Raw genomic sequence first — 55,885 nt, 5'->3', positions numbered from 1 at the left:
ACGCCGTAGAGCGGTGTGCGGATTTCGTGGCTCATGGTCGCCAGGAACAGCGTCTTGGCTTCGTTGGCAGTGTCGGACAGGTGCTTGGCTTCGGCCAGAGCAGCTTCGGTCTGCTTGCGCGCACTGATGTCGCTGAAGGCACAGCACAGCACCTCCTCGCCTTTGTAGCGAGTCGGCGTATAGCTCAGGTAAAGATGCCGTCCGGTGTGGGTTTCCACCTCCTCCGAACCGCCTTCCTCGCCACTGTTGAACCCCCGTTCCAGCCAGCCGTGACTCCAGTAACGGCGCTCATCCCCAGTGCCCAGCCACTGCTGGGCGAGGCGATTCTCCAGCACGACCTCGGCATCGTTGCGGCGCAGCACGCAGAGCGCGACAGGGGCGGTCTGGATCATCGCGCGGGAGAAGCTTTCGTTCTCCACCAGGGCATTGAGACGGTGCTGCGCCGGGCCGATCAGGCGACGGTTGATGCGCCGGCACATGGCCCAGATCAGCACCGAGCAGCCCAGCAGGAAAGCCAGCGAGCCGAACAGGCGCGGCCAGAGCGGCACCAGCAGGTCGGACAGGTTGAAGTAGTAGATCAGCGACCAGTCGGAACTGCCCAGGTGCTTGAGCAGCGCCAGATGGCTGGGAATCAGCCCGGGCCCGCTGAAGGCGAAGTTGTCTCCGACCCAGAGGTCGCTGAACTGCAGGCCGAGTTGCGGCGCCACGGCGCTACCGAGGATCGCCCGGTGATCGCGGTCCAGCAGCAGGAAGCGTCCGGCCTCGGGAACACCGAGCGCGGCGGCGAGATCGGCACCGAACAGTTCCAGCCCCAGCCAGCCGTTGTCGCTTTCGCTGGTCACGCGGGTGAACAGGTACTGCCGGGACTGCGGGTCGGTCGGATCGGCGAGCCAACGCACCTGCTGCTCCTCCTTCGGAGTACCGGGCTGGCCCAGCGCTTCCAGCACCGAAGGCGGCACCACGGCATTGAGCGCAGGCGCGCCGTACAGGCGCGTGACGGCCCGCTCCGGGCCTGGCGAGACATAGATCAGGTTCAGCCGCTTGGCTTCCATCTCCGACAGATCGCGGCCGGACAGTGCCAGGCTCCAGTCAGAGCGCGGTTCGCCCAGCGTAACGAACACCTGCTCGTGAGGTGCCACCGGCACGTTCAGCTGGCGCCACTGGACCACGGGCTCGCGAGCCTTCCAGGTCACGCCCCGGCTGATGTGCTCCAGCAGCGACTCGCGCTGACCGAGGTAGTCCTGGGCCTCGTACATGGCTGCATTCATCTGCCGGCGCAGCTGCGAGACCTCGGTATTGAAGCTCGCCGCGAGGAACAGGCTGAGGGTGAAGAACAGGCAGGCGATCACTACCCAGGCCAGCAGACGAAGGAGCTTTCGGGCCGCCTTCGGGGTGGAAAAGGACGAATCCTGAGGACGAAGGAACTGCTTGAGTTTCATGGCCGCCAGCCTGGCGAAAAGCGGGCCACACGGACATCAGACAAATCTAAAAAGTGTGGAAACGCGGCTTGGCACCCAACCTTGCGGATTCAGGCATATGCCTGACATATGCCAAGCTATGAGCAACCGTTCAATGCTCTCTGATCTGGAGGCGCCCACGCCCACGACGACCGTTTCCTTGTTCCGCAACGGCAAGAATCAGGCAGTCCGAATCCCTCGGGATATGGAATTCAAGGGAGTGACGGAACTGGTGATGACTCGCGAAGGCGATACGCTCATCCTGCGCCCGTCGCGGCCCACCTGGAGCAGCCTCGCCGAGCTGGAACCTGTCGATGCCGATTTTCTGGGAGATCGGCCCGACGTGATTGCCCCCAGCCGGTTGGGCTTCGGCGATGACGAGGGTTGACCCGGTGGCCACGCCCGTCACCTATATGCTGGATACCAACATCTGCTCCTTCATCATGCGCCAGAACCCACCCCAGGTTTTGCAGCGTCTGCAAAAGGCCGCGGAGTCCGGCAACAGGCTGGTGATTTCGGCTATCACTCATGCGGAGCTTCGTTACGGCGCAGCGTCACCGAAAGCCCCGAAGGCGGTGGCAGCATGGATCGACGCATTGGTGCAACGCCTGGACGATGTGCTGCCCTGGGATATCGACGCGGTGGATAGCTCCGCGAAGCTCATGAGTCTCCTGCTCGACTCAGGAACGCCCATTGGGCCGAACGATACGGGCATTGCCAGCCATGCCTTGGCAACCGATTGCGTCATCGTGACCAACAACACCCGCGAATTTCGGCGAGTACCGGGGCTTGTCGTCGAAGACTGGTGCAACAGCGAACCGGCCTGACGGTACACCAGCCCAGTCCCCGGCACGCTTCATCCGGTCAAATGCCACTCAGTAACCCACTCGCCCGCTGTACTCGCCGCTCCGTGGCCGCCTCCAGCACCTGCCAGCCGCGCCCGGCGCTGGCCAGGGTGAACCATTGACGCGCGCGGGTAATGCCGGTGTAGACCAGCTCGCGGGTGAGGATGGGGTTGAGGCTGTCGGGCAGCAGCAGCGCGGCGTGGGTGAACTCCGAGCCCTGGGACTTGTGCACCGTCATGGCAAACACCGTTTCCACCGCCTGCAGGCGGCTCGGCAGGATCCAGCGGATGGCGTCGGTGCCATCGCCCGCCGGGAAAGCCACGCGTGCCACCCAGCGCACCGAACCATCGTCAGCCGTCTGCGGCAACGCCAGGGTGATGCCGATATCGCCATTCATCAGGCCCAGGCCGTAATCGTTGCGGGTGACCAGCACCGGGCGGCCGGCGAACCAGCCGTTCGCCGAAGGAATCAACCCTTCGCGTTGCAGCAGCTCGCCGATCAGCGTGTTCAATCCTTCCACGCCCCAGGGCCCGCGACGCAAGGCGCAGAGCAACTGGAACTGGCCGTGGGCTCCGAGCACCTGCCTTGCCCAGGCATCCAGTGCGTCCTGAGTGGCGTTGTCCGCCGGGCGCGAGCCGCTGACCACGCGCAGGTAGTGGGCGTAGCCGACCGGGCCGAAAAGGTCGCCGCCTCGCCCGCCGTCGATCACCAGATCGCGCAGGCTGCGGGTTTCCTGGGCATCCACGGCGATACGGGCGAGGTCTTCGTGCTGCGCTTTCCACACCTGGCGCAACGCCGGGATATCGCCGGCATTGACCGCTTCGGCCAACTGGCCGATGCCACTGTCGGCGCTGAAGCGATGACTGTGACGGAGCATGGCCACGGCCTGGTCGAGGTCGCTGCCGGCGCTGTCGATCAACACGTCGTCGATGGCGTCGCCGGTCACAGCTTGCAGCCAGTCGCGGGTGGCCGGGCGGTAATGGCCCTCACGGGCGCGGCTGCACAACTCGCCCAGCACCGCACCGGCTTCCACCGAGGCCAACTGGTCCTTGTCGCCCAGCAGGATCAATCGTGCGCGCGGCGGCAGAGCGGCAAGCAGCGAGGCCATCATTTCCAGGTCGACCATCGACGCTTCGTCCACCACCAGCAGCTCCAGCGCCAGCGGGTTGCCGGCGTGGTGGCGGAACTGGCGGCTGTCCGGGCGGCTGCCGAGCAGGCGATGCAGCGTGGTGACTTCGGTGGGGATCGCCTCACGCGCCGCTTCACCATTGGCCAGGCCGGAGAGGTCGAGGCGCTGCACGGCGCCAGCGATGGATTCGTTCAGGCGCGCAGCGGCCTTGCCGGTGGGCGCGGCGAGGCGAATGCGCAGCGCTCTTCCGCCCTCCCCCAGCGCCAGGCTTTGCAGCAGGGCGAGCAGCTTCACCACGGTGGTCGTCTTGCCGGTGCCGGGGCCGCCGGTGACGATACCGAAGGCGTTGCCGGCGACCAGTGCGCAGGCGAGCTTCTGCCAGTCCGCCCCCTGGCTCGTCTGAACATTGCCGGGCTTCTTCGGGAACAATGCATCGAGCGCCCGGCGCAGCTGGGCGGCGGGCAAGGCGGCCCGCAGCGCCTCACCCTGCTTCAGGCGCTGGTCGATGCCGGCGCGCACTTCCCGTTCGTACTGCCAGTAGCGGCGCAGATACAAGCGGCGCCCGGACAACACCAGCGGCGTCTCGCCCGGTCCGTCACCGACCAGGCGCGGATCGTTCAGCACGGCACGCCAGGCGTCGAGATCGAAACCATCGAGCAGCACACCGGGCAGCTCCGGCGCGTCCTTGGCGGAGTCGCCCTCCGGCGGTAGTGACAGGGCGAAGCGGCTGTCGGCCAGGGTCGCATCCAGGTCGAGGCAGACGTGCCCACGGCCGAGCTGGTGGCTGGCCAGGGCGGCGGCGAGAATCAGCAGCGGGTGGGCATCCGGCGCGCGCTCGACGAGGAAGGTCGCGAAGGCACGGTCCAGCTCGCGCAGCCAGCCGCGCTCAGCCCAGCGGCCGATCAGTTCGAGCATTTCAGTGGTGCTCTTCATGCCGGCACCTCCGCGCGGAACAGGCGGTCCAGCTCATCCATCAACGCCTTCGGCGGGCGTTCCAGGTACATGCCCTGGGTCGCCGAGGAACTGCCGCGCAGGAACAGGTACATCGCGCCTCCGATGTGGCGGTCGTAGTCGTAGTCGGGCAGGCGCGCCTGCAGCAGCCGGTGCAGGGCGAACAGGTAGAGCGCGTACTGCAGGTCGTAACGGTGCTCCAGCAAGGCTTCGCGCAACGCCTCCTGCGTGTAGGCCTCATCGTCGGCGCCCAGCCAGTTGGATTTGTAGTCGGCCACGTAGTAGCGGCCTTCGTGTTCGAACACCAGGTCGATGAAGCCCTTGAGCATGCCGTTGAGCAGGTTCGCCTGCAGCGTCGGCCGCGCCACGCCGCCCAGGGTATGGCGGATCACGGCGGCATCCAGGCGCTGGCTGTCGACGTTGCGGGTGGCGAACCAGAACTCCATTTCCTTCTGGAACGTCACCAGGCCGGCGAGGCTGACCGGCGTCGCATCGGGCACGCGGAAAGCCGTGCGCAGGTATTGCCCGAGCCAGCCGGTGAGCGGTCCGATCCACTCCTCCCAGCCGCGCAGGGCGCAGCGCCGGGCGATCTGGTCACGCAGCTGTTCTTCATCGACGTCGAAGTTTTCGTCGGCGGCCCATTCCAGCAGGCCATGGAGGAAGCTGCCGGGGTTCGCGCCGCGGGGGAAGGCGTGCAGGCTGAAAGGTGCCGGGACGACTTCCACCTCGCGCAGGTCTTCCAGGCTGCTTTCGCGCAACAGGTCTTCACTGGCGCTGATCGGCTCATCGGCAGCCGGCGCGGGAGCGATGTCGCTGTCGTCCTCGGTGGCCAGCGTCGCCAGGGCGGAGTAGCTGGCGATCCACCATTTCTCCGCCACCCGGCGGCGCGGCTCACGGGCAGCGCCCAGCTCACCGGCCTGTGCGCCGACGAAGAGCTCGGTGCCGATCTCGGGCGCCGGCTCCAGGGCGATCTCCAGCGCTCCTGCCTGCAAATCGCCCAGGCGCGTGGTCACCTCCTCGACGCTCAGCGCGTTGCCGCCACCGAGCAGGTAACCCATGGCGCCCTTGTGCAGCTCCGGGCTCTTGCTGTTGCTCATCACCAGCGGCGCCATGCCCAGCCACACGGCGTGACGTGCGCGGGTCAGTGCCACGTAGAGCAGGCGCATGTCCTCGCTCAGGCGCTCGTCGTTGGCCTGCTGGAAGGCCGCCTTGGCCTGCTCCTTGTCGCGGGACAACTCGACGACCCGCGATTCGCCGGACTGGAAGCTCGGCGGCGTGCCGCTCTTGCCGTCCAGCTCGCGCCAGGTGCAGATGAAGGGCAGCAGCACCAGCGGGTATTCCAGGCCCTTGGACTTGTGGATGGTCACCACCTTGATCAGGTCGGCGTCGCTTTCCAGGCGCAGGATTTCTTCGCTCGTCGGGCTCTCCAGCTGTTCGGCGAGCACCCGCAGCAGCGCATGTTCGCCGTCCACTTCCACGGCCTCGCGCTGCAGCCATTCGGCCAGGTGCAGCAGATTGGTCAGGCTGCGCTCGCCATCGGTCTCGCGCAGCAGTCGCGCCGGCAGGGCGAAGTCGGCGAGCAGGCGGCGCAGCATCGGCAGCACGCCCTGCTGTTGCCAGAGCAGGCGATAGTCACGGAAGCGCAGCACCATGGCTTCCCAGAAGCGCTCGTCCTGGTTCAGCCGCTCCAGGGTCGCCCAGTCCAGCGCCAGGCTGCGGGTGGCCAGGGCGATGCGCAGGGCGCCATCGTCGCCGGGGTCGGCGCAGGCGCGCAGCCAGTGCAGCAGGTCGACGGCCTCGGGGCTGTCGAACACCGAGTCGCGGTCGGACAGGTAGACGCTGGCGAGCCGGCGCCTGGCCAGTTCGCCGCGGATGGCCTCGGCCTCGCTGCGGCCGCGCACGAGGATGGCGATGTCCGCCGGGCGCAACGCGCGCCATTGCCCCTCGGCATCGCGGAAGCCGCTCTGTGCGGAGCTCAGCCAGCGCTGGATGGCGCTGGCGCTGCGCGCGGCCATCTCCTGGCGATACAGCGTGGAGCCACAGACCTGGCCGTCGTTGTCCAACTGCCAGAAGGTCATGGCCGATGCTTCGGCGCCTTCGAGCAACAGCGTCTCGTCACGCCCGCGCGCGCCGACTTCGAGGAAGGGCACGGGGTTCTCCTGCCCTTCCACCGCGAAGCGGAACGCCGCGCGCGGATGACTTTCGGCGAAGAGGAAACAGCTGTTGGCTGCATTGACCATCGCCAACGTGGAGCGATAGTTGGTGCCCAGCGTGTAGTGGCGCCCGGCGGTGGCGGCGCGGGCGCGCAGATAGGTGTGGATGTCGGCGCCACGGAAGGCATAGATCGCCTGTTTGGGGTCGCCGATCATGAACAGACCGAGGCTCCGAGGGTTCTCGGCGATGCGGTAGACGCGCTCGAAGATGCGGTACTGCAGCGGGTCGGTGTCCTGGAATTCGTCGATCAGCGCCACCGGGAACTGCTCGCGGATACGCTCGGCCAGGCGCTCGCCGCCACTGCCGGCGAGGGCACGGTCGAGGCGAACCAGCAGGTCGTCGAAGCCCAGCTCGGCGCGTTTCTGCTTTTCCGCTTCGAGGTTCTGCCGTACTTCATTCAGCGCATGCAGCAGCAGTTGCGGGGCGATCTCCGGGCGTTGCTCGGCGCGCTCGACCCAGGCGTCGATGGCCAGCAACGCAGGGTGTTCCGGCACCAAGGCCTTGGCCTTCACCTTGATCCGCGTCTGGCCGAACTTGGCCAGATTGTCCGGCGCATCGGCGCCCTCGCTCCAGGCATCGAGCGCTTCGATCCAGCCGGCAAAGACGCTGTCGTCATCCTTGCCGCGATAACTGTTGCCGTTGAGGTCGCCACGCAGGTTGCGCAGCAGCTCGGCGACGCCGGCGCGGTCCGCCGCCCAGGCTTCGCGGGCGCGTGTCTCGGCGGCATCGAGTTCGTCGTAGAACTGACCGGTGGTCTCCAGCAGCTCGCTGAGGGAGGCCGGGGCGGTCAGCGGTTGATCGGCATAGCGGAACCCGGCTTCCTGCGCCGCCAGCAGCGGTTGCAGGGCGCGGGCCAGCGCTTCGGGGCCGGCGTAGCAATGGCGTACGGCGTTGGCCGCCGCCACATCCAGCGGGTAGAAGTTGCGCCGCCAGTAGTCACGCACCGCTTCGGCGAGCAGTTCGCTCTGGTCGGCAGCGAGGTCCTGGGTGAACAGGCTGCCGCTGTCGAAGGCGTGCTCGCGCAGCATGCGGTAGCACCAGCTGTGGATGGTCGAGACAGCAGCCTCATCCATCCATTCGGCAGCCAGGCGCAGCAGGCGTGCGCAGCCGGGCCAGCGCTCGGGCGCATAGCTGTCGCGCAGCTTCACCAGCAGGCCGTCGTGCTTCTGCTCGGGCTCGGCGAAGCAGCGCGCGGCCTCGCCCAGGCGCGCGCGGATGCGTTCACGCAATTCCTGGGTCGCGGCTTCGGTGAAGGTCACCACAAGGATTTCCGGTGGGCTCAATGGTCGGCCAAAGGCAGCCTGTTCGCCGCCATGGTCGAGGACCAGGCGCACGTAGAGCAGCGCAATGGTGAAGGTCTTGCCGGTGCCGGCGCTGGCCTCGATCAGCCGGCTGCCATGCAGCGGGAATTCGAGAGGGTTGAGCTCGACTGCGCTCATGCTTGCGCCTCCTTGCGCTGCAGAATCGCGAACAGCGGCCCGTACAAGGCTTCGGCCCAGGCGGCGAATTCCTCGCTCGCATTGAGCGTGGCGAAATCCGGGTAGACCCGCGCCAGCGCTGCCGACGAAGCAGCCTCGCCACTCAGGTTGAAGCCGCCGTCATAGCGTTTGGCGGCTTCGCGGGCGGCACGTTCCTCATCTTCTCCGGCGGCCAGCCAGGCGAAGGCGGCCTTGCACGCCACCGGCAGCGGGCGACTCATGCCCTGGAACCACGCGTCCAGCAGTGCGTCCAGCTCGGCGCGCGCTTCCTGCGCCGGCAGCGGCGGGAACTCCAGGGTGCCGGTCAGGCCGACCAGCACGCTGGTCACCGGCTCGCCGCACAGCTGCAGCGCGAGATGGCGCACCCAGGGACGCACCAGCCCGTGCCATTTGTAACCTTTGCCCTCGTGAAGCTTGCCGCTGACCAGTTGCAGGCTGGCGAGCTGGCCATCGGCGTTGCGGCGCAGGCCACCGAGCCAGTCGGCCAGTTCGATGCCGGCATGCTCGTGGTTGAGTTCGCGCTGCTCCTCTTCCACCTGCGACCAGTGCTCCAGCTGTTCGCGGTAGCGGGCCAGCAGGTCATGCAGCGGCGCCACCAGCGCCTGGGCGGAGAAGTCGCCGAAGGCCGCCAGCGGCAGCCGTCCCTCGCGGCGCAGGCGTTCGACCTGGCCGGTGAGTTGCACGGCCAATTGATCGGCCTGCCAGTGCTGCTCGACCCACGGGCGCAGGCGCTCGCAGAGTTCGAATTGCAGCTGCCAGACGTCCAGCCCGTTCAGCTCGAAGGGCTCTTCGTCCTGGCCGGTCAGTTGCTCCTCGGCAAAGCGCACCTTGAGGCGCTGCAGGAAGAAGGCGCCGACCGGGTTGGCGAGGAAATCGGCAAGCACACGCAGGCCGATGGGCGCATCCAGCGCGAGCGGCGGCAGCGGCGCTGCATCGGTTTCGCCGTGGTGTTCGCGGTGCACGTCACGCCACTCGCGGGCGTAGGTGTAGAGGCCATCGACACCGTGCGCGGATGGCGCATCGAAATAGGCGCGGCTGAAAGGCTGCAGTGGATGCTCCAGGGTCAGGCCGTGCAGCAGGTCGCCGCCGTCGGCGTTGTGCCAGCCCGCGGCGAGGTGGTCGCGCAACTGGCCGACCAGCACCGACGGCGGCCGTTCGCTGTTGTCACGGATGCTTCGGCCGACCCAGCTGACGTAGAGCTGGCGGCGTGCCGAGAGCAGCGCTTCGAGCAGCAGGTAACGGTCGTCCTCGCGGCGCGAGCGGTCGCCGGGGCGGTAGTCGTTGCGCATCAGGTCGAAATCCAGCGGCGACTGCGGGCGCGGGTAGTCGCCGTCGTTCATGCCGAGCAGGCAGACCAGTTGGAAGGGAATCGCGCGCATCGGCATCAGGGTGCAGAAGCTCACCGCGCCGGCGAGGAAGCGCTGGTTCAGGCCGCCTGCGTCCAGGCCACCGAGCCAGGCCTCGCGCACCACCGAAAGCGGCAGCGGATCGTTGAAGCCGGCGTGGCCGCAGGTTTCCAGCCAGCCCTCCAGCAGTTGCAGGAGTTGCTGGCGCAGCAGTTCATCGTGGTCATCGGTGACCTGGAAGAAGTCTTCCAGCAGGGTGCGCAGGCGCTGTACCCAGATAGTGGGGGCCGCTTCCTCGGCGAGCAGCTCGCAGGCCTTTTCCAGCGCGCCGAGCAACCCGGCCAAGGGACCGAGCGCGGCGGCGTCGAGCCCGCCGATTTCCGCGTAGGGCTGGATGCCCTGGAAGGCCTCGCCCTCGCCCACCGCAAAGCCCAGCAGCATGCGCCGCAGGCCGAAGCGCCAGCTGTTGGCCTCGGCGGCGGAGGGCAGGCCGAGGCGCTCGCGCTGCTGGCCGTCGAGGCCCCAGCGCACCCCGGCGCCGTCGATCCAGCGGCGCAGCAGCGGCAGGTCGGCGTCGGCCAGGCCGAAGCGCGCGCGCACGGCGGCGACGTCCAGCAGGTCGAGGATTTCACTCACGGCAAAGCGGCTGTCGGGCAGCCGCAGCAGATGTTCCAGCGCCACCAGCAGCGGCTCGCGGCCACGCTGGCCCTGGTCTGCCAGGGTGTAGGGGATGAAGCGCCTGTCGTCGCGCGGCAACTGGCCGAACACCGCTTCGATGTGCGGCGCGTAGGGGTTGATGTCCGGGACCATGACGATCACGTCGCGCGGGCGCAACGTGGGGTCGGCGTCGAAGCGGGCGAGCAACTGGTCGTGGAGGATTTCCACTTCGCGCTGGGCGCTGTGGGCGACGTGGAAGCGCACCGAGTCGTCGGCCTGCGGATCGACCGCCGGCCAGTGTTCGCGGGTCTCGTTGATCGGCCGCAGTTCGAGGATGTCGTCCTGCAGCTGGCCGAGCAGGTTCGTCGGCTCGACCTCGCTGAACAGGTCGATACGCCCATTGCTCACCGCGCCCAGGCGCGCGCGGTAGGTTTCCGGGTCGTCGTACTGGTCGAGCAGGTTGATGTAGTCGCGCCCCTGCTTGCCCCAGGCGGCCAGCAACGGCTGGGCGTACTGGTGCTGCTGGTCGTCGGAGAGCAGTTCCGGGGTGCCGGCGCGGCGGCGCTGGCGGCGGTATTCGTGGCGCAGCAGGTCCTTGTCGGCGACGATATCGGCCCAGTGGTGGCGGCAGGGGTTGTGCACGCAGAGCAATACCTGGGCGTGGCGCGCCAGCACGGCAAGCGCCTCGACGGTCTGCGCGGGCATCGCGGAGATACCGAACACCACCACGCGGCGCGGCAATCCCGGCAGCGGGTTCTCGGCGGACTTGAGCTTCTGGATGAAGCGGCCATGCACGCCGGCACGGCTGGTGGCCAGGCCCTCGGCGCCGACGTCGTCGAGCAGCGCGCGCCACAGGGCGGCCTGCCAGCGGTTGTCAGCGTCCAGTTCCTTCACGGTGCCGTTGGCCAGGCGCAACTGGTCGATGCCGCGGCTCCAGTCCTCCAGCCAGTCGGCGCGGTACACCTGGTACTGGTCGAACAGGTCGGCCAGGCGCTCGGCCAACTGGTGGCGCTTGCGCAGGTCGGCATCGTCGGCGAGAAAGCGCTGCAGAGTGGCGAACTCGCCCTGCTCCAGCAGGGTCGGCAGCAGGCGCATCAGGCGCCAGGTCAGCGGGCCCTTGTCGAGTACCGAGACTTCGGGGATTTCGTCGCGGCCCAGCGCACCGCGATAGGCGCGCCAGAGGAACTGCGCCGGCAGTTGCACGTCGAGCGCGGCGGTGACGCCACAACCGCCCTCCTCCACGTCACGCCCCAGCGCCAGCTTCAGCCACTGGGCGATGCCGTTGCTCTGCACCAGGATGACTTCGTTCTCCAGCGGCGCCAGCGGATGCAGGCTCATCCACTGCACCAGCAGGTCGCGCAGCGCTTCCGGATGGTTGCCGTGGATCACCATCAGGCCGGGGGTCAGTCGCTGCTCGCTCATCGGATCTCCTGGGTCGGGCGGGCACTTCGCATACGCCGCATGGGATGAGCGGCATTTGACCAAAAAGTCCGGCTGCGAGCAGCCTTTTTCCCATTCCTGCCGGCGGAATCTCCGCCGCATGGAAAGAGCCGACGCGGAACCTGACAAAGGCATGCAGGCTCTCGGCAACCTCCCACATTTACGAAACTGACTGCATGGCAGCCCGTCCGTGCGGCCAGCGGCTATGCTCATCCCACGGCCGTTCCAGGCCCGCCATGGAGGAAAAAATGGGCAAGAAGAGCAAAGCGAAGAACCCGGCTCCCGAACAGGCCGGGAAGATGAAGAACAAGGATTACGAAGAGCACCTGCGCAAGCTGTCGGTGGAGCTGGTCAAGCTGCAGCAATGGGTGGTGCAGAAGGGCCTGAAGGTCTGCATCATCTTCGAGGGCCGCGATGGCGCCGGCAAAGGCGGCACCATCAAGGCGCTCACCGAGCGCGTCAGCCCGCGGGTGTTCCGCGTGGTGGCGCTGCCCACGCCCACCGAAAGGGAGAAATCCCAGCTCTACGCCCAGCGCTACATCCGCCACCTGCCGTCGGCCGGTGAAGTGGTGATCTTCGACCGCAGCTGGTACAACCGCGCCGGCGTCGAGCGGGTGATGGGCTTCTGCACTGAAGAACAGGCGGACAAGTTCCTGGCCGTGACCCCGCTGTTCGAGCGCATGCTCACCGAGTCGGGGATCATCCTGCTGAAGTTCTGGCTGGAGGTCAGCCCCGAGGAGCAGGAGCGCCGCCTCAAGGACCGCATCACCGACGGTCGCAAGATCTGGAAGCTCTCGCCCATGGACGTGAAGTCCTTCACCCGCTGGGACGAATACACCCGCGCCCGCGACCTGATGTTCGCCGCCACCGACTCGCCCTGGGCGCCCTGGATCGTGGCCCCTTCAGAGGACAAGAAGCGCGTGCGCCTGAACGTCATCAGCCACGTCCTCAAGCACGTGCCGTACAAGGAAATCCCGCGTGAGGAAGTGAAGCTGCCCAAGCGCGGCAAGATCGGCAAGTACAAGAGCCCCGACTATCCGATCCACTACATCGAAGAGAAATTCTGAGGCCAACCGGAGTCGGCACACGCCGGCCCGGGATCACCTGTCCACGGAAGCTGTAGTTGCTCGGGAGCGGTTCACGCAATGCTTTGGAGATAGGCCTCCACTTCGCCGGAAAGCCACCCGGCGAATGCCGCCACCTTGGCCCGGGCCGCGTCGCGCTCGGGCCACACCAGCCAGTAGGGAAAGCCGTAGGGCACGCGCAGATCGCTCAGCGCCACCAGTTCGCCACTTTCCAGCGCAGCGGCCACCAGGCTGCGACGCTCGAGGCCGATGCCCTGGCCCATGCGTACCGCCTCGATGCTCAGGTTGGAATCGTTCACCACGAACTCCGCTGGCTGCTGGGGCACTGTCACTCCCGCCGCCTGGCACCAGCCCAGCCAGGACTCGAACCCCGTGACGCGCGGGCAACGAAGAATCGCTTCCGGCGTTGTCGGCAGGTGCCCTCCGTTGAAGTCCGGCGAAGCGACGAGCACCACTTCGTCCTCGAACAGGCGCTGCCGTGCCAGCCCCTCCCAGTGTCCCTGGCCGATGCGAATGGCCACATCGGCCAATCCCTGGCGCAGGTCCATCACTTCCAGACTGGCCAGCAGGCGCAGGCGGTACTGTGGATAAGCCGCACGGAATCCGGGCAAACGTGGCAACAGCCATTTCTGGCCGAAGGACGGCGTGAGCGCCACCACCAGCTCGTCCTCCCCCGGGCGGGCCTTCGCCAGACGAGTGGCCTCGGCGATATCGCGCAGCGCGCCGCGAATCTGCAGGGCATACAGACGGCCCTCCTCGCTCAACCGCAACCCCCGGCCTTCGCGCTGCAGCAGGGTGATGCCCAACAGGCCCTCCAGTTGACGCACCTGCTGGCTGATGGCCGAGTGGGTGACGTGCAGCTCTCCGGCGGCGAGGGTCACGCTGCCAAGCCTGGCGACGGCTTCGAAGCTGCGCAGGGCGGAAAGCGGTGGAAATGCGCTCATGTAAGTTTCCCTAACCTAATCGGTCACTAATCGTCGCTATTACCCAGGGGTCAAAGCCGCTAGATTCATGGCCATTACGCGGATGACCGCGTCAGCCACCATGCAATTTCCACTAACAGGATGTACCCATGCAACAGAAGCTTCCGCACCTGATCGGCATGCTCGACTCGCCCTATGTGCGCCGTGTCGCCATTACCCTGCGCCTGCTCGGCATCGAGTTCAGCCACCAGTCGCTGTCGGTATTCCGCACCTACGAGGAATTCCGCGGCATCAACCCGGTAGTCAAGGCACCGACCCTGGTACTGGGCGATGGCCAGGTGCTGATGGACTCGACCCTGATCATCGACTGCCTCGAACACCTGGCCGGCCGCAGCCTGATGCCAGCCGAACCGGCCGCACGGGTGCGCGCCACGCGTCTGCTGGGCCTCGCGCTGGCGGTCATGGAGAAGGCGGTGCAGCGCTATTACGAGCAACAGCGGCCGGATGACAAGCAGCTGGCCAGTTGGCAGGAGCGGGTCGACCAGCAACTGCATGCCGCCCTGGCACAACTGGAGAGCGAACTGCGCGAAATGTCGCTGGACGCCGCCGCGCCGCTGGACCAGGCCGGCCTGAGCATCGCGGTGGCCTGGACTTTCGTGCAGCTGCTGCACTCGGAAGACATCCCGGCGGACAGCTATCCGGCGGTGGGCGACTGGGCGCAGCAGGCCGAGGCGCTGGAAGTGTTCAAGGCCTTCCCGCCGGTGTGATCTTTCACCGAGCGCAGGAGCGCGCTCCGTCCGCAATCGGCTGCCCCCACGCCAGGCCTATTGACGGAGCGACCGGCAAGACATCGCCAACAGAGCCCGCTCCTACCCACTGAGACCTAGTCCTTCGGCAGTTCCTCGTGCTGTTGGCGAGTGAAGCGCAGCAGCACGAAGCAGATGACGAAGCCGCAGAGCGCCAGCCCGGCGGCGACAAGGAAGATCGACGCATAGCCATGACGGGCAGCGACCAGCCCCATCAATGGGCCGGCGACGCCCATCGCCAGGTCGAAGAACAGTGCGTAGGCGCCCAGCCCCGCGCTGCGGCTGCTGGCCGGGATGCGCAGCACCGCCTCCACACCCAGTGACGGATAGACCAGCGACAGGCCACAGCCGGTCAGCGCCGCGCCCAGCAGCGCGAAGCCCGGCCCCGGCGCCTGCCAGAGCAGCAGCAGGCCGAAAACTTCCACACCCAGGCAGACCACCGCGACGGCAAAGCCGCCGAAGCGATTGACCATGCCCGAGAAGACCAGCCGCGCGCCGACGAAGCAGACGCCAAAGGCAGTCAGGCACCAGGCCGGATTGGCCCAGCCCTGGCTGCCGTAATAAAGGGTGATGAAGGTCGCCAGGGTGCCGAAGCCGATGGAGCCAAGCATCACGCACATCCCGTAGGGCAGCACGCGCCCCAGCACCGCGTGGAAGGCCATGCGCGCACCGGAAATGGTCGGCACTTCCGCGCGGTTTCGGGCCGCCAGCCAGCCCAGCGCGGTCAGCACCAGGACACTCACACCCAGGCTCCACAGCCCCAGCGAGGCCGACATGGTCACCCCCAGCGGAGCACCGATGGCAATGCCGCCGTAGCTGACGATGCCGTTCCAGGAAATCACCTTGGCGGTGTTCTGCGTCCCCACCAGGGCAATGCCCCAGCTTGCCGTGCCGATCCCCAGCAGTCCCTGCGCCAGGCCGAACAGCAGGCGGCTGCCGAGCAGCAGCGTCAGGCTCAGCCAGCTCACCGATTCGAGGCTGGTGGAAGCCAGCACCAGGGCCCCGCCGATGCCCAGCACACCCAGGCCATAGAGCACGGCGCGCTTGGCGCCGTGGGTGTCCGCGATGTGGCCCGCCAACGGCCGGGATACCAGGGTGGCAATGTACTGCAGGCCGATGACCGCGCCGGCGATCACCGTCGAGTAGCCCAGGCCTTCATGGACGAAACCGGGCAACACCGGCAGCAGCAGTCCGATGCTCAGGAACAGGACGAAGGTGAAGACGACGGTCGCGAGGATGCGCAGGGTGACGGAGGCGGTTCGCTGCTCGGACGAGCTCATGGACGGGCCTGACGGTGGGTGGCGGAGCATGTGCGGGGACGATTGAAAGCAGGCTATCTATTTCCGCCCCGATTGCCAATCCGAACCTCGCGCGCCGTTCGATGCTCCTATAGTTGTTCCATTGCCGCGCGCCGCAGCGGTGCGCTCCACCTGCAGCAAGGAGATCGTCATGGATACCAGCCAGCACAGCCTGGGCGCCCTGTTCAAGCAACTGGGCCTGCCCGACGGGCGCAAGGAGATCGACGCCTTCCTCGGCAGCCACCGCCTCGCCGAAGGCCAGAAACTGCCGGACGCGCCGTTCTGGAACGAGGCCCAGTCGCAGTTCCTGCGCGAGGCGCTGCAACAGGACTCGGACTGGACCGAGGAAGCCGACGAACTGGCGGTTCGGCTGTCCAACTGATCCGCCGCTACCTCACTTGAGATAGGAGCGCAGCACGCCCATGACCTGTTCCAGGTCTTCGTGGCGCTGCGCCGCGGTGCGGTCCTCGGCACCCAGATGATCGCGCAGGTGGCCTTCGAGCACCTCGGCCATCAGGCCATTCACCGCGCCGCGGATGGCGGCGATCTGCTGCAGGATCGCCGCGCATTCGCTGCCCGCCTCCAGCGCCCGTTCCAGCGCCTCGCTCTGGCCCTTGATGCGGCGCACCCGGGTCAACAGCTTCTTCTGGTCCTTGATGGTATGTCCCACGTCAAAAGCTCCAAAGGTATACTGGGGTATAGTATCCAGACTGATCCTACGGACCATCATCATGCAGCCTGCCGCCCCCTCGCAAGACGGTCGCCACGACCACCAGTTCCACGAAGGCAATCCCCTGGCCGAGCGCAACACCCTGCGCGCCGCGCTGCTGACCGTCGTGATGATGGTGGTGGAGATCGCCGGCGGCTGGGTGTTCAACTCCATGGCGCTGCTCGCCGACGGCTGGCACATGAGTTCCCACGCCCTGGCGCTGGGCCTGGCGTTCTTCGCCTACGTGGCGGCGCGGCGCTTCAAGGGCGACGCACGCTTCGCCTTCGGCACCTTCAAGATCGAGGTCCTCGCCAGCTACACCAGCGCCATCCTGCTACTGGGCGTGGCGGCGCTGATGATGTTCGAGTCCGTCGCCCGACTGCTCTCCCCTTCGCCGATCCATTATCAGCAAGCCATCGCCATCGCGGTCATCGGCCTGCTGGTGAACCTGGCCTGCGCCTGGTTGCTGCGCGGCGAGCAGCACCACCATGGCCACGATCACCATCACGGTCATGACCATCACCACGACCATGAACATCATGACCATGGGCACGACCTGAACCTGCGCGCCGCCTACCTGCACGTGCTGGCCGACGCCGCCACCTCGGTAGCGGCGATCATCGCGCTGATCGGCGGCCTGATCTGGGGCGCCGCCTGGCTCGACCCGCTGATGGGCATGGTCGGCGCCGTACTGGTGGCCGTCTGGTCGATCGGCCTGCTCAGGCAGAGCGGCCGGGTGCTGCTGGATGCCGAAATGAACGACCCGGTAGTGGAGGAAATCCGCGAGGTGGTCGCCGGCTTGCCGCAACCGGCGCGGATCACCGACCTGCACCTGTGGCGCGTAGGCAAGTCGCGCTATGCCTGCATCCTCAGCCTCGCCAGCAGCGGGAACCTGACGCCGGAGCTGGTGCGCCAGCGCCTGCAGGTCCACGAGGAACTGGCGCACATCACGGTGGAGATCAACCCTCTCCCCGCGTGAACGACCGGAAGTCGTGGCGGCTTTGACGACCGCCACGCCGCTACGGCCTAATGCGCAGCCTGTCGAACCCCGGTCGCCCGCCCGCATGTCCAGCTCCCGCTTCTCCACCGCCCAGCAACGCGCCAGCATCCTGCACCTGCCTGCCGGCCCCTGGACGACGGTGCTGGATTGCCTGTGTGCGCGCTTCCCGGCGATAAGCCGCGACACCTGGCTGGACCGCATGGCGCGCGGCAAGGTGCTGGACAACGACGGCCAGCCCATCGGCCCCGAGCATCCCTACCGCGAAGCGCTGCGCATCCACTACTTCCGCGAGGTGCCGCAGGAAACGCCGATCCCCTTCCAGGAAAGCATCCTGTATGCCGACGAACACCTGGTGGTGGCGGACAAGCCGCACTTCCTGCCGGTGACGCCAGCCGGTCAATACGTCGAGGAAACCCTCCTCGCCCGTCTCACCAGGCGCCTGGACAACCCGCTGCTGGTACCGCTGCACCGCATCGACCGGCTAACCGCCGGGCTGGTGCTGTTCTCCGCCAATCCGGACAACCGCGATACCTACCAGGCGCTGTTCCGCGAGCGGCGCATCCACAAGATGTACGAAGCCATCGCGCCAGCGCTGCCGGAACGGGAGTTTCCCCTTGTGCATCGTTCGCGAATGGTCGAGGGCGATCCCTTCATCCGCATGCAGGAAGTGGACGGCACGCCCAACAGCGAAACCCGCATCGAGGTGCTCGAACAGCGCGGCGCCCTGTGGCGCTATGGATTGCACCCGGTCTCCGGCAAACGTCACCAACTGCGCGTGCACATGTCGGGCCTGGGTGCGGCGCTGTGCTTCGATCCCCTGTACCCGACGCTGCCACCACGCGGCGAACGTCCGCCGGAGGACTTCGACAAGCCGCTGAAGCTGCTGGCCCGGCAACTGGAGTTCATCGACCCGGTCACCGGTGAGGCGCGGCATTTCAGGAGCCAGCTGGAGCTCTCCTGGCCTTCCATCAATTTCATCGATGGTCACCCTTAAGACGATCCATTTCCGTCGATAGTGGCCCCGGTGTTTTCATAGCTCCACCCCAAGGAGAGAAAGCATCGGGAGCCGACCATGAGCTACAGCGCCAAGTCCTTTTCCGCCCTCGTCAACGCCCTGCGTGCCGACGGCATCACCCGTCCCGAACAGATGGCCCGCCAGCCCTTCCGCAATGCCCAGGGTTTCTGGTCCGCGGTGGCCAAGAAATGAATCTGGTGCGGCGACTCCCGCCTGCGCTGCGCATGGATGCGGTGATCGTCCTCTACGCACTGGCTGCGGCCTGGCTGGTGTTCTCCGGCCTATAACGCCGGGCCAATATCGCCCGCCGGCACTCGTTATCGACAGGATGCTCGGGAGCTTGCTCGCGAGCCCTTCACAAACGACAAGGGCAGCCGAAGCTGCCCTTGTCGTCACGCGCGGCCCTGCCGCGCCCCATCCTCACTTCTTCAGACAGGTGCTCATGAACGCCTTGCGTTCGTCGCCCTTGAGTGCCTTGCTGGTGGCGTCGGCATTGCAGGACTTCATCTTCTCCTGCTGCGGGGTCATCTTCTTGGCGTCGCTGCCCGCCTTCAGGCAGGTGCTCATGTACGCCTTGCGCTCGTCGCCCTTGAGCGCCTTGGTGGTGGCATCGGCGTTACAGGTTTTCATCTTCTCCTGCTGCGCGGTCTGCGCGGCGGTGGCCGCGAAGCCTTGCGCCGAGAAAAGCAGAGCCAGGACGAGCAGCGGAATCCGAACGGTGGTCATGGAGTGGTCTCCCAGGATGGAATTGCCACTCTGAGCGTAGCTCGCAGCCCAGCATTCGCGAGGCCTGCGACGCGATCCGGGAGCTTCTGGCGCAATCCGCGTGACGTTTGCCACGGCATAAAAAATAAAATGGTTATATATAAATTCTAATTGATAATTTTTTGAAATAACAAAAATGCCGCAGTATGGCGCTGCCACCCATCCGGTACGCCAGGAACCTGCCATGTCGCTGTTGACCCTTCCCAATGCCCGCGAGCAAACCAAGTCGGTCCGCGCCACGGTGCTGGTGTTCAAGGACCCACGCTCGCAGGAGCTGCTCAACCGCATCGAGCGCCTGGCGCCCAGCGAGGCCAACGCGCTGATCATCGGCGAGACCGGCACCGGCAAGGAACTGGTCGCCCGGCATATCCACAAGCTCAGCCGACGCAGCACGGCCCCCTTCGTGGCGGTGAACTGCGGCGCGTTCTCCGAGACGTTGGTGGAAAGCGAGCTGTTCGGCCACGAGAAAGGCGCCTACACCGGCGCCACCAGCAGCAAGGCCGGCTGGTTCGAATCGGCCAACGGCGGCACCCTGTTCCTCGACGAGATCGGCGACCTGCCGCTGAACATGCAGGTGAAGCTGCTGCGCGTGCTGCAGGAGCGCGAAGTCGTGCGCCTGGGTTCGCGCACGCCGGTACCGATCAACGTGCGGGTGGTTGCCGCGACCAACGTCAACCTGGCCGACGCCGTGGTAGCCGGGCATTTCCGCGAGGACCTGTTCTACCGCCTGCACGTCGCCACCATTCGCCTGCCGCCACTGCGCGAGCGCCCCGGCGACATCCTGCCGCTGGCCGAGTTCTTCCTCGAGGAACACTGCCAGCGCCTGGGCTACAACCGTGCCTCGCTGAGCCCCGAGGCCGAACGCAAGCTGCTGGGCCACACCTGGCCGGGCAACATCCGCGAGCTGGAGAACGCGATCCACCACGCCCTGCTAGTGTGCCGCAACCAGCAGGTGCAGCCGGGCGATCTGCAACTGGCCGAGCTGCCCTCCGCTCCGCGCCACGACCTGCTGCGCCAGGACCACCTCCCCCATGCCCTCGCCCCGCGAGTCGAGGCGACGCTGGAGCAGGCGCTGCTGGAGTTGTTCGAAAGCAACAAGCCCGACCTCTACGAGCATGTCGAAGAGGTCCTGTTCCGCACCGCCTACCACTTCTGCCACGGCAACCAGCTGCAGACCGGCCGTCTGCTGGGCATCAGCCGCAACATCGTCCGGGCGCGCCTGGAGAAGATTGGCGAGCTGAACCTCAGCCGCACCGGCTGAGGTGGTTTCAGCCCGCGCCGGCGCTGGGCTGAAACCGTCCGTCGGCGCTTCTCGCCCGGTCGCCCCCCGGCAAAGGTTATAATCCGCGCCGTTTTCCGGCCGGCACGCCAGCGCCCCCTGAACGTCTACACTGCCAGGACGACACCCCGGCTAGGTGTGGATTGCCCGTGCGAGGCCCATCTTCAAAGCTTCAAGTCATCAGCTATTCATCAGGAATGATCGTGACCAAAGACGAACTGCGCGCGGAACTGGAGCGCCAGGAGCAACGTTTCAAGGATGAACAGGGCGGCGAAGTGACCCTTTATGCCGCTCAGCCCGAACCCGGCAAGAAACCCTGGCGCAAGCGACCCAGCGTGCAGGACAAGGCCTTCGACCGGGAGCTGGAAAGAATCGAAGAAGAACGACTGAAAAAGGATCTGGAAGCCCCGTCCCTTTAATCGCAGGTACGGCCCCAGGCCAAGAGACTCCCCCGGAATCCGTTGGGGAAAATCTCGAGGCGATGGACGAGCAGTGCTCCGTGGGGGAGCCCGCCAGTTGGCCTGCAAACACTCATCCGATGGGCCGGCGGCCCGCGTGGAAGCATTGCAAACTTTTTCCACCCTGCCTGAAAGCGCCGTGCGACGTGGCGTCGCGCAAATTGGAGAAACCGTTTCAGGCTGAATACGGTGCTCCAAGCTTCTGGCATAATCGCCGCCCCGTCTCCGACCGGTCATAGAATTTTCATGTTCGATCTCTTCAGCGGACTCGATGTCTGGGTGGGTATCAGCCTGGTGCTGGCACTCACATTCGTCCTGGCCTTCGAGTTCATCAACGGCTTCCACGACACCGCCAACGCGGTGGCCACGGTCATCTATACCAAGGCCATGTCCCCGTACCGCGCGGTGATCCTCTCCGGCATCTTCAACTTCCTCGGCGTATTGCTCGGCGGCGTTGGCGTCGCCTACGCAATCGTCCACCTGCTGCCGGTGGAACTGCTGATCAACGTGAATACCGGCCACGGCCTGGCCATGGTGTTCTCATTGCTTGCCGCGGCCATCACCTGGAACCTGGGCACCTGGTACTTCGGCATCCCGGCCTCCAGCTCGCACACCCTGATCGGCTCGATCCTCGGCGTGGGCCTGGCGAATGCTCTGATCACCGGCGTGCCGGTGGCCGACGGGATCAACTGGGGCAAGGCCATCGACATCGGCCTGTCGCTGATCTTCTCGCCACTGGCCGGCTTCCTGGTCGCCGGCGCCCTGCTGATCGGCCTGAAGTGGCTGTATCCGCTGTCAAAGATGCACAAGACGCCGGAAACCCGCCGCGACGTCGACGAGAAGAAGCACCCGCCGTTCTGGAACCGCCTGGTACTGGTGATCTCGGCCATGACCGTGAGCTTCGTGCATGGCTCCAACGACGGCCAGAAAGGCATCGGCCTGATCATGCTGGTGCTGATCGGCATCGTCCCGGCGAAGTTCGTCCTCGACCTGAACAGCACCACCTACCAGATCGAGCGCACCCGCGACGCCGCCATCCACCTGCAGCAGTTCTACAACCGCCATTCCGACACCCTCGGCGAGATGCTCGCCCTGGGCAAGGCCAGCGAAGCGGACCTGCCCGATCTGTACCGCTGCGAGCCGAAGCAGACCGAGGCGACCCTCAAGGGTCTGCTGAGCGACCTGCACGGCGTTTCCAGCTACACCGACCTGAACGACGATGAGCGCGTGCAGGTGCGCCGCTATCTGCTGTGCCTGGACGACACCGCGAAGAAGGTCGGCAAGCTGTCCGAGCTGCCATCCCGCGAAAAGGCGGACCTGGAGAAGCTGCGCAAGGACCTGACCAGCACCACCGAGTACGCACCTTTCTGGGTGATCATCGCCGTGGCCCTGGCCCTGGGCATCGGCACCATGGTCGGCTGGAAGCGCGTGGTGCTCACCGTCGGCGAGAAGATCGGCAAGCAGGGCATGACCTATGCCCAGGGCATCGCCGCCCAGCTCACCGCGACCGCCGCCATCGGCATGGCCAACATCTACAGCCTGCCGGTCTCCACGACGCACGTGCTGTCCTCGGGCGTGGCGGGCACCATGGTGGCCAACCGCAGCGGCCTGCAAGGTAGCACGATTCGCAACATCCTCATGGCCTGGGTACTGACCCTGCCCGTGTCGATCGCGCTGGCTGCGGGCCTGTTCTGGCTGTCCTCGCGCTTCATCGGCTGACTCCGCGACACGCCCCCCCCGAAAAACGCCTGCATCCGCAGGCGTTTTTCATTTCCGATCCCTCACAGATTCACGACCTGCCGCGGCAGGCGGATGATGAAGCGAGCACCGCCCTTGTAGTTATCCACAGACAGGCTGCCGCCCATGTTGCGAATCAGGTCGTGGCTCACCGACAAGCCCAGGCCGGTGCCCTTGCCGATAGGCTTGGTGGTGAAGAAGGCCTCGAAGATGCGCTCCATCACCGCCGGGTCGATACCGCCAGCGTTGTCGCGCACGTGCAATTCCACCCAATCGGTGTCGGTGCACGGCTCCTGCGCCACGCCGACCCAGCGGGCACCCTCCTCGCCGCGCCCGAGCAGCGCGTCGCGCGCGTTGGCCAGCAGGTTGATCAGCACCTGCTCGAGCTGGTCGGAGTAGCCGCGCACCACCACCCGCTGGGCCGGCGGCCGGCACTCCAGACTGATGCCCTGCTGGGTCAGGCTTTCGCCCAGCAGCGCAATGGCGCCTTCGCAGGCGTCGTAGGGATCGAACGGCGCGGCTTCCAGCTCCGATTTACGGCTGAACACGCCCATATGGCTGATCACCCGTGACAGGCGGTCTATCTGTGCGTCGGCACGTTCCAGTTTTTCCTTCAGGTATTCCGGTTCGCCCAGCTTCTGCCGGGCGTTGTAGAGGGACATGCGCAAGACGTGCAGCGGCTGCTTCATCTCGTGGGCCATGCCGCTGACCATCTCGCCCAGGCTGGCCATCTTCGCGCCCTGGGCCAACTGTTGCTGTGCATGGCGCACGGCCGTGTTATCGCGGCCTACGGCCTGGACTTCCACCAGCCGGCCCTCGGCATCCAGCAGCGGCCGGTCCGACCAGATCAGCCAGAGATTGCGCTGGCCTGGCAGGCAGAAACGCAGCTCCCAGGAATCGTCGGCCGCGCCCTGGCCACCGCCCACCAGGCGCGCTCGCAAGGCGCTGCAATCCTGTTGCGACAGCCACTCGTCCAGCCGCCGACCGAGCAATGCTTCCACCGGCTCGCCCAGCACCTGGGCGAAGGTGCGGTTGATGAAGGTCAGCCTCAGGTCCGGGTCGTAGCGGCAGATCAGCGCCGGCGAATCCTCCACCAATACGCGGTAGCGCTCCTCGCTTTCGGCGATCTGCATGGCCGCAAGACGCTGTTCGGTGACATCCAGCCAGAGGCCGACAGCCTCCTGCGGAATGCCCTGGATATCCCGCAGCAGCTTGGCCTCGTCATACAGCCAGTGCCATTCGCCGCTACTGTCGCACAGGCGGTACTCGGTGCGGACGCGGCCTTCGCGCAGCAGTTCGCGGCCACGGTCGAGGAAGGCCTCCAGATCGTCGGGATGCACCCGTTCAGCCAGCGCCTGCCAGCTCTGCCCCTGCAGGTCCAGGCCGAGAATGTTGCCCGCGCTCTCGCTGTAGAACTCGGGGATCAGGTGCCCCTCCTCCACTCGCTGCACATAGATCACCACCGGCGCGCTGTCGATCAGGTTGCGCAGCCGGGCATGGGCCGCCAGCGCCTGTTCTTCCTGCAACTTGCCCTCGCTGATGTCCAACAGCACGCCGTCCATCAGCTGGTCCCCGACGCGGGCCTGTCGTCGTCCCTGCAGGCGCAGCCATCGGCGCGTCTGGGTCGACGCTGCACTGCGCAGGCGCAGATCCTGGACCAGCCGCCCGCCCGGTTGCAGGTTGCGAAGGCGCAGGCTGAGTTCGTCGGCATCGGCCGGGTGCAGCAGGGCCAACAGGTCGGCCAGTGCCAGCTGCAATTGCCCTTCCGCCAGGCCGAGGCTCGCTGCGACGGCCGGCGACAGTTCGAACAGGCTTTCGTCGACCCGTAACCGCCACCAGCCACCACCGACCATGTCCTGCAACAGGCTCAGGCGTCGGCTGCTATCGCGCAGACTGTGCAGTTCGGTGCGCTCGTGAACGAGGTTGGTGAGGATTTCCGCCAGATACTGCCAGTCGCTCGGGGCCAGCCCTGGCCAGGTGCCGCCGTGCTCCATGGGTTCGGCCAGCAGGCCGGCGAGGCGCCCGCCCCGTACGGGCGCCGGAATCAGGTAGAGCTGGGCGCAGCACAGGGTACGCAGCAGCTCCGATGGCCTGTCATCCGCCCCCAGCAGGCAGGCACCGCTGGCCGCGCGCAGCTCGTCGCCGGGCAGCACAAGGTTTTCCCGCAGCAGGCTGTCGAATCCGGGCTGCACATAGCAGGCGAAGACCCTCAGGCTCTGGTCCGGAGCTTCCAGCAAGAGTGCCATGCTGCGCATGTGGAAGTTGCTGCAGAAGGCCTCCAGTACCTCACCCACCGCCTCGCTGAGGCGACGCTGCGAGCTATGACGCAGGCGCGCCAGCAGGAGCTTGCTGAGGCTCAGGCACTGCAACTTGTGCTGCTGGTTGTCGGATTGCCAGTTCAGGTCGGAGATGTCCGTACCCAGCAACAGGCAATGCTCGTTGGCCTGCAGGACGGCGCGGAAGCGGCAGACCAGCGGCAGGTCGCCGGTGCTGCGCAGCACCAGGTCGAGGCGCTCGCCGCCGCGCAGGCTGGATACCTGCATGCCGCCGGGAATTCGGCGGTCCAGGTAATCGCCGAGGCCTGGCAGATCCCCATTGCCCGGCACCGGCGGCAGCAACCTGTGCGCCTGGCTGCCGCCACGGGCGATGACGCGGTCACGACTGTCCAGCTCCAGCCAAAGGTCGCAGTGGCCGGTCACCACGGGCTCCGCCAGCTCTTCCGCCGGCAGAGCCGGGCGCCGCCGTGCGGCCAGGGGCCGGCTTGGCAGCGGGTTTTCGTTCATCTCATGCTGGCCACGGGGCCTGGAGCGCCAGAAATCGAACATCCAGCGCCTCAGAGCAGGACGCTGGCCGTGCCGCTGAGCACGTCCGGCAAGCGCGGCACGGTGCCGATCCCTGGCAGGGTCAGCAGCGGCACGATGGGCGAGGTGGCATAGGGATAGCTGATGCAAACCTGCACACGGGTGTACTGGCGGCCCGACACCGTTTGCGTCACCGGGGTATCCATGAACTGCCCGCCGTAACAGCCATTGCGCCAGCTCGTCGGCATCCAGCTCAGGCGTTGGGTCACGGCGCTGTCCACGGCAGCCTTGAGCGCGGCGTTATAACCGCCCGCCGCCTGTGGATTCACCGAAACGGCCACCCGCGCGCCGGCCGCCGCCGCATCGTTGAAGGACTGCAGCATCAGCAGGGGTACGCAATAACCCAGCAGCCCGTAAAGAACCGCGAAGAACAGAACGAACACCGCGGCGAACTCGATAGCTACCGCGCCCCGCTGCGTGCTGCGACCGCCGACTCCGTTCATGCGCAATACTCCCGGACCAACATGCAACTTGAATGATCGTTCAACTTATCGGCACGGCTAAACTTTGCTGAAGATACGCGCCGTCGGATAATTACCGCTACCCAGCAATACTAGGCGGTCTTCCGGGATTCGCCGGATGTCCTGTCGGAATAACGTTGCGAGCCAAATTCGAATTTATCTGGCTTGAATTGCAATATAGCGCTGCAATAGCGAATACCTTAAGACTCCTCGTATCTGCTTCGACATCGCCGCCTCCGGGATGAGGATATTCTCGATGCTGTTCAAACTCTGCCTTCTGGCCTGGTTCGCGGTCTGTGCCTACCAGGATCTCACCCGGCTGCGGGTCAGCAACTGGCTGACCCTTGGCGGCGCCCTGCTCGCCCTGCTGTTCCTGCTGGCCACCGGTCACACGCTGACCGGACACACCCCACAGACCGCGGCACTGGCGGCGTTGCTGGCGGCAGCGCTCACCGTACCGGGCTACTGGCTGGGGAAGCTGGGCGCGGCCGACGTGAAGCTGCTGGTCGCTCTGGGCCTGGCCAGCGACCCGCTGACGGTGCTCTATACCCTGGCCCTGGCCAGCCTGTTCTGCGTACTGCTGATGCTCGCCAGCAAACTTTTGATTGATTCGGACAGCGTGGCGATTAATTGCAAAAAGAAATTAGCCAGACTGCAACCGTCAAAGTTCAAGTCATTCCCTTTCATATTCACGCTATTCGTCGGTCTTCTGACGGCCTTTTCCTTGCCTTACTGATGCCTCGCCTTTTATTGGCGCGATGCAAACTTAACGACTATATGCTAAGGGTTAATACCACCCATCGCCTGATGGAACGATCCGGCTGCGGTTATCGAACAACCGGACGATAAAAATAATGGATATGTATTTTCAAGGAGCGTGCAGTCATGGACAAAACGGCCAATCGCCGTTTCAGCGTGCTGGTCATCGATGACGAGCCGCAGGTCACTTCCGAGCTTTCCGAGTTGCTGGAAAACAGCGGCTACCACTGCGTGGTCAGCGACAGCAAGGACAGCGCCCTGCAGAAATTCCGCGACGATCTCTCGATCGGCCTGGTGATCTGCGACCTGGGCCTGGGGCGCGACAACGGCATCCGAGTGGTCGAGGCGCTGAAGGAAGCGGCCGGCACGGCGCGGTTCTTCGAAACCATCATCCTCACTGGCCAGCAGGGCAGCCAGGAAGTGATAGAGGCCATGCGCGTGGGCGTTGCCGACTACTACCAGAAGCCGGTGGCGCCGATGGACCTGCTCAAGGGCCTGGAGCGCCTGGAAGCGCGCCTGCACGAACGCATCCGTAGCCAGCTGAGCCTGAGCCACGTGAACCAGCGCCTGGAATACCTCGCCGAATCGCTCAATTCGATTTCGCGGGATATCCACAAGATCAAGTACGAGGTTCACGGTGGCGGCCAGCCCGCCGGCGGCGGCGCGCTCAAGCAGGAGCAAACCGAGCCTGCGGCCAGCGCCGCGCCGAACAACGCCGAGCAGATCGCGCCAGTGGTGAACAACCCGTTGTTCAACAAGCTCTCGCCGCGCCAGCAGGCGGTGGCGCGCCTGGTGAGCAAGGGGCTGACCAACTACCAGATCGCCTACGACCTGGGGATCACCGAGAACACCGTGAAGCTTTACGTCTCGCAGGTGCTGCGGCTGATGCACATGCACAACCGCACGCAGCTTGCCCTCGCCATTTCCCCCAGCGCCTCCCAGAGCAGCGCGGTGCACTGAGCACCGCGCCGCTCCTGACGACCTTCAGATCAGCAGCTCGGCCCCGCCGGTCTGGAGGTCGATCAGGCGTACATCGATGACTCCCAGGCTGACGCCCAGCAAATGCAACAGCGGGTCCAGCACAACGTGCCCGAGCGCCGAAATCGCCGGTTTCAGCAGCGTCAGCAGGCTGCTGACCAGGCCACCCAGGGTCGCCCCAATCAGCCCTAGCGGATCCAGCCCAAGAATCGTCGGCGTGACCTTGATCGATGACGCCAGCGTTGTCAGGGCATTGTCGAGCGAACTCCCCAGAGAACTGCTCGCCGACTTGTCTTCAGAGGGAAGGTCCGATGGCTTGGTCACCTTGTATTTCAAGGTCGTTCCCGTGGCACCGCCAACCACTCCGGTGGCCGACACATCCAGCTTGACCAGACCGCTGAGGACATTGACTGAAATAGGCGAGACCACTCCGGTCTTGGGGTCGGCATATTTCCCCAGTTGCAAGCGTGCGATGCCCGGCAATGCGTTCACCGAGACGTCTACGGGCTGGCCAACACCACCGCATGCGATGGTGTCCAGTGCAGCTGTTCCCTGCGCGACGTCCACCGCCAAGCCCAGATTCACATCGAGAACTCCTGGAATACCGGCCGCCGCCTCCACGCTGGTGCGCAACGCAGCGGTATGCACCTGCGTGCGCCACTGTCCATTGCTGGCCTTGCCCGGATAACCGAAGGCGATCTGCGGCGGCTCCACGATCCAGAGTTTTACGGTCGCCCCTAGCAGCCCACCCAGGTTGATATCCGCCCCCAGAGTGACGGCATGCTGCTTGTTCGCCACCATGGCCAGCGCGGTGATCAGATCCAGCGCGTTGACCGTTCCCTGCAACGCCTGGTCGCGCACGGAGTCCGGCGCGATCACAGTCAGGATGCTGCCCAGTGTCACGCTAGCCTGCTTGATACCGCCGGTGATCAATTGGCTGCGGAGCAGCGAGGTATCCAGGTCGAGCACCTGGGATGGGTCAATGGCATCCACCGTCGCGCCAAGCAGCTGGGCCAGACTGGCTTGCGCACCCAACAGGGAATCCACGCTGCCCGCCTCGACGTTGATCCCCGCCGCTCGAAGATTGTCGGAAAGCTCAAGCAGACTGAGATTGGCATTGGCCAGCCCCTTATAACCCAGCGCATTCAACGACAGATTGCTGCCCAACAGCGAATTGAGCAGGTTATTCAACAACAACGACTGCGAGCTATCGAGGTTAGCCAGTTCGGTCCCCGCCGACAGTCCTGCCATCGCCGTGCGCCGCGCCACCGCCTGGGCGGTCAGTTCTGTTTGCGTAGGAAGGTCGCTGAACACGGCCGCCACATTCAGCACCAGACTCGACGGAACCGAGTGCGTCACCCGGACCTGCACGGCATCAGCCATGTCTCCGCCAGGGCTGAAGGTCCGGCCCGAATCCTTGCCACCGTATCGATCATCGAACGTCACAGAGCCCAGCTGCGCACTAAGCGAATCCCCTGAGCCGGGAACGAAGCCATTCTTTGCGGCACTCGCGTGCGACAGTTCCGTAAGGTTGGCATTGGCGACACCGCACATGCCGCCCTGAGTGGCAGCCTCCAGCGCTGCCATATCTGCCACACGCTGCAACTTGCGCTGCTCGTAGTACAAACGCCCGGTGTCGATCACCAGCGCCAGGCAGATCAGCGCCAGCAACAAGGTGCCGGCCGCCATGACTCCAATCGCGCCCCGCTGCCGTTCGCGTCCCATGGCACGCTCCCGAAGGATTACTTCTTGTCGGTGCTGAAGCTGTTGTCGTCGAGCAGATACTCGGGGATTTCGCGGGTATAGCTCTTCAGGTAGCGCTGGTAGGCGCGGTCACGCTCGGCTGGCGTCGCACTCTGGTGATTGGCCGAGGCGGCGCGCCCACTGGACTGCAACTCCAGCCAGCTGAGAACTTCCTGCTGATCGCGGGCCGTGGTGCCCGCCTTGGTGGGTACCGCTGCGCGTTCGGCGGCCAGCGTCATCATCGGCGCAGCCAGCAGGGCGCCGACCAGAATCCATGCCTTCATCGCATCCTCCCTGCTCGCCTCAGCGAGCCTTGAACAGCAACTTCGCATCGTGCGCCACGGCGGGCGTAGAGTCGGCCAGCGCCGGATGCGCATCGACGACGGGCTCGTCCACGTAACTGACGGTGTCCGCCTCCACCTTGGGTTGGCTTGCCGGGCTGCCATGTCCCAGGTCACGCGCCTGATCCTGCGCTTCACGCACCTGCTCGGCCGACAGGCCGACGCTCTGGATCAGGCGAGTCGCCTCGGGAGTCTCGCCCTGCATGAACATCAGGCTCAGCAGGTTGGTCGCCGGCAGCTTGTCGTGCTCGTCCAGTTCCATAGCGGTGATGAATTCGAAACGCGCCTTCTCCAGCTCGCCACGGCGCAGCAGGACGTAACCCAGGTCATTGCGCAGAGCGCTGTCGGTAGGCTGCAGGCGTGCCGCTTCGCGCAACTCGCGCTCGGCCTCCACGGTATTGCCGGCACGCATGGCGATCTGCCCCAGGCCATGGTGGGCCTCGGCGGTTTTGCAGGTACCGAGCAGGCCTTCATAGACGATCCGCGCCTTGGGGTCGCCGATACGACGCAGGGCCAGGGCCTTGCTTTCGCGCACTTCCAGCGAGTTCGGCGGCAGGGTTTCGAGGTTGGCCAGCGCAGCGTGGGCGCGGCCGTTGTCGAGCATTTCGCGAGCCAGATTGAGCTGCAGTTCCACCGACTGGCCCAGGTTCTCGTCGCAACGCTGGCCGACGGTCGGGCCGCCCAGCGTGTCGAAGTTGGCGCAACCGCCGAGCGCCAGGCTCAACAGTCCGATCGCGCAGGCATTTCTCATCCCATACCCCCCATGGCCTTGGTAATGGCGAGGAACCCGGGCCCGGCGAGGATGATCAGCAGTGCCGGGAACAACAGCACCATCATCACCAGGCTCATCTTCGCCGACAGCTTGCTGACCTTTTCCTGCAGGGCAGTCAGACGGCGGTCCTCGAACAATTGCTTGAGCGTGAGCAACGAGCTGCGCGCGCTGCCACCCTGGCGCACCATCTGCCGCAGCACGTTGCAGCAGTCGGTCAGCTCACCGACCATCAGGCGGCGGCTCAGTTGCTCCAGCTCTTCGGCCAGCTCCAGGCCGCTGTCGGTGTGGGCCAGCACGGTTTCCAGCTCCGAGGCCAGCACCGGGACGATGTTCCTTCCTTCGCGGCAGACCACCCGCAGGCTCTGCTCGACGGTCAGGCCGGAGTCGAAGAGGATGCGGATCAGCTGGATGAACAGGATCACTTCGCCAGCCAGGCGCGTCCGGCGCTTCTCGGCGAGATAGGCCAGCACCCGTTTGGGCAGCAGGAAGCCGATGCCCGCGGCGAACAGCAGCGGCACCACCGGCGAGGTAGCGGCGTGGCCCTGCATGGCGAGGTAGACGATGGTGATCCCCATCAGCACGAACGGGCAGGCGATCAGGGTCATCAGGTAGACGCTGCGCGGCGTGCTGCCGCTCCAGCCGGCCTGGTGCAGCAGCACGCGGACTTCCTCGTCGCGCAGGTGCAGGCGCTTGCCCAGCCCGCTGCTGCCGAGGCGGTCGAACAGGTCCGCCACGCGATTACCGGAACGCGGCAGCGGCTGGCCGCCCAGGCGCTGCTCGATCAGTCGTTGTTCGCGCCCCGCCGCGCGGCTCTGCGAGAGCATCAGCAGGATCGCCGCCAGCAGCAGGATCAGCGCCATCAGGCCGTACATCAGTGGCATGGCGAACTCCTCATATGCTCTTGAGCATGCGCCAGAGCATGTAGACGCCCAGCACCTGCAGGCCGAGGGACGTCAGCAGCATCCAGCGGCCGCCGCTGTCGAGCCACATGTTCATCAGGTAGCCCGGGTTGGTGAACAGGATGTAGCCGCCCAGGCTGATCGGCAGCACCGCCAGCACGAAGGCGCTAAGGCGCGTTTCGCCGGTCATGGCGCGCAGCTGGCGGCTGAGCTTCTCGCGCTCGTGGATGACCTTGATGATGTTTTCCAGCAGGTCGGTGGTGTTGCCGCCGTAGCGGTGGTTCACCGCGACGCCCAGGGAAAACACGTGCAACTCCTCCACGTCGTAGAGCTCGGCGACTTCCTGCAGCGCCTCGGGCAGGCTGATGCCCAACTGAACGTGATGGGTGACCAGCGAGAAGATTTCCCGCAGCGGATCGTCGGCGGCACTGACCGCCTGGGAGATGGCATCGCCCAGGGTGCGGCCCGAGTGCAGGCTGCGCACCACCTGGTCGAGAAAATTGGGCATCTGCCGGATCATCTTCTGCAACCTGCGCTGGTAGAGCGCGTTGAGCAGGATGTGGAAACCCGCCAGGGCCAGGCCGACGCCGCACAGGAGGCCGACTGGCCCGAGGATGCGCTCGCACAGCACCCCCAGCAGGAACGCCGCCAGGGCCGCGCCCAGCAGCCAGATACGCATGTCGGCGATGCCTGCGCGGCGCAGGCGTCGCGCCAGCCAGTGGCTGCTGCGGCCACGTCCGCTCTGCACGATGGGCTCGCCGCTCAAGCGACGCATCACCTGCTCGTTGTGCCGCGCGCGCCAGCTCATGCCACTGAGCACGACGCCGATCGCCGCCAGCGCCAGGCTGGCGAGAATCAGCCAGAGCGCGCCATTCACAACAGCACCTGGCGGAATTTCAGCCCGCTCGGCTGGGCGGTACGGACGAACTGCCCGGTGCCGCGCCGATCCAGGCTGAACAGCGAGTTGGTGACGTAGACGCCATCGCGCACTTCCAGCACTTCGAGTATCTCGCTGATGCAGCGGCGGCCGTTGGACAGGCGGGTGATCTGCACGACGACATCCAGCGCCGAGCAGAGCATCTGCCGCAGGGTCTGCTCCGGCACGCGCTGGCCAGTGAGGCCGACGAGCATTTCCAGGCGCAGCAGCGAATCCATGGCCGAGTTGGCGTGCACCGTACTCATCGAACCGTCGTGGCCGGTGTTCATCGCCTGCAGCACGTCAAGTACTTCCACGCCGCGGATTTCGCCGAGAATGATGCGGTCCGGGCGCATCCGCAGGGCGTTGCGGATGAGGTCGCGGGCGGTGACTTCGCCGAAACCCTCGGCATTCGGCGGGCGGGTTTCCAGGCGTACCACGTGGTCGTGGCCCAGTTGCAGCTCGGCGGTGTCTTCGATGGTGACGATGCGCTCACGCTCGTCGATGAAGCTGCTCATGACGTTGAGCAGCGTGGTCTTGCCGGTGCCGGTGCCGCCGCTGATGAGGATGTTGCAACGGCTCGCCACGGCCTGGCGGAGGAACGCCAGCATCTCCTCGTTGACGCTCTGGTAGCCCAGCAGGTCGGCGCTCTTGAGCAGGTCCTTGCTGAACTTGCGGATCGACAGGCACGGACCGTCCAGCGCCACCGGCGGGATGATGGCGTTGACCCGGCTGCCATCGGGCAGGCGCGCGTCCACCATCGGGCTGGACTCGTCCAGGCGCCGGCCCAGCGGCGCGAGGATGCGCTGTATCACGCGCTGCACGTGGTGGTCGTCGATGAAGCGCAGGTCACTCTGGTACAGCCGGCCTTCGTGCTCGATGAACACGCGGTCGGGGCCGTTGACCAGAATTTCCGAGATGCCCGGATCGCGCAGGAGGATTTCCAGCGGGCCGAAGCCGGTCAGCTCGTCCACCACCTCTTCGGCGAGGCGGTCCAGTTCATAGCGGGAGATCGCCAGCTGGCGGCGCGCAGCATATTCGCTGACCTTCTCGGAGACGTACTGCGCCACCGCCGGCCGCGCGCCCTCCAGCAGGTTCATGCCGTCTTCGTCAATCTCGTCGATGATGTAGCGGTGCAGGCGCATCTTCAGCGCCTGCAGATCCCGGTCGTGGTTTGCGCCGTGGCCGCTGCCGCCGTAATGCTGGGTCATGGGCGCACGGCCCTGGCGCGACCGATCCAGCCGAACAGGCCGCGTTTCTCCACGACGCCGGCGCCCAGTCCCTCGGCGAGGTCACGCAGCTTGACCGTCAGCGGATCGCGCGGCGACAGCTCGAACAGGCTCTGGCCGACATTCTTCGAACGCAGGCGCGCTTCGGGGGATGCCGGCAGCACACCGAACAGTTCCAGCCCGAACATCTTGCCCAGCGCCGGCGCATCCGGCGGCACCGAGGGCCAGTAGCGTTCGATCAGCAGCTCCATGCGTGGCAGCATCGGGCTGCGCTCACGCAAGCGACGAAGGCGCTCCAGCCCCTTCTTGCAGGACGGCACGCTCTGGTCCACCAGCCACAGCACGCGGTTGGCCTGGCCAAGCAACTGCGAGCTCAATTCGCCCTCGGCAACGCCCGTCAGGTTGACCAGAATGTGGCTGAACGCGCTGCGCAGGTTGCCCAGCAGCAGGTACAGCTCGGCCGTGGTGACGCGCTCCAGCACGCCGGGCTCGTCGGACAGGCTCAGCACCCGCAGCCCTGATTCGTGGCGGGTAAAGGCGCTGTCGATCAGCGTCTGGTCGAGGCGCCGCAGGTTACGCATGGCGTCGGCGAAGGTGAAGGCCGGCTCCATGCCGAGGATGGCCAGCGCTTCTCCGGTAGGCTGGCCGATGTCCACCAGCAGCACACGGTGCTCGGGCTGGCGTTGCAGCGCCAGCGCCAGGTGCAGGGCGACGAAGGCGCCGTCGGCGTCGGGCCGGGCGCTGACCAGGCTGATCAGCTCGCCCTGCTGGGTGGCACTCACCGGTACCGTGGGCAGGCGCCCACCAAGACGCCGGACCAGCCCGCTCAGCTCGCTGGCGCGGGCACCGTAGGTGACGAAATCCCTTGCGCCAGCGCGCATGGCGGCGAGCACCAGCTGGTTGTCCAGGCCATCGCCGACGGCCACGACCGACAGCAGCGGACGCGCGGAAACCAGCCCCTCGATCAACGAACCCTGGGCAACCAGATTGGCCTTGTTCAGGCTGGTGAAGAGCACCGTCGCGCCGGTGACGTCCAGCAGCGACAACAACTCTTCCAGGGTTCCACTGTTGGCCAGAACCACCTGCCCGCACCCGGCCAGGCTGCTCTGCAACCATTCCTGCTCGCCAGGATGCTGGATCAGTGCCACGAACGTCTGACTCATGCCCATGCTCCCTTGCTTTGCCTTGCCTCCCGCTCTGTGGCGGGTCAGCGCTTCGTAGGTATCCATCAGCGCGACATCCCGCTGTTGGCCTTGCGCCGGTCGAACCGGCCGTCTTCGAGGAAGTAGAACTCCGCGAAGCCCGGGTCATAGTTGCGCAGGCCCTCGCCTGGCAGGGTCGGCAGTGCAGCATTGGCGGCCAGCGGCTGGACCAGGTGCGGGGTGACGATCATCAGCAGTTCGCGGTCGTCCTTGTCCAGGTTCGAGGAACGGAACAGCGCGCCGATCACCGGGATGCTGCCCAGGAACGGAAACTTGTCGATGTTGCTGATGGTGTTGCTGCTGATCAGGCCGCTGATCACGAAGCTCTCGCCGTCGGCGAGCATCACGCTGGTGTCGGTGCGGCGGACGTTGAGTGCCGGCACGGTGATGTCGGCGGTGCGGATGCCGTTGGAGAAGTCCAGCTCGCTGACCTCGGGGGCGACCTTCAGGGCGATGCGCTTGTCGTTCATCACCGTGGGCGTCAGCGTCAGGCGCACGCCGAATTCCTTGTACTCGATGGTGATGTTGTTGTTATCGCCATTGGGCACCGGGATCGGGAACTCGCCCCCGGCCAGGAACGATGCGCTCTGTCCGCTGGTGGCGACCAGGCTGGGGCGCGCCAGGGTGTAGGCGAAGCCGCTGCCTTCCAGGGCATTGATGAAGCCCAGCCACTTGCTGCTGCCACCGCCCCAGATGATGTTGAAGCCGCTCTGGTTGGTGCCGAAGTTGCCGCCCAGGCCGCCGTCGACGCCAACCTCGAGGTTTCCCAGGCTGCCCGGCGCACCGAGTACAAAGGTGTTGGAACCACGCCGCACCAGCGAGGTACTGGCCTGCTTGAGCTTGCTGCGGCTGACTTCGACGAAGCGGATGTCGGTCTGCACCTGGTTGGGCAGGCCGCCGGCGGCCATGCCCGCTGCACCGGCGACATCGCCGACGGCACGGCCGCCCACGCGCACCACGCTGCGCAGCGGCTGGTCGCCGCAGGTAGTCCAGATCAGCAGGCTGGTCAGGCCTTCGGCCTTGCCGGTGATGAGGAAGTCACGCTTGTCCAGCACCTGCACGTCGGCGATGTTCGGGTCGCCGATGGCCAGGCGCTTGATCGGCACCGGGAGCTGCTGGTCGCGCTGGGCGCCCTGCTCCACATCGAGATTCAGCTGCTGGCCGGCAAGCCCGGCGCAGGCGCTGGGCACGGCCTGCGCAGTGGAGTGAGCGGCGCAGGCCAGCAGGGCGGCGAGGGACAGAATGAAGCGCTTGGACATCGATGCACTCCTTGCTCAATGTGCTTCACGGGTGACTTCGGTACCGCGATAGACCACCACGCCCTGGCTCACCGCCGGCGCGGAAATCTGGCGAGTGGCAGGCGCCGTGGTCGGCCGCGGCTTGCCGATCAGTTGTTCGAGGGTGATCGGCTGGCTGCTGCCCGTTCCCAGGGAGGCCTGGAGGTAGCGGCCCTCCTGTTCCTTCTCGTAGAGCTTTTCGTCCTTGCTGCGCACTGCCAGGCGCAATGAGCCGGCCTGGCTGGCCAGCATCAGCCGAGAGGTGGCCTCGGCCGGCACGGCCAGCACGGCAGTGCGCGGCGGGCGCGGAGTCTGGTCCTTGGAGTCGCCGGCGTTGCGCGCCTGGCCATCCTTCGCCACGGCAATCTGCTCGCCGTAGGTGAGCACGCGCACGCCGGGCAGCACCACCTGGGCGCTGACGTTGCGCTCGCCGGTCTGCTGGTCCTGGACGAAGAGCATCACATCGACATAGTCGCCGGGCAGGACAAAGCCGCCGCCGCCGATGACTTCGTCTACCGCGATGGCCATGGCGCGCTCGTCAGGGCGGATAGTCCGCGCCAGCGGCCCGCCCGGTTCGGTGATCGATGAGGAAATGATGCTGCCGGCCGGCACCGCAACCCAGACGCGCTGGCCGATCAGCGCTTCAGGCTTGGGGAAACTTCCACTGGGCGCGGTGCGCAGCTGCTCGACGGCCAGATCTTCCTTGCCGATGACCGCCAGCGCCGGCAGATCGCGTGCGGCGACGACCACCGGCGTGCGTTGCAGCTTGTCGGCCTCGGCCACTGCCGCGGGCGCCATGTCCTGGACCACACCCACTGCCGGCTGAGCCGGCTTGCCGATCTGTAGCCCGAGGTAACCCACTACCCCTGCGCACACCAACAACAGCCCGGCGAATACCATCAGCACCTTGCTATTCATGAACCCATCCTTGTGCACAAGTGGGAAGTCGTGCCGCCGGCCCGACTCCGCGAAACAAATGCCTGCCGGAGTACATCCTTCAGACCTTTATTGTTATTTCGGCCGAACAGGAAAGTTCGATAAGAACCTTTCCTGATAATCAGGCTCTACTTGTTCCAAAGCAGAATTTAGTAGCTGCGGTAATAGCGTCAAATGCTAACTGCAAATTTCCAATCTCCAGTTAGTTATACTTATCCGTAACTATAACTTTGGTATTAGCGCTATTTGATCAATTGCATTCGGCCACACTGCGCCTAGCCTGACGATGAAGTCAGGGCAACCGCCCTGTTGGTAGTCGGGCGTGCACGGAGCATGAGCCATGGAAATTAGAGATTTTATAAAAGAACTTCCGCTGAACCTTTTTTGCAGATTCAAGTCCTTCCTAGCGAACCGCGAGGGCGCTACCGCTATTGAATACGCCGTTATCGCCGGGCTGATTTCCATCGCACTCCTTACGGCTGCGACTCCCATTGGAGCTAAGGTCAAGGAACTCATGGAAGCAGTGCAGGAAGCTCTGAGTGGTGCCAGCACTCCGTGACGAGATAACAAGCCGAAGGGGGCAGGATCTCCCTTCGGCCCTATTAATCTTCTAAAGTCCCGCGCTAGACAGCCGATACATCCTGCCTAACCCTTGTTCCACCTGCAGGATGCTTTCCCCATGCTTCGCTCGCTGTCCTTCTCCAGGAAGATCCTCCTGGCAGCCTCCCTCGTCGTCACCTTCGCCTTCGCCTGCTTCATCCTCTTCAACGACTTCCGCCAGCGCGAGGCGATCCACTCCGACACCGAGTCCTATCTCACCGAAGTCGGCAGCCTGACCGCCAGCAACATCCAGAGCTGGCTGGAAGGCCGCATCCAGTTGGTCGAGGCCGAAGCCGCGCAGCTGGCCGATGGCGAGCCGACGCCCGAGCGCATCCAGCATGTGCTGGAGCAGCAGGTGTTCCAGAAGAACTTTGAGTCCGTCTACCTGGGCGAAGCCGCCAGTGGCGTGTTCACCATGCGCCCCTACGCGCCGATGCCCGATGGCTACGACCCGCGCACCCGCGGCTGGTACAAGGACGCCGTGGCCGCCGGCCGGCTGATCGTCACCGAGCCCTTCCTCGATGCCGGCACCAACGAGCAGATCCTCGCCATGTCCATGCCGGTCATGCGCAACGGCCAACTGGTGGGTGTGGCCGCCGGCGACATGAAGCTGGAAACCATCACCGCGATCATCAACTCGCTGAAATTCGACGGCGACGGCTACGCCTTTCTGGTCAGCGACGCCGGCAAGATTCTCCTGCACCCGGACAGCAGCCTGATCTTCAAATCCCTCGGCGAGGTCTACCCGCAAGGTGCGCCAAAGGTGCAGCCGGGTGTGCAGGAAGTCAGCATCAACGGCGAGGAGCAACTGGTGTCGATGACCCCGGTGAAAGGCCTGCCGGGCGTGACCTGGTACGTTGCGCTGGTGCTTAACAAGGACTCCGCTTACGCAATGCTGAGCGACTTCCGTAACACCGCGATCATCGCCACCGTGATCGCCATCGTCGCCATCCTGTTCCTGCTGGGCATGCTGATCCGCGTGCTGATGGCGCCGCTGACCGACATGGGTCGCGCCATGCAGGACATCGCCCAAGGCGACGGCGACCTGACCAAGCGTCTACAAGTTGCCAGCAATGACGAATTCGGCGTGCTAGCCAACGCCTTCAACCGCTTCGTGGAGCGTATCCACGAGTCGATCCGCGAAGTGGCTTCGACCGCGCGCAGCCTGCACGACGTTTCGCAGCTGGTAGTGAATGCCTCCAACTCCTCCATGAGCAACTCCGACGAGCAATCCAACCGCACCAACAGCGTCGCCGCCGCGATCAACGAGCTGGGCGCCGCCGCCCAGGAAATCGCCCGTAACGCCGCCGACGCCTCGCACCACGCCACCGACGCTTCGCACCAGGCCGGCGACGGCCGCCAGGTAGTCGAACAGACCATCAGCGCAATGAACCTGCTGTCCGACAAGATCAGCTCGGCCTGCGCCAACATCGAGGCGCTGAACAGCCGTACGGTGAACATCGGCCAGATTCTGGAAGTGATCAAAGGCATCTCCGAGCAGACCAACCTGCTGGCCCTCAACGCCGCCATCGAAGCCGCCCGCGCCGGTGAAGCCGGCCGTGGCTTTGCCGTGGTGGCGGATGAAGTGCGCAACCTGGCGCACCGCGCCCAGGAGTCCGCGCAGGAAATCCAGAAGATGATCGAGGAGCTGCAGGTCGGCGCCCGTGAAGCCGTGGACACCATGACCGAAAGCCAGCGCTACAGCCTGGAAAGCGTGGAGATCGCCAACCGCGCCGGCGAACGCCTGGCCAGCGTGACCCACCGCATCGGCGAGATCGATTCGATGAACCAGTCGGTCGCCACCGCCACCGAGGAACAGACCGCCGTGGTCGACTCGCTGAACATGGACATCACCGAGATCAACACGCTGAACCAGGAAGGCGTGGAAAACCTGCAGGCCACCCTGCGCGCCTGCGCCGACCTGGAGAACCAGGCCGGCCGCCTGCGCCACCTGGTGGACAGCTTCCGCATCTGATTACGGCGAAACGAAAAAGGCGCCTACGGGCGCCTTTTTTGTTCGCGAGCAAGCTCGCTCCTGCAGGAGGCCTGCCACCACCTGTATCACCACTGAAACACCCGCCACAGAGCCACACCTACCGTTCGTCCGACTCTTTCAAGCTTCCCCCGACCACGCCGAAATCAAGGGTGAAGGCCTTTGATAGCAACCAACAAACCGGGCCTGTCTTCACTGCCGGGACAAGGGAGTTCCGGCCAAGCCCGCCCGGCTACCCGCCGTGCCGGCGCCGTCCGTTTCACACCACGGGAACGGGCGCCCTGCGGCGACATCGGACCTGTCGCCCCGGACCAACGCCGTTCTGGCATCCCTCTACTTCCGGACTCGACGCAGCATGATCAAGAGCCTGAAATTCAGCCATAAGATCCTCCTGGCCGCTTCTCTTGTGGTTTTCTCGGCATTCGCCCTCTTCACCCTTTACAACGACTACCTGCAGCGCAACGCGATCCGCGAAGACCTCGAGGATTACCTGCGGGAAATGGGTGACGTGAGCGCCAGCAACATCCAGAACTGGCTCAGCGGCCGGATCCTGCTGATCGAGAGCACCGCCCAGACCCTGGCGCGCGACAGCGCGCCGGAGCACCTGGCCGCCCAGCTGGAACAGGACACCCTGCGCAAGACCTTCAACTTCACCTACCTGGGCCAGGAAGACGGCACCTTCACCATGCGCCCCAACAGCGCCATGCCTGACGGTTACGACCCGCGCACCCGTCCCTGGTACAAGGATGCCGTCGCCGCTGGCGGCACCACGTTGACCGAGCCGTACATCGACGCCGCCACCCAGGAACTGATCATGACCGTCGCCACCCCCGCCCGGGCCGGCGGCAAGACCCTGGGAGTGGTCGGTGGTGACCTTGGCCTGCAAACCCTGGTGCAGATCATCAACTCGCTGGACTTCAGCGGCATGGGCTACGCCTTCCTGGTCAGCGGCGACGGCAAGATCCTGGTGCACCCGGACAAGAACTTCATCATGAAGTCCCTGGCCGACATCTACCCGCAGAACACCCCGAAGATCGGCGGCGGCTTCAGCGAGGCCGAGCTCAACGGCCAGACGCGCATCCTCAGCTTCACCCAGGTGAAGGGCCTGCCGTCGGTGAACTGGTATATCGGCCTGTCCATCGACAAAGACGCCGCCTACTCCATGCTGAGCAAGTTCCGCGCCTCGGCCATCGTTGCCGCGGCCATCGCCATCGTCGCCATCCTGCTCCTGCTGGGCATGCTGATCCGCGTGCTGATGCAGCCGCTGACCACCATGGGCCGCGCCATGGAAGACATCGCCCAGGGCGAAGGCGACCTGACCAAGCGCCTGAAGGTCGCCAGCAACGACGAGTTCGGCGTACTGGGCAATGCCTTCAACCGCTTCGTCGAACGTATTCACGAATCCATCCGTGAGGTGGCCTCCACCGCGCGCCAGTTGCACGACGTTTCGCAGTTGGTAGTGAATGCCTCCAACTCCTCCATGAGCAACTCCGACGAGCAATCCAACCGCACCAACAGCGTCGCCGCCGCGATCAACGAACTGGGCGCCGCCGCTCAGGAAATCGCCCGTAACGCCGCCGACGCCTCGCACCACGCCACCGACGCTTCGCACCAGGCCGGCGACGGCCGCCAGGTAGTCGAACAGACCATCAGCGCAATGAACCTGCTGTCCGACAAGATCAGCTCGGCCTGCGCCAACATCGAGGCGCTGAACAGCCGCACGGTGAACATCGGGCAGATTCTGGAGGTGATCAAAGGCATCTCCGAGCAGACCAACCTGCTGGCTCTCAACGCTGCTATCGAAGCCGCTCGTGCCGGTGAAGCCGGTCGTGGTTTCGCGGTAGTGGCGGACGAGGTCCGTAACCTCGCCCACCGCGCCCAGGAATCGGCCCAGCAGATTCAGAAGATGATCGAGGAACTGCAGGTCGGCGCCCGCGAAGCCGTGGACACCATGACCGAAAGTCAGCGCTATAGCCTGGAGAGCGTGGAGATCGCCAACCGCGCCGGCGAGCGCCTGGCCAGCGTCACCCACCGCATCGGCGAGATCGACTCGATGAACCAGTCCGTGGCGACAGCCACCGAAGAGCAGACCGCCGTGGTCGACTCGCTGAACATGGACATCACCGAGATCAACACCCTCAACCAGGAAGGCGTGGAGAACCTGCAGGCCACCCTGCGCGCCTGCGCCGACCTGGAGAACCAGGCCGGCCGCCTGCGCCACCTGGTGGACAGCTTCCGCATCTGACTGCAGCGGAAAACAAGAAAGGCGCCTTCGGGCGCCTTTTGGGTGTGCATCGAAATGAGGTCTACCGCCGCTTGCTACCGCCCAACAGCGCGCCCATCAGCCCTCGCACCAGTTGCCGGCCGATCTGGTTCGCCGCCTGGCGCACCACGGTCTTGCTGACCTGGCTGGCCAGGGAACCGAGGATCTCGCCGGCCATACCGCCGAAGTCGGTGCCCTTCTCTTCCTTCCCCTGGGTCGGCGCCATCTTGTCCTCGGCGCGGCCGGTGAGCTTTTCGTAGGCAGACTCGCGGTCGATCGGCTGGTCATAACGCCCGGCCAGCGGCGAGCGACGGATGACGTCCGCACGCTCGGCACCGGTCAACGGGCCAATGCGCGACTGCGGCGGCGCCACGGCCACGCGCTCGACCATTGCAGGGGTGCCCTTCTCTTCCAGCGTACCAACCAGCGCCTCGCCGATGCCCAGTTCGGTGAGCACCTTCAGGGTGTCGAACGCCGGGTTCGGGCGGAAGCCATCAGCCACCGCGCGCAGGGATTTCTGCTCCTTGGCCGTGAAGGCACGCAGGCCGTGCTGGATGCGCAGGCCCAGTTGCGCCAGCACGTCGTCCGGCAGGTCACTGGGCGACTGGGTGACGAAGTACACGCCCACGCCCTTGGAGCGGATCAGCCGCACCACCTGCTCCAGGCGGTCCTGCAAAGCCTTGGGCGTGCCGTTGAACAGCAGGTGCGCCTCGTCGAAGAACAGCGCGAGGATCGGCTTGTCCGCATCGCCGCGCTCGGGCAGTTGTTCGAACAGCTCGGCGAGCAGCCAGAGCAGGAAGGTGGCATAGACCTTGGGCGCGTCGTGTACCAGCTTGCTGGCATCCAGCAAGTGGATGCGCCCGCGACCATCGGCCTCGGTGCGCAGCAGGTCTTCGAGTTGCAGTGCCGGTTCGCCGAAGAAGTCCTCGGCACCCTGCTGCTCCAGCAGCGCCAGGCGCCGCAGCAGCGCCTGGGACGAAGCCGCGGTGAACAGCGCTCGGTCTTCGCCGAGCACTTCCGGGTGTTCCTTGAAGTGGTTGAGCAGCGCCTTGAGGTCCTTCAGGTCGAGCAGCAGCAGGCCTTCGCGATCAGCCACCTTGAACGCGGCGAACAGCGCGGCCTGCTGACTCTCGGTCAGTTCCAGCAGGTTGGACAGCAACAGCGGGCCCATCTCCGACAGCGTGGTGCGCAGCGGGTGACCGGTCTTGCCGGCCACGTCCCAGATGCTGACCGGGTAGGCCTGGGGCTTGTAGTTCAGCCACGGCATGCTGGCGATGCGCTCGGCCACCTTGCCCTGGGGATTACCGGCGGCGGCGATACCACACAGGTCGCCCTTGATGTCCGCAGCGAACACCGCAATACCCGCATCGCTGAAAGACTCGGCGAGGTGCTGCAGGGTCACCGTCTTGCCGGTGCCGGTGGCGCCGGCGATCAGGCCGTGGCGGTTGGCGAGCTTCCAGGACTGGCCGACCGGCTGCCCGTCGGGACCCGCGCCGATGATGAGTTCGTTCGTGGCTGACATCCGTTGTTCCCCTTCAGTGGGCCTGTCGCGCCAGCAAGCCTGTCGCGATGAGTGCTTGAGCAAGAGTGGCGCGTCCCGGCGCGCCGCGCAATCGGCTACCCCGGTACTTTGAAGACGTGCTTGAGGTAGTGAAGGAAGTTCTCGTCCTTGCACTGGGTCTTGCCTGGCGCGTCTGAGATCTTCGCCACCGGATGGCCATTGCAGGCGGTCATCTTCAGCACGATGTTCATTGGCTGCACGCCCGGCACATCGCAGGTGAAATGCGTGCCGATGCCGAAGCTGACGTCGATGCGCTCGCGTAACGAGCGATAGATTTCCAGGGCACGCGGCAGGTTGAGGCCATCGGAGAACACCAGCGTCTTGGTCTGCGGGTCGATGCCCAGCCGCTCGTAGTGCCGGATAGCCTTTTCCGCCCATTCCAGCGGGTCGCCCGAGTCGTGGCGCAGGCCGTCGAAGAGCTTGGCGAAGTACAGGTCGAAGTCCGCCAGGAAGGCATCCATGGTGATGCAGTCGGTCAGGGCGATGCCCAGTTGTCCACGGTATTCGCGCACCCAGGCGTCCAGCGCGGCGGCCTGGCTGTCGATCAACCGAGGGCCGAGCTGCTGGTGCGCCATCAGCCATTCGTGCGCCATGGTGCCCAGCGGCTTGACGCCCAGCTCGCGCGCCAGGTGAACGTTGCTGGTGCCGACGAAATGCCCCGGGAAGCCGTCGCGCAAGTCCCGCACCACCGCCTTCTGCACCGGGTAGGAGAAGCGTCGGCGAGTGCCGAAGTCGGCCATCTTGAAGCCGGCCAGTTCTTCCGCACCGGCCTCCCCGCGCAACCAGTCGAACTTTTCCTGCAGCCGCTCGCGGACCATCGTCAGCGTGGCGCCCGGATGGCAATGTCGGTTGCGCACTTCGCTGATGATCGCCAGCAGCGGTACTTCAAAGAGGATCACGTGCAGCCATGGGCCCTTGAGCCGCAGGTACAACTCCTCATTCTCCACACCCAGTCGGACGTAGTTGGGGTTGAAGCGGAAAAGGCCAAGGAAGCGGATGAAGTCCGGCTTGAAGAACGGGATGCGCTCGAGGAAGGCCAGGTCCTGCGGCGCGAAGGAGAGTTCCACCAGGCGCTCGATCTGCTCGCGCAGCGGATCCAGATAGGAGCGCAGATCCTCTTCATTGCGGCAACGGAACTCCCACTCCACCTCGGCGTTGGGGTAGTTGTGCAGCACTGCCTGCATCATGCTCAGCTTGTAGAAATCGGTATCCAGCAGGTTCTGCACGATCCGCCGGGAAAATGCGCTGTCGCTCATGCTCGTCTCATTGCAGGCTTCGAACCGGCAGTCTAAACCGGCCGCCCACAAAAAACCCCGCCGAGGCGGGGTTTTGAGTTCGAATCAGAAATCAGCGTGCTTTGCTCTGCGACATCCCGAAGAGGAAAAGCAGCAGGTCATCGTCCGGGCGGATGTCCTGTTGCTTGGCGCGCAGGTTGGGCGGGATGGGGCAGCTGTCCAAGCCACCTTTTCCGGTGATGACCGAAGGCCCCGGCTCATGCCAGGCCGCCGCCGCCAGGGTTGCCACCCCGAGCGCGCCAACGAGGAGCAAACCTCGCGTAATTTCTAACTTCATGTCTGCAACCCTTTGATGGCGCTGCCAAACGCCGCTTGGTAACCATAGACAAAGGCCTGCCATTGCGCCTCAGTCCACGACGAGCGGCGTTTCACCTGGCGAAGATCATGACGCGCAGCACGCTGAGCGCTGAAGCGCTGGCGAGCTTTTTCCATGTCAATCAGGGCCACTTCGATCTTGTCGCCGTCCACCTTCACGAACACGTGCTTGAGGTAAAGGCAGCCGTGTTGCCAGCGGCCGGCGTTAAGTTTTGCAAGGGTACTGCCGTAATGTTGCAGAATTCTTTGGTGCAGGGCTTCACCCCAGCGATCCTGGTCGCCGCGGGCGTAACAGTCTTCGAGGCTGGTAAAACCATCCAGGGATTCGGTCACCAGCAGCGCCTGCCATTCGCCATCCACCTTGCGGCAACCGGCATAGACCAGGGTCGGCACTTTAACGCCCAGCGCCTCGGCCGCCTTGAGGGCGTTGCGCTCGCGAATGGCGGTCGGGTAGCCGAAGGGATGCAGCAGGTCACGGTAGATATGCCCCATCTGCTGTTTGCGGTAGAGCATACGGCCGTCGGAAGTCAGGACTCGCTGCACGCCACTTTCGCCGCCGCGCCGACGGTTGGGTTCCTCGACCCATTTGCCGGGCACCTGGAGCCAACGGTCGATGGCGTTCTCACCGGAAATTTGCTGCAGCGAAGCCAGATCAACGGCCATCCATCACTCCTTACGCAGAATGTAGACCCGCCACATATGGATGAGCGGGACGAAATCAATGTGATCCTGGACCTTGAAACCGGCCTGGCGGAACTCCGCCTCGATGGTCTTGGCGGGAATCACGAAGCGGTTCTGGTAGGCGTGTTTCTTGCGGGTCGACTCGGCGCGCGCGCGTTTCCAGGACTTGAAGTTGCCATCGACCCACAGCGACAGGATCACTGAATCGCGACTTACGCGGTGAAATTCGCGCAACATCGTCAAACGATCATCAGATTCGCCGATGTGGTGCATCAGACGCATCGAGAAGATGCTATCGACGGCGTTGTCCGGCAGATCAATGGCAAACGCCGAAGTCTGCAAAGGTCGAACGCGTTTTACAACCTCATTCGGTTGACCGGCGCAGGCCACGGCGATCATGTCAGGCGAATTGTCCGCCCCGATGATCACCCGGTTCTCCTTCTCGGCCAGCATCGGCCAGAAGCGTCCGGCGCCACACGGCAGGTCGAGTACCAGGTTAGGCTGGCCGGCAAGCTTGAGTGCCTGGCGAGCTATCTGGACATCGCGCCAATGGGAAAGTTTCCGGGACAGTCCGGCCTGGTGCTTGCGCAGATAACGCTGCGCATGCTGGCGGTCGTACTTCTGGGAGAACTCCAGGTTGACGGGTTTTTCAGTCATCGGATTATTACCTTTCCCGAATTCAGGGCGAACGATACAAATCAGCCTGTCACAGCCGGGTCATGCACTTGTGAAGATTTTGTCAAACTACGGCTAGGCGAACTTCGAAGCGGCAGCCGTGGGGTTCCGCGGGACGCAGCGTGACGTCCCAGCCTTCGGAGGCGCAGATCCGCTTGACCAGCGACAACCCGAGCCCAAGCCCCTCACCACGCGGGTTCTGGCCTCGAACGAACGGTTGGAAGACTCGTTCTCGCTGTTCTTCCGGGATACCGGCGCCGGTGTCTTCGACCCAGAATCCGTTAGGCCCAAGTTGTAAGCGGATGCTGCCGCTTTCGGTGTAATGCATGGCATTGCGCAATAAATTGCTCATCACCGAGCGCAGGAACGGCGCGTTGAATTGCCCGGGCATCTCCTGGTTCGCCTCGTATACCAGCGTCAAACCTTTCGCTTCGATCGGGCCGCGCCACTGCGCTACCAATTCATCCCCGATCTGCCGCAGCCCGGCCTGCGAAACGATGGCCATGTCCTTGCGCTGGGCCCTGGCCAGCATGAGGAAGGTCTGCACCAGATCGCGCATTTCCTCGCAGGCACTGTTCATGCGCGCCAGTTGAGCACGAGCCCGCGCGCTGAGCCCCGGCTCCTCTGCCAACAGCTCGCAGCTGGTGGCGATCACCATCAGTGGCGTACGCAATTCATGACTGACATCGCTGGTGAAGAGCTTTTCCCGAGTCAGCACGTCGTGCAGCCGCCCCATGGCGTAATCGAAAGCCGCCGCCAGCTCACCCACTTCGTCGTTGGCGTAATCCGGCGACATGGGCGGCGCCAGCTCGAGCAACTGGTCGCGATGCCGGACCTGCCGCGCCAGGCGTGCAACCGGCTCCATGACCTTGCGCGCCAGCAGCCAGCCCAGGACCCCGGACAAAGCCAGGCTCAGGACATAGCCGGTGACCACGGCCGCGTAGAGAATCTGCTCGCGTGCTTCGAAGTCGCTCTGGTCCTGCAGCAGGACGAAGCGGCGACCATCGACATCGCGCGCCAGCGCATGGAAGGACAACTCCCCATCGAAGACTTCGTGGAACCCCTCATCCAGCCGACGCAGTGCCGGTGGCATGGCGTAGACGCCCACGCCGTCGCTGATGAAGAAACGCATGCCCGGATCGAGCTTGGGAGCCTGGCCGTTGCCCAGGTCCTCATTGATGATGCGATCCAGTTCGCCACCCAGGTCGCGGGAAATCAGGCGCTCCTCGACGATGTGAACGACGCCGACGATTCCCACCGAGAACAGGCCGCCGACGGCGGCGGTCATGAGTACGAAGGCAAAGACAATCCGGCGGGAAAGGCTCTGCTTATACTCCATGCGTTTCCTCTGCCAGCTTGTAGCCGACACCGTGGACCGTATGCAGCAGGGAGGATGCGAAGGGCTTGTCGATCACTTGGCGAAGCTGGTGCACGTGGCTGCGAAGGCTGTCGCTGTCCGGGCAGTCGTCGCCCCAGACGGCTTCCTCGAGCACATCGCGTCGCACGACGTGCGGGCTCTTCTGCATCAGCACCGCCAGCAGCTTGAGACCGATGGGATTGAGTTTCAGCGGTTTGCCGGCACGGTTCACTTCGAGGGTATCGAGGTTGTAGCTCAGATCGGCGACCTGCAACTCGCGACGACCACCACCCTGGCTGCGGCGCAGCACCGCTTCGATGCGAGCGGCCAGCTCGGACAGCGCGAAGGGCTTGAGCAGGTAATCGTCGGCGCCCGAGCGGAAGCCCTGCAGGCGGTCGTCCAACTGGTCACGGGCGGTGAGCATGATCACCGGCGTGTCGCGGCGCGCGTCTTCGCGCAGCCGACGGCACAGTGTGAAACCGTCCAACCCCGGCAGCATGACGTCCAGTACGATCAGGTCGTAATGGGAGGTCGCCGCCAGGTGCAATCCGGACAGGCCGTCCTGGGCGCAATCCACCGTGTAGCCCTTCAGGCCCAGGTAGTCGGCCATATTGGCCAGAATGTCCCGATTGTCTTCAACCAACAGAATGCGCATGTGCTCTCCTTTCGCGAACAGCACTCTAGCCTAACTGGCTTAAATGGAACTTAAGCGCCTTTGACGGTTTTTTCACACTTCATCGCATTCTCAAGATAGCAGCGCACACCCGGAGTCCATCGTGCTCGTAGCGCTGGATATCCAACAGCCACTGGCGGTCCTCCGGCTGTCGTTGCGATCCTGCAGGGGGAAGCACCGCAACGGGGCCCCGTTCATTCTTGCCGAGGCATCACTATCAGCGGTCGCTTAACGGCCCATCATCCAGTTCACCGACCAGAGCCCGGCCAGGGTCATCAACAGAGAACCGGCCAGGTGCGTGGCGACTGTACCCATCGCCCAGGCCAGGCGGCCCTGCTGCAGCAACATGACGACTTCGGCGGAGAAGGTCGAGAAAGTGGTGAGACCACCGCAGAAGCCGGTGATGATCAGTAACCGCCATTCCGGCGCCACGCCCGGCGTGTTGGCGAAGAAGGCGATGGCCGCGCCGATGATATAGCCGCCAACCAGGTTGGCGACCACCGTGCCCGGTGGCATGGAAGGCAGGAGGGTGTTGAGCTTGAGCCCGAGCACCCAGCGCAGCAGTGCACCGAGGGCGGCTCCGAGAGAGACGGCAAGAATGGATTTCCACATGGTCCTGTCCTGGGAAAAGTGTCTTGGACAGGCTGCAGGCGAACGCCTACGCGCCTTTCCAGGTCAATGCGTAGGCATCATCAGCCACAAGGGCGGTTGAAGGAGGAATGCCATCTCCTGCACCGCAGTCTGGCACAACCCGCGTCCATGAAAAAGCCCCGCCTAAGCGGGGCTTTTTCTTACAGCAGGTGCCGGGTGGCTTACATCATGCCGCCCATGCCACCCATGCCGCCCATGTCCGGCATGGCCGGAGCAGCCTTGTCGTCAGCCACTTCGGCAACCATGGCCTCGGTGGTGACCATCAGGCCGCCGATGGAAGCAGCGGCTTGCAGGGCCGAACGGGTGACTTTGGCCGGATCGAGGATACCCATCTCGATCATGTCGCCGTACACGCCGGTAGCAGCGTTGTAGCCGTAGTTGCCCGAGCCTTGCTTGACCTTGTCGACCACCACGCTCGGCTCGTCACCGGAGTTGGCAACAATCTGGCGCAGCGGAGCTTCGACAGCGCGACGCAGCAGGGCGATACCGACGTTCTGGTCTTCGTTGTCGCCCTTCAGGCCTTCGATGGCTTGCAGAGCACGAACCAGAGCGACGCCGCCGCCAGGAACCACGCCTTCCTCGACCGCAGCACGGGTAGCGTGCAGGGCGTCTTCAACGCGGGCTTTCTTCTCTTTCATCTCGACTTCGGTGGCAGCGCCTACCTTGATCACGGCAACACCGCCGGCCAGCTTGGCCAGACGCTCTTGCAGCTTCTCACGGTCGTAGTCGGAGGAAGTCTCTTCGACCTGCTTGCGGATCTGCAGGACGCGAGCTTCGATGTCGGCCTGAGCGCCAGCGCCATCGATGATGGTGGTGTTTTCCTTGCTCAGTACGACGCGCTTGGCGTTACCCAGGTGCTCCAGGGTGGCGCCTTCCAGGCTCAGACCGACTTCTTCGGAGATGACGGTACCGCCGGTCAGGATGGCGATGTCCTGCAGCATGGCCTTGCGGCGGTCGCCGAAGCCCGGAGCCTTGACGGCTGCGACTTTCACGATGCCACGCATGTTGTTGACGACCAGGGTAGCCAGGGCTTCGCCTTCGACGTCTTCAGCCACGATCAGCAGCGGACGGCCGGCTTTGGCAACGGCTTCCAGGACCGGCAGCATTTCGCGGATGTTCGAGATCTTCTTGTCGACCAGCAGCAGCAGCGGGCCGTCGAGCTCGGCAACCATGGTGTCCGGCTTGTTGATGAAGTAGGGGGACAGGTAGCCACGGTCGAACTGCATGCCTTCTACGACGGACAGTTCGTTTTCCAGGCCCGAGCCTTCTTCAACGGTGATCACGCCTTCTTTGCCGACTTTTTCCATGGCTTCGGCAATGATGTTGCCGATGGAGTCGTCGGAGTTGGCGGAGATGGTGCCGACCTGGGCGATGGCCTTGGTGTCGGCGCACGGCTTGGCCAGGTCCTTGAGCTGAGCAACGATGGCCACGGTGGCCTTGTCGATGCCGCGCTTGAGGTCCATCGGGTTCATGCCGGCAGCGACGGCTTTCAGGCCTTCGTTGACGATGGCCTGGGCCAGAACGGTAGCGGTGGTGGTGCCGTCACCGGCAGCGTCGTTGGCCTTGGAGGCAACGTCTTTCACCAGTTGGGCGCCCATGTTCTCGAACTTGTCTTTGAGTTCGATTTCCTTGGCGACGGAAACGCCGTCCTTGGTGATGGTCGGAGCACCGAAGCTCTTGTCCAGGATGACGTTGCGGCCTTTCGGGCCGAGGGTCGCTTTAACCGCGTCGGCCAGGACGTTTACGCCGACCAGCATTTTCTTGCGAGCGGAATCGCCGAACTTAACTTCTTTGGCAGCCATGTTCTGTTTCCTCTAAATCGAATTCGGTGGGGAGTGGACGGACTGGAATCAGTCTTCCAGGACGGCGAGGATCTCGGACTCGCCCATCACCAGCAGTTCTTCGCCGTCGACCTTGATGGCGTTGCTGCCGGAGTAAGGACCGAACACCACCTTGTCACCGACCTTGACGGCCAGAGCGCGAACTTCGCCGTTGTCCAGGACACGGCCGGCACCAACAGCGACCACTTCACCGCGGTTCGGCTTTTCGGCGGCGGAACCCGGCAGCACGATGCCGCCTGCGGTTTTGGTCTCTTCCTCGCTGCGACGGATGACGACGCGGTCATGCAGAGGACGAAGCTTCATAGTCGTAACTCTCCCAAACTGTGATTTCCAACAGCCAGATCGATGCCCGGCAGGTTTTATTGAATCCGGCGTTGCCGGTTTGCGTCCCGGCTGGCGAGACGCGTAAAGAGCAGCCTGTCCATGCGACAGGGACCTTGCGGTGACCGGTACATAAGGTCGCTACAAGGCATTTCAAGGGTGTGACGAAAAAAATTTTGCAAACGGAGGGTGCTCAGGACGGCCGAAACCGTCCGAGGCTCAGCGCAAGCGGTCGCGATCTTCCTCACGGCGCTGGTACTCGCCTTCGATCACGCTCGGGCCGCCACGTTGCTGAGCGGCCGGATCGTCGGCGAAGGCCCGACGGCGCTCGGCCTGTTCCTGCATGCGCTGGCGCACGCGGCCAAGCATCAGGCGGCGGGTGAAGGGGATCAGGCAGAGCAGGCCGATGGCGTCGCTGATGAAGCCCGGCAGCATCAGCAGGCCACCACCCAGGGCGATGACCAGACCTTCGAGCATTTCCTGTTCGGGTAGCTCGCCACGATTCAGGCGCTCGCGGGCACGCAGAGCGGTCGCCACGCCAGCGACACGCAGAACGGCGGCACCGATGAAGGCACCGGCAATGATCAGCAGCAGGGTCCAGCCCACGCCGATCACGCTGCCGACCTTGATCATCACGGCCAGCTCGATCAGCGGGAAGAGAAGAATCAGGAAAAGAGGAACTCGCATCGATGTTTCCTTGGCGGGGCATTTACCCAGATAACGGGAAAGGTGGCGACGTCCCGCGCCAATTTCAAGGGAATGCCCGGGGATTGTTCAAGCCTGGATAACCTCACTACCCGGCCAGACGTCCGCCCTGGCCAACTGCACCAGCGCCTGGCGCACCGCACCAGGATTACTGCAGGGCGCAGGGAACGGCAGCCAGTGCAGGCCTTGGCCGATGCGCAGGTGGAAACCTTCGGTATCAATTCCCACCAGCTGCGGATCCTTGCCCGCGGGCAGCCCGGCCAGCTCGACGTAGTGTTCGATGGCACTGGCATGGTCGCTGTTCATGTGCTCGACCATGCTCCTTTCCGCCTCGCCGACGAAGGGATTGGCCAGCGGCACGCTGTCGGCGCCCAGCCAGTGGATATCGCCGAAGCCGCCGATGAAGCGCCACTGCACCGGCTCGAGTACCCAGAAATCGAAGTCGTGGACGATGTGGTAGTCCTGCGAACCGGGGAAATAGCGGTAGTAGCGCTCGGCGGCACCCGCGATGGCGTCGACATCCTCGATCATCAGCGCCTCGGCCAGCAGGGTCAGGCGGCCGGCGGCCTGGATGTCGTCGACGCCACGCTCGCCGATGAGCAACGAGCATTTGCCATCCATCTGCAGGTTGTGGGTGTGCTGGGCGATGCGACTGATCAGGATCAGCGGCCGGCCCGCCTCGTCCAGGCAGTAGGGCACCACGGAGCCGAAGGGAAACCCGGACCACTTCTTCGAGTGGGTGGAGAGGACGCCGCGGTATTCCTTGAGCAGCAGTTCTCGGGCATGCTTGGCAGCTTTCACGCTCAACTTATGACTCCTCGCAAAGAATCCGTCGCAAACGGACGGGCAGGACTGACTCTGTGCACAGCTGCCGGCGGGGCCTTTCACCAGAAACTGTTCGTGGGGTTGTTCCGATGCAATTGAAAGACAAGGTCATCATCATCACCGGTGGCTGCCAGGGCCTGGGCCGCGCCATGGGCGAATACCTCTCCGGCAAGGGCGCGCGCGTCGCGCTGGTTGACCTCAACGCCGAAAAACTGGACGAAGCCGTGGCCGCCTGCAAGGCCGCCGGTGGTGACGCCCGCGCCTATCTGTGCAACGTCGCCAATGAAGAACAGGTTACCCATATGGTGGCCCAGGTCGCCAGCGACTTCGGCGCCATCAACGGCCTGGTGAATAACGCCGGCATCCTGCGCGACGGCCTGACCATCAAGGTCAAGGACGGCGAGCTGAGCAAGATGAGTCTGGCCCAATGGCAGGCCGTGATCGACGTCAACCTGACCGGCGTGTTCCTCTGCACTCGTGAAGTGGCGGCGAAGATGATCGAGCTGAAGAACGAAGGCGCGATCGTCAACATCTCCTCCATCTCCCGCGCCGGCAACATGGGCCAGGCCAACTACTCCGCAGCCAAGGCCGGCGTCGCCGCCGACACCGTGGTCTGGGCGAAGGAACTGGCACGCTACGGCATCCGCGTGGCCGGCGTGGCACCTGGATTCATCGAGACCGACATGGTCGCCAGCATGAAACCCGAAGCGCTGGAGAAAATGACTTCCGGCATCCCGCTCAAGCGCCTGGGCAAGCCCCTGGAAATCGCCCACTCGGTGGCCTACATCCTCGAGAACGACTACTACACCGGCCGCGTGCTGGAGCTGGACGGCGGCCTGCGCCTGTAACACTCCCCCTTGAAAAAGCCCCGCCATGTGCGGGGCTTTTTTATGTGCCTTGCGGGAACGAGCCTGCTCGCTCCTGCCTGAGTCGACGTTACCAGCCGACCCCCAGGCCAACGGTATAGCGACGCTCGTTGACGTCGCCATCGTTGCCACTGAGCTTGTCCCACTCGGCCTTCAGGCTCAGGGACGCCCAGGAGGTCAGCTTGTAGCGGATGCCCGCCTCGCTCTCCAGCTCGTAGTCCACGTTGGACTCCAGTGGCTTGCTGACTTCGCCGTTGGTAAACAGCTCGAACTGCTTGGCCAGCAGGTAACGGTTGTAGTCCCACTTCAGGCTGGTGCTGTAGAAGTGGGACTTCTCGTCGTCGACGAACTCGTAGTCGTTGCGGTTGACCAGCGTGGCCAGGGAGAACGCGCCCAGCTCATTATCCCAGAACTGGTAGCCGGGACCGGTACCGACAGTGCGCTTCTTCTTCAGGTCCTCGATCCAGTCGCGCTTGTACTGCGCCTGCCCCTGCCAGAACCAGTGCTCATCGAGGAAGCGGTCCAACGCATACTCGGCAGAATAATTGTTGGTGCTGACCTGGTCGTTCTTCTTCTCGCGGTTGTATTCGCCCTGCAGGTTGTGGCGCCAACGGCCGTGGCGGGCGTTGGTCTTGAAATCGATGTCGTAGTCCTCGACATCGTTCTCGGCCTGCTTGTGGTCCAGGGAGAAGTCGACGTTGCCAGTCCATACCCAGTCTTCGAGGATCGGCTTGGGCGGCATCATCTGCTCGATCTTCGCCAGCTCCACGGTGCGCGGCTGACCGTTGACCAGCGTGACCTTGCCATCGTCCGATGCCTTGATGCCCTTGGAATGCTCGCCGGTTTCCTCGTCGTACTTCACCAGCAGGTTCTGGTCGGTCTCGAGGGTCTTGATCTTGTCCCATTTCAAGGTGATCTCCCCGCCATAATCAGTCGCCAACAACAGCTTGCCGCCGTCGAACAGCTTGATGGTGCCGGTCAGGCGGTCGCCATTCTTCAACCAGACGGTATCGGCGACAGCGGAAAGGGAACAGGAAGCCAGGGCAATGGAGAGCAGGGTTCTAGACAACATGAGCCTGATTCAACTGGACAAGGTGGGCAAAAAGCCGGGCATTATCCAGATACCCGACGCTAGAGCAACGAATGACAGACCTGGCGGTACAGAGTTCATCATTACTGACAGAATGACGGGAAACTTCCTTCATTTAGCCACACGCATTTGCCTACCACAGGCTTCGCTATATCCTGACCTGGCCTTCACTGAAGCGACCATCACCCATGCCCGAGCGCAAAGTCTCCGCCTCCTCCGCGGATCTGACGCAGGAAAGCCTGCAGACTCGCCGCGAGGCCATTTTCCTGGTGGTCGCCGAAGTGCCGGAAGGGCACGTGATCACCTACGGCGATGTGGCCAAACTGGCCGGGCTGGGCCGTTCTGCGCGGCTTGTAGGACGCATCCTCAGCCAGTTGCCCGATGGCACCCGCCTGCCCTGGCACCGGGTGATCGCCGCCGGTGGCCGCATCAGCCTGCCCATCGGCACTGTTTCGGGGAACGAACAGCGCGCACGATTGCGTGCAGAGGGTGTCAGAATCCATAACGATCGGGTGGACATACGTCGGCACGGCTGGCCTAGCGGCGAGCAGTCCTAGTAAAGTTCGCGAGAATTTTTGACCTGCTGGAAAACACCCCATGAAAGAGCATTCCTGGCGAGAGGCATGGATTGCCTACAAGTCTCCCGCCAGCCTCGCACTTTTGCTGCTGGGTTTCGCCGCCGGCCTGCCTTACATGCTGGTGCTTTCCACCCTCTCGGTGTGGTTGCGTGAAGCGGGTGTCGCCCGGGAAACCATCGGATTCGCCAGCTGGATCGGGCTCGTCTACGCCTTCAAGTGGGTCTGGTCGCCCATGCTCGACCAGTGGCGCCTGCCCTTCATCGGCCGCCTGGGCCGTCGCCGCTCCTGGCTGGTGTTCTCCCAGGGCCTGATCGCCATCGGCCTGCTCGGCATGGCCCTGTGCAACCCGCAGTCGCATCTGAACTGGCTGATCGCCCTGGCGATGGTCGTGGCCTTTGCCTCGGCCACCCAGGACATCGCGATCGACGCCTACCGCCTGGAAATCGCCGAGAACACCCGCCAGGCCGCGCTGGCCGCGTGCTACATGACCGGCTACCGGGTCGCCGTCCTGTTCGCCACCGCCGGCGTGCTGTTCCTCGCCGAATGGGCCGGCTCCAGTGCCCTGCACTACAGCCAGTCGGCCTGGGCGCTGACCTACGCGGTGTGCTCGCTGGCCATCCTGCCCGGCC

Annotated in this window: 51 protein-coding genes and 1 riboswitch (2 of these 52 cut by a window edge); of the genes, 19 read left to right on the top strand and 32 right to left on the bottom strand. The window is 64.9% G+C overall.

Going from position 1 to position 55,885, the window contains the following annotated elements:
- Positions 1-1,439: the 5' portion of an ATP-binding protein gene (locus tag LDJ84_RS06365; RefSeq protein WP_065086150.1), read on the bottom strand. It extends 1,408 nt beyond the left edge of the window; the window shows 1,439 of its 2,847 coding nt (coding positions 1-1,439); it begins with the start codon at positions 1,437-1,439; the stop codon falls past the left edge of the window.
- Between the two features lie 133 nt (positions 1,440-1,572).
- Here LDJ84_RS06365 and vapB point away from each other — a divergent pair, with 133 nt between their 5' ends.
- On the top strand, positions 1,573-1,845 hold the full coding sequence (gene vapB, locus LDJ84_RS06360; RefSeq protein ID WP_226046081.1) for a type II toxin-antitoxin system VapB family antitoxin: 273 nt from the start codon (positions 1,573-1,575) through the stop codon (positions 1,843-1,845).
- A gap of 4 nt (positions 1,846-1,849) precedes the next feature.
- Positions 1,850-2,284, top strand: coding sequence for a type II toxin-antitoxin system VapC family toxin (locus LDJ84_RS06355; protein WP_226046080.1), 435 nt, complete (start codon positions 1,850-1,852; stop codon positions 2,282-2,284).
- Positions 2,285-2,321: 37 nt separating this feature from the next.
- On the opposite strand, the gene recD is transcribed toward LDJ84_RS06355, so the two are convergent.
- Genes recD through recC form a run of 3 tightly spaced genes read right to left on the bottom strand, consistent with a single transcriptional unit; the run spans position 2,322 to position 11,499 of the window.
- Positions 2,322-4,364: an exodeoxyribonuclease V subunit alpha gene (gene recD / locus LDJ84_RS06350; protein ID WP_065086149.1), complete on the bottom strand. Its 2,043-nt coding sequence runs from the start codon at positions 4,362-4,364 to the stop codon at positions 2,322-2,324.
- Complete coding sequence (gene recB, locus LDJ84_RS06345) at positions 4,361-8,035, bottom strand: exodeoxyribonuclease V subunit beta (RefSeq protein WP_226046079.1); 3,675 nt, start codon at positions 8,033-8,035, stop codon at positions 4,361-4,363. Before recB ends, recD begins: the two co-directional genes overlap by 4 nt.
- A complete protein-coding gene (recC, locus tag LDJ84_RS06340; protein ID WP_226046078.1) occupies positions 8,032-11,499 on the bottom strand; it encodes an exodeoxyribonuclease V subunit gamma in 3,468 nt (1,155 codons plus the stop codon). Before recC ends, recB begins: the two co-directional genes overlap by 4 nt.
- A 266-nt stretch (positions 11,500-11,765) precedes the next feature.
- On the opposite strand from recC, the gene ppk2 reads away from it, so the two are divergent.
- Complete coding sequence (gene ppk2 / locus LDJ84_RS06335; protein ID WP_024764120.1) at positions 11,766-12,584, top strand: polyphosphate kinase 2; 819 nt, start codon at positions 11,766-11,768, stop codon at positions 12,582-12,584.
- A 71-nt stretch (positions 12,585-12,655) separates the two neighbouring features.
- Here the strand turns inward: ppk2 and LDJ84_RS06330 are convergent, their stop codons facing one another.
- Entirely contained in the window at positions 12,656-13,546 is an 891-nt protein-coding gene (locus tag LDJ84_RS06330) for a LysR substrate-binding domain-containing protein (RefSeq protein WP_024764119.1), read from the bottom strand.
- A 128-nt stretch (positions 13,547-13,674) separates the two neighbouring features.
- On the opposite strand from LDJ84_RS06330, the gene LDJ84_RS06325 reads away from it, so the two are divergent.
- On the top strand, positions 13,675-14,292 hold the full coding sequence (locus LDJ84_RS06325; protein ID WP_084358300.1) for a glutathione S-transferase family protein: 618 nt from the start codon (positions 13,675-13,677) through the stop codon (positions 14,290-14,292).
- Positions 14,293-14,408: 116 nt separating this feature from the next.
- On the opposite strand, the gene LDJ84_RS06320 is transcribed toward LDJ84_RS06325, so the two are convergent.
- The gene (locus LDJ84_RS06320) at positions 14,409-15,611 is read right to left on the bottom strand and encodes an MFS transporter (RefSeq protein WP_038803246.1); all 1,203 of its coding nucleotides are present in this window, start codon (positions 15,609-15,611) and stop codon (positions 14,409-14,411) included.
- A 169-nt stretch (positions 15,612-15,780) separates the two neighbouring features.
- On the opposite strand from LDJ84_RS06320, the gene LDJ84_RS06315 reads away from it, so the two are divergent.
- Positions 15,781-16,011 carry a DUF2789 domain-containing protein gene (locus LDJ84_RS06315; protein WP_024764117.1) on the top strand — a complete coding sequence of 77 codons (231 nt, stop codon included), beginning with the start codon at positions 15,781-15,783 and terminating at the stop codon, positions 16,009-16,011.
- A 12-nt stretch (positions 16,012-16,023) separates the two neighbouring features.
- Here the strand turns inward: LDJ84_RS06315 and LDJ84_RS06310 are convergent, their stop codons facing one another.
- Positions 16,024-16,299 (bottom strand): metal/formaldehyde-sensitive transcriptional repressor, encoded by a 276-nt coding sequence (locus LDJ84_RS06310; protein ID WP_024764116.1) that lies wholly within the window; start codon positions 16,297-16,299, stop codon positions 16,024-16,026.
- A gap of 61 nt (positions 16,300-16,360) precedes the next feature.
- Between LDJ84_RS06310 and dmeF the strand changes: the two genes are divergently transcribed.
- The 3 genes from dmeF (at position 16,361) to LDJ84_RS30665 (ending at position 18,545) form a co-directional block, all read left to right on the top strand.
- Positions 16,361-17,317, top strand: coding sequence for a CDF family Co(II)/Ni(II) efflux transporter DmeF (gene dmeF / locus LDJ84_RS06305; protein ID WP_024764115.1), 957 nt, complete (start codon positions 16,361-16,363; stop codon positions 17,315-17,317).
- Positions 17,318-17,402: 85 nt separating this feature from the next.
- The gene (locus LDJ84_RS06300; RefSeq protein WP_024764114.1) at positions 17,403-18,332 is read left to right on the top strand and encodes a pseudouridine synthase; all 930 of its coding nucleotides are present in this window, start codon (positions 17,403-17,405) and stop codon (positions 18,330-18,332) included.
- Between the two features lie 78 nt (positions 18,333-18,410).
- Positions 18,411-18,545, top strand: coding sequence for a hypothetical protein (locus LDJ84_RS30665; protein WP_017519380.1), 135 nt, complete (start codon positions 18,411-18,413; stop codon positions 18,543-18,545).
- 228 nt (positions 18,546-18,773) lie between these two features.
- On the opposite strand, the gene LDJ84_RS06295 is transcribed toward LDJ84_RS30665, so the two are convergent.
- Positions 18,774-19,079, bottom strand: a complete 306-nt coding sequence (locus LDJ84_RS06295) for a PsiF family protein (protein ID WP_024764113.1) — start codon at positions 19,077-19,079, stop codon at positions 18,774-18,776.
- Between the two features lie 223 nt (positions 19,080-19,302).
- On the opposite strand from LDJ84_RS06295, the gene LDJ84_RS06290 reads away from it, so the two are divergent.
- The 3 genes from LDJ84_RS06290 (at position 19,303) to LDJ84_RS06280 (ending at position 22,574) form a co-directional block, all read left to right on the top strand.
- Positions 19,303-20,379, top strand: coding sequence for a sigma-54 interaction domain-containing protein (locus LDJ84_RS06290; protein ID WP_024764112.1), 1,077 nt, complete (start codon positions 19,303-19,305; stop codon positions 20,377-20,379).
- A 221-nt stretch (positions 20,380-20,600) separates the two neighbouring features.
- Positions 20,601-20,816, top strand: coding sequence for a hypothetical protein (locus LDJ84_RS06285; protein ID WP_024764111.1), 216 nt, complete (start codon positions 20,601-20,603; stop codon positions 20,814-20,816).
- A gap of 285 nt (positions 20,817-21,101) precedes the next feature.
- Positions 21,102-22,574: an inorganic phosphate transporter gene (locus LDJ84_RS06280; RefSeq protein ID WP_037009147.1), complete on the top strand. Its 1,473-nt coding sequence runs from the start codon at positions 21,102-21,104 to the stop codon at positions 22,572-22,574.
- Positions 22,575-22,636: 62 nt separating this feature from the next.
- Here LDJ84_RS06280 and LDJ84_RS06275 read toward each other — a convergent pair whose 3' ends face one another.
- Entirely contained in the window at positions 22,637-25,417 is a 2,781-nt protein-coding gene (locus tag LDJ84_RS06275; protein ID WP_226046077.1) for a PAS domain-containing sensor histidine kinase, read from the bottom strand.
- A gap of 8 nt (positions 25,418-25,425) precedes the next feature.
- On the bottom strand, positions 25,426-25,896 hold the full coding sequence (locus LDJ84_RS06270) for a TadE/TadG family type IV pilus assembly protein (protein ID WP_024764108.1): 471 nt from the start codon (positions 25,894-25,896) through the stop codon (positions 25,426-25,428).
- A 274-nt stretch (positions 25,897-26,170) separates the two neighbouring features.
- Between LDJ84_RS06270 and LDJ84_RS06265 the strand changes: the two genes are divergently transcribed.
- Complete coding sequence (locus tag LDJ84_RS06265; RefSeq protein ID WP_081753990.1) at positions 26,171-26,650, top strand: prepilin peptidase; 480 nt, start codon at positions 26,171-26,173, stop codon at positions 26,648-26,650.
- A 149-nt stretch (positions 26,651-26,799) separates the two neighbouring features.
- Positions 26,800-27,633, top strand: a complete 834-nt coding sequence (locus LDJ84_RS06260; protein ID WP_226046076.1) for a response regulator transcription factor — start codon at positions 26,800-26,802, stop codon at positions 27,631-27,633.
- 24 nt (positions 27,634-27,657) lie between these two features.
- On the opposite strand, the gene LDJ84_RS06255 is transcribed toward LDJ84_RS06260, so the two are convergent.
- The 9 genes from LDJ84_RS06255 to cpaB all read right to left on the bottom strand — a co-directional run bounded on the left by LDJ84_RS06255 (position 27,658) and on the right by cpaB (position 36,948).
- The gene (locus tag LDJ84_RS06255) at positions 27,658-29,376 is read right to left on the bottom strand and encodes a pilus assembly protein TadG-related protein (protein ID WP_226046075.1); all 1,719 of its coding nucleotides are present in this window, start codon (positions 29,374-29,376) and stop codon (positions 27,658-27,660) included.
- A gap of 17 nt (positions 29,377-29,393) precedes the next feature.
- On the bottom strand, positions 29,394-29,678 hold the full coding sequence (locus tag LDJ84_RS06250) for a DUF3613 domain-containing protein (RefSeq protein WP_054906556.1): 285 nt from the start codon (positions 29,676-29,678) through the stop codon (positions 29,394-29,396).
- A gap of 19 nt (positions 29,679-29,697) precedes the next feature.
- Positions 29,698-30,486, bottom strand: coding sequence for a tetratricopeptide repeat protein (locus LDJ84_RS06245; protein ID WP_226046074.1), 789 nt, complete (start codon positions 30,484-30,486; stop codon positions 29,698-29,700).
- Positions 30,483-31,388, bottom strand: a complete 906-nt coding sequence (locus LDJ84_RS06240; RefSeq protein ID WP_051445611.1) for a type II secretion system F family protein — start codon at positions 31,386-31,388, stop codon at positions 30,483-30,485. Before LDJ84_RS06240 ends, LDJ84_RS06245 begins: the two co-directional genes overlap by 4 nt.
- Positions 31,389-31,398: 10 nt before the next feature.
- On the bottom strand, positions 31,399-32,283 hold the full coding sequence (locus tag LDJ84_RS06235; RefSeq protein WP_226046073.1) for a type II secretion system F family protein: 885 nt from the start codon (positions 32,281-32,283) through the stop codon (positions 31,399-31,401).
- Entirely contained in the window at positions 32,280-33,533 is a 1,254-nt protein-coding gene (gene tadA, locus LDJ84_RS06230) for a type 4b pilus Flp biogenesis ATPase TadA (protein WP_024764100.1), read from the bottom strand. The genes LDJ84_RS06235 and tadA overlap by 4 nt, the downstream gene beginning before the upstream one ends.
- A complete protein-coding gene (gene tadZ / locus LDJ84_RS06225; protein ID WP_065083893.1) occupies positions 33,530-34,714 on the bottom strand; it encodes a type 4b pilus Flp biogenesis protein TadZ in 1,185 nt (394 codons plus the stop codon). Before tadZ ends, tadA begins: the two co-directional genes overlap by 4 nt.
- 65 nt (positions 34,715-34,779) lie before the next feature.
- Positions 34,780-36,012 (bottom strand): type II and III secretion system protein family protein, encoded by a 1,233-nt coding sequence (locus tag LDJ84_RS06220; RefSeq protein WP_024764098.1) that lies wholly within the window; start codon positions 36,010-36,012, stop codon positions 34,780-34,782.
- A 15-nt stretch (positions 36,013-36,027) separates the two neighbouring features.
- Positions 36,028-36,948 carry a Flp pilus assembly protein CpaB gene (gene cpaB / locus LDJ84_RS06215; RefSeq protein ID WP_037009155.1) on the bottom strand — a complete coding sequence of 307 codons (921 nt, stop codon included), beginning with the start codon at positions 36,946-36,948 and terminating at the stop codon, positions 36,028-36,030.
- Between the two features lie 358 nt (positions 36,949-37,306).
- On the opposite strand from cpaB, the gene LDJ84_RS30775 reads away from it, so the two are divergent.
- The 3 genes from LDJ84_RS30775 to LDJ84_RS06195 all read left to right on the top strand — a co-directional run bounded on the left by LDJ84_RS30775 (position 37,307) and on the right by LDJ84_RS06195 (position 41,804).
- Positions 37,307-37,525: a Flp family type IVb pilin gene (locus LDJ84_RS30775; protein WP_318784715.1), complete on the top strand. Its 219-nt coding sequence runs from the start codon at positions 37,307-37,309 to the stop codon at positions 37,523-37,525.
- 120 nt (positions 37,526-37,645) lie between these two features.
- Positions 37,646-39,541: a methyl-accepting chemotaxis protein gene (locus LDJ84_RS06200; RefSeq protein ID WP_170859172.1), complete on the top strand. Its 1,896-nt coding sequence runs from the start codon at positions 37,646-37,648 to the stop codon at positions 39,539-39,541.
- Positions 39,542-39,914: 373 nt separating this feature from the next.
- Positions 39,915-41,804, top strand: a complete 1,890-nt coding sequence (locus LDJ84_RS06195; RefSeq protein WP_084358289.1) for a methyl-accepting chemotaxis protein — start codon at positions 39,915-39,917, stop codon at positions 41,802-41,804.
- 61 nt (positions 41,805-41,865) lie between these two features.
- On the opposite strand, the gene LDJ84_RS06190 is transcribed toward LDJ84_RS06195, so the two are convergent.
- The 12 genes from LDJ84_RS06190 to LDJ84_RS06135 form a co-directional block, all read right to left on the bottom strand.
- Complete coding sequence (locus LDJ84_RS06190; protein ID WP_226046072.1) at positions 41,866-43,344, bottom strand: helicase HerA-like domain-containing protein; 1,479 nt, start codon at positions 43,342-43,344, stop codon at positions 41,866-41,868.
- Between the two features lie 95 nt (positions 43,345-43,439).
- Positions 43,440-44,639 carry a nicotinate phosphoribosyltransferase gene (gene pncB / locus LDJ84_RS06185; RefSeq protein WP_024764092.1) on the bottom strand — a complete coding sequence of 400 codons (1,200 nt, stop codon included), beginning with the start codon at positions 44,637-44,639 and terminating at the stop codon, positions 43,440-43,442.
- A 91-nt stretch (positions 44,640-44,730) separates the two neighbouring features.
- Positions 44,731-44,955 (bottom strand): hypothetical protein, encoded by a 225-nt coding sequence (locus LDJ84_RS06180; protein ID WP_024764091.1) that lies wholly within the window; start codon positions 44,953-44,955, stop codon positions 44,731-44,733.
- Positions 44,952-45,656 (bottom strand): lipopolysaccharide kinase InaA family protein, encoded by a 705-nt coding sequence (locus LDJ84_RS06175; RefSeq protein WP_024764090.1) that lies wholly within the window; start codon positions 45,654-45,656, stop codon positions 44,952-44,954. The genes LDJ84_RS06180 and LDJ84_RS06175 overlap by 4 nt, the downstream gene beginning before the upstream one ends.
- Before the next feature lie 3 nt (positions 45,657-45,659).
- Positions 45,660-46,331 (bottom strand): class I SAM-dependent methyltransferase, encoded by a 672-nt coding sequence (locus LDJ84_RS06170; RefSeq protein WP_024764089.1) that lies wholly within the window; start codon positions 46,329-46,331, stop codon positions 45,660-45,662.
- 82 nt (positions 46,332-46,413) lie between these two features.
- The gene (locus LDJ84_RS06165; protein ID WP_024764088.1) at positions 46,414-47,688 is read right to left on the bottom strand and encodes a sensor histidine kinase; all 1,275 of its coding nucleotides are present in this window, start codon (positions 47,686-47,688) and stop codon (positions 46,414-46,416) included.
- Positions 47,678-48,361: a response regulator transcription factor gene (locus LDJ84_RS06160; protein WP_024764087.1), complete on the bottom strand. Its 684-nt coding sequence runs from the start codon at positions 48,359-48,361 to the stop codon at positions 47,678-47,680. The genes LDJ84_RS06165 and LDJ84_RS06160 overlap by 11 nt, the downstream gene beginning before the upstream one ends.
- A 246-nt stretch (positions 48,362-48,607) precedes the next feature.
- Positions 48,608-48,991, bottom strand: a complete 384-nt coding sequence (gene crcB, locus LDJ84_RS06155; RefSeq protein ID WP_024764086.1) for a fluoride efflux transporter CrcB — start codon at positions 48,989-48,991, stop codon at positions 48,608-48,610.
- A gap of 64 nt (positions 48,992-49,055) precedes the next feature.
- A riboswitch (Fluoride riboswitch) is annotated at positions 49,056-49,118 on the bottom strand.
- A gap of 73 nt (positions 49,119-49,191) precedes the next feature.
- On the bottom strand, positions 49,192-50,832 hold the full coding sequence (groL, locus tag LDJ84_RS06150) for a chaperonin GroEL (protein WP_024764085.1): 1,641 nt from the start codon (positions 50,830-50,832) through the stop codon (positions 49,192-49,194).
- A 48-nt stretch (positions 50,833-50,880) separates the two neighbouring features.
- Positions 50,881-51,174: a co-chaperone GroES gene (locus LDJ84_RS06145; RefSeq protein WP_009617968.1), complete on the bottom strand. Its 294-nt coding sequence runs from the start codon at positions 51,172-51,174 to the stop codon at positions 50,881-50,883.
- A gap of 237 nt (positions 51,175-51,411) precedes the next feature.
- On the bottom strand, positions 51,412-51,879 hold the full coding sequence (locus tag LDJ84_RS06140) for an FxsA family protein (RefSeq protein ID WP_024764084.1): 468 nt from the start codon (positions 51,877-51,879) through the stop codon (positions 51,412-51,414).
- Positions 51,880-51,966: 87 nt separating this feature from the next.
- Entirely contained in the window at positions 51,967-52,704 is a 738-nt protein-coding gene (locus LDJ84_RS06135) for a HugZ family protein (RefSeq protein ID WP_196913466.1), read from the bottom strand.
- Between the two features lie 107 nt (positions 52,705-52,811).
- Here LDJ84_RS06135 and LDJ84_RS06130 point away from each other — a divergent pair, with 107 nt between their 5' ends.
- Positions 52,812-53,570: an SDR family oxidoreductase gene (locus tag LDJ84_RS06130; RefSeq protein ID WP_024764082.1), complete on the top strand. Its 759-nt coding sequence runs from the start codon at positions 52,812-52,814 to the stop codon at positions 53,568-53,570.
- A gap of 88 nt (positions 53,571-53,658) precedes the next feature.
- Here LDJ84_RS06130 and LDJ84_RS06125 read toward each other — a convergent pair whose 3' ends face one another.
- The gene (locus LDJ84_RS06125; protein ID WP_037016355.1) at positions 53,659-54,660 is read right to left on the bottom strand and encodes a DUF481 domain-containing protein; all 1,002 of its coding nucleotides are present in this window, start codon (positions 54,658-54,660) and stop codon (positions 53,659-53,661) included.
- A 206-nt stretch (positions 54,661-54,866) separates the two neighbouring features.
- On the opposite strand from LDJ84_RS06125, the gene LDJ84_RS06120 reads away from it, so the two are divergent.
- Positions 54,867-55,235 carry an MGMT family protein gene (locus LDJ84_RS06120; RefSeq protein ID WP_084358284.1) on the top strand — a complete coding sequence of 123 codons (369 nt, stop codon included), beginning with the start codon at positions 54,867-54,869 and terminating at the stop codon, positions 55,233-55,235.
- 40 nt (positions 55,236-55,275) lie between these two features.
- A protein-coding gene (locus LDJ84_RS06115; protein WP_024764079.1) for an AmpG family muropeptide MFS transporter crosses the window boundary here: on the top strand, positions 55,276-55,885 show its beginning. Its footprint extends 1,199 nt past the window's final position; 610 of the gene's 1,809 nt are visible here — the first part of the coding sequence; the start codon lies at positions 55,276-55,278; its stop codon lies off the right edge, out of view.

It is taken from the genome of Pseudomonas sp. HS-18 (assembly GCF_020401845.1).
GTDB lineage: Bacteria > Pseudomonadota > Gammaproteobacteria > Pseudomonadales > Pseudomonadaceae > Pseudomonas > Pseudomonas nitroreducens.
This window is presented reverse-complemented; position numbering and strand designations above follow the sequence as displayed.

What these genes read in the sequence shown, in the direction of transcription:
- vapB (WP_226046081.1), top strand. Translation starts at nt 1,573, where the DNA reads ATGCTCTCTGATCTGGAGGCGCCCACGCCCACGACGACCGTTTCCTTG.
- recD (WP_065086149.1), bottom strand. Translation starts at nt 4,364, where the DNA reads ATGAAGAGCACCACTGAAATGCTCGAACTGATCGGCCGCTGGGCTGAG.
- recB (WP_226046079.1), bottom strand. Translation starts at nt 8,035, where the DNA reads ATGAGCGCAGTCGAGCTCAACCCTCTCGAATTCCCGCTGCATGGCAGC.
- recC (WP_226046078.1), bottom strand. Translation starts at nt 11,499, where the DNA reads ATGAGCGAGCAGCGACTGACCCCCGGCCTGATGGTGATCCACGGCAAC.
- ppk2 (WP_024764120.1), top strand. Translation starts at nt 11,766, where the DNA reads ATGGGCAAGAAGAGCAAAGCGAAGAACCCGGCTCCCGAACAGGCCGGG.
- LDJ84_RS06330 (WP_024764119.1), bottom strand. Translation starts at nt 13,546, where the DNA reads ATGAGCGCATTTCCACCGCTTTCCGCCCTGCGCAGCTTCGAAGCCGTC.
- LDJ84_RS06325 (WP_084358300.1), top strand. Translation starts at nt 13,675, where the DNA reads ATGCAACAGAAGCTTCCGCACCTGATCGGCATGCTCGACTCGCCCTAT.
- LDJ84_RS06320 (WP_038803246.1), bottom strand. Translation starts at nt 15,611, where the DNA reads ATGAGCTCGTCCGAGCAGCGAACCGCCTCCGTCACCCTGCGCATCCTC.
- LDJ84_RS06315 (WP_024764117.1), top strand. Translation starts at nt 15,781, where the DNA reads ATGGATACCAGCCAGCACAGCCTGGGCGCCCTGTTCAAGCAACTGGGC.
- dmeF (WP_024764115.1), top strand. Translation starts at nt 16,361, where the DNA reads ATGCAGCCTGCCGCCCCCTCGCAAGACGGTCGCCACGACCACCAGTTC.
- LDJ84_RS06300 (WP_024764114.1), top strand. Translation starts at nt 17,403, where the DNA reads ATGTCCAGCTCCCGCTTCTCCACCGCCCAGCAACGCGCCAGCATCCTG.
- LDJ84_RS30665 (WP_017519380.1), top strand. Translation starts at nt 18,411, where the DNA reads ATGAGCTACAGCGCCAAGTCCTTTTCCGCCCTCGTCAACGCCCTGCGT.
- LDJ84_RS06295 (WP_024764113.1), bottom strand. Translation starts at nt 19,079, where the DNA reads ATGACCACCGTTCGGATTCCGCTGCTCGTCCTGGCTCTGCTTTTCTCG.
- LDJ84_RS06290 (WP_024764112.1), top strand. Translation starts at nt 19,303, where the DNA reads ATGTCGCTGTTGACCCTTCCCAATGCCCGCGAGCAAACCAAGTCGGTC.
- LDJ84_RS06280 (WP_037009147.1), top strand. Translation starts at nt 21,102, where the DNA reads ATGTTCGATCTCTTCAGCGGACTCGATGTCTGGGTGGGTATCAGCCTG.
- LDJ84_RS06275 (WP_226046077.1), bottom strand. Translation starts at nt 25,417, where the DNA reads ATGTTCGATTTCTGGCGCTCCAGGCCCCGTGGCCAGCATGAGATGAAC.
- LDJ84_RS06270 (WP_024764108.1), bottom strand. Translation starts at nt 25,896, where the DNA reads ATGAACGGAGTCGGCGGTCGCAGCACGCAGCGGGGCGCGGTAGCTATC.
- LDJ84_RS06265 (WP_081753990.1), top strand. Translation starts at nt 26,171, where the DNA reads ATGCTGTTCAAACTCTGCCTTCTGGCCTGGTTCGCGGTCTGTGCCTAC.
- LDJ84_RS06260 (WP_226046076.1), top strand. Translation starts at nt 26,800, where the DNA reads ATGGACAAAACGGCCAATCGCCGTTTCAGCGTGCTGGTCATCGATGAC.
- LDJ84_RS06255 (WP_226046075.1), bottom strand. Translation starts at nt 29,376, where the DNA reads ATGGGACGCGAACGGCAGCGGGGCGCGATTGGAGTCATGGCGGCCGGC.
- LDJ84_RS06250 (WP_054906556.1), bottom strand. Translation starts at nt 29,678, where the DNA reads ATGAAGGCATGGATTCTGGTCGGCGCCCTGCTGGCTGCGCCGATGATG.
- LDJ84_RS06245 (WP_226046074.1), bottom strand. Translation starts at nt 30,486, where the DNA reads ATGAGAAATGCCTGCGCGATCGGACTGTTGAGCCTGGCGCTCGGCGGT.
- LDJ84_RS06240 (WP_051445611.1), bottom strand. Translation starts at nt 31,388, where the DNA reads ATGCCACTGATGTACGGCCTGATGGCGCTGATCCTGCTGCTGGCGGCG.
- tadA (WP_024764100.1), bottom strand. Translation starts at nt 33,533, where the DNA reads ATGACCCAGCATTACGGCGGCAGCGGCCACGGCGCAAACCACGACCGG.
- tadZ (WP_065083893.1), bottom strand. Translation starts at nt 34,714, where the DNA reads ATGAGTCAGACGTTCGTGGCACTGATCCAGCATCCTGGCGAGCAGGAA.
- LDJ84_RS06220 (WP_024764098.1), bottom strand. Translation starts at nt 36,012, where the DNA reads ATGTCCAAGCGCTTCATTCTGTCCCTCGCCGCCCTGCTGGCCTGCGCC.
- cpaB (WP_037009155.1), bottom strand. Translation starts at nt 36,948, where the DNA reads ATGAATAGCAAGGTGCTGATGGTATTCGCCGGGCTGTTGTTGGTGTGC.
- LDJ84_RS30775 (WP_318784715.1), top strand. Translation starts at nt 37,307, where the DNA reads ATGGAAATTAGAGATTTTATAAAAGAACTTCCGCTGAACCTTTTTTGC.
- LDJ84_RS06200 (WP_170859172.1), top strand. Translation starts at nt 37,646, where the DNA reads ATGCTTCGCTCGCTGTCCTTCTCCAGGAAGATCCTCCTGGCAGCCTCC.
- LDJ84_RS06195 (WP_084358289.1), top strand. Translation starts at nt 39,915, where the DNA reads ATGATCAAGAGCCTGAAATTCAGCCATAAGATCCTCCTGGCCGCTTCT.
- LDJ84_RS06190 (WP_226046072.1), bottom strand. Translation starts at nt 43,344, where the DNA reads ATGTCAGCCACGAACGAACTCATCATCGGCGCGGGTCCCGACGGGCAG.
- pncB (WP_024764092.1), bottom strand. Translation starts at nt 44,639, where the DNA reads ATGAGCGACAGCGCATTTTCCCGGCGGATCGTGCAGAACCTGCTGGAT.
- LDJ84_RS06180 (WP_024764091.1), bottom strand. Translation starts at nt 44,955, where the DNA reads ATGAAGTTAGAAATTACGCGAGGTTTGCTCCTCGTTGGCGCGCTCGGG.
- LDJ84_RS06175 (WP_024764090.1), bottom strand. Translation starts at nt 45,656, where the DNA reads ATGGCCGTTGATCTGGCTTCGCTGCAGCAAATTTCCGGTGAGAACGCC.
- LDJ84_RS06170 (WP_024764089.1), bottom strand. Translation starts at nt 46,331, where the DNA reads ATGACTGAAAAACCCGTCAACCTGGAGTTCTCCCAGAAGTACGACCGC.
- LDJ84_RS06165 (WP_024764088.1), bottom strand. Translation starts at nt 47,688, where the DNA reads ATGGAGTATAAGCAGAGCCTTTCCCGCCGGATTGTCTTTGCCTTCGTA.
- LDJ84_RS06160 (WP_024764087.1), bottom strand. Translation starts at nt 48,361, where the DNA reads ATGCGCATTCTGTTGGTTGAAGACAATCGGGACATTCTGGCCAATATG.
- crcB (WP_024764086.1), bottom strand. Translation starts at nt 48,991, where the DNA reads ATGTGGAAATCCATTCTTGCCGTCTCTCTCGGAGCCGCCCTCGGTGCA.
- groL (WP_024764085.1), bottom strand. Translation starts at nt 50,832, where the DNA reads ATGGCTGCCAAAGAAGTTAAGTTCGGCGATTCCGCTCGCAAGAAAATG.
- LDJ84_RS06145 (WP_009617968.1), bottom strand. Translation starts at nt 51,174, where the DNA reads ATGAAGCTTCGTCCTCTGCATGACCGCGTCGTCATCCGTCGCAGCGAG.
- LDJ84_RS06140 (WP_024764084.1), bottom strand. Translation starts at nt 51,879, where the DNA reads ATGCGAGTTCCTCTTTTCCTGATTCTTCTCTTCCCGCTGATCGAGCTG.
- LDJ84_RS06130 (WP_024764082.1), top strand. Translation starts at nt 52,812, where the DNA reads ATGCAATTGAAAGACAAGGTCATCATCATCACCGGTGGCTGCCAGGGC.
- LDJ84_RS06125 (WP_037016355.1), bottom strand. Translation starts at nt 54,660, where the DNA reads ATGTTGTCTAGAACCCTGCTCTCCATTGCCCTGGCTTCCTGTTCCCTT.
- LDJ84_RS06120 (WP_084358284.1), top strand. Translation starts at nt 54,867, where the DNA reads ATGCCCGAGCGCAAAGTCTCCGCCTCCTCCGCGGATCTGACGCAGGAA.